Genomic DNA, 56601 nt, shown 5'->3' with positions numbered 1-56601 from the left:
GCCGCCATCGCCTCGATGACGGATGCCCGACTCGGCGCGATGGCCGTCGACGACCTCGACGCGCTCGCGCCCGTGCGCGAGGCGTTCGGCGCCCTCTCGCAGCGGCATCGCGACGTGCTGACGCGCACCGTCATCGACGAGCAGCCGCTGCGCGAGGTCGCCCGCGCATGGGGCATGACGCCCAACGCCGTCGCGGTGCTCGCGCTGCGGGCGCGCCGCGCGCTGCGCGCCGAGCTCAAGGCCGTGCTCATGGAACGCGCTGGCGGCGCATGCGCCACGCATGCGCGGTCGAGCAGCCGCGCAGCACTCGCGCACGCCGCGCGGTGCAGCCACTGCCGCGACGTGCGCTCCGGACGCGGCACGGGGCGATGGGTCCTCGGGCTCCTGCCGCCGCTGCTCGGCGTCGGAGCGGCCGTGCTCTCCCCCGCGCGCAGCGCCCATGCCGCGGTCGCCGCAGCGGTGCAGCAGCCCGCCGTCGCCCTGTCGTCGCTCGCCGTCACCGCGGTCGCGACGACGGCGATCGTCGTCGGCGTGGGCGGCGTCGCCCCGTTCGAGGCGCCCTCGCCGGTCGCCGCGCCCAGCGCCGTCGCGCCGACGGCCGGTGACGAGGCACCTGCGGCGGATGCGGTCGACCAGGCGGACGGCATGGTCGCGCCCGCACCGGTCGCGGTCGAGCAGTCGGTCGCGCCCACGCTCACCCCGACCACGCCCACGGTGGCGCCGCCCTCGGCGATCGGCGGCTCCACGGGCCCCGCCGTGTCGCCGACGCTCGCCTCGGCGCCGGCCGCGTCGGAGCCCCCCGCAGCCGGAGCCCTCGCGAACCCGGCGGATCCCGTGACCCCCGCAGGCCCCGTGACCCCTGCACCCCCGGAGGCGCCGGGAGCCCGGGAGCCGACCGAGCCCACCGGTCCCGGACGCCCCGGTCCCGTCGTGCCGATCGACCTCGGACCGAGCGATCCGCTCGAGCCCACGGTGCCCATCGACCTGCCCGACCCGGACGAGCCCACCGACCCCGTCGTGCCCGATCCTCCGGCCCCGCCGCCTTCGCCTCCGCAGCCTCCGGCACCCGCAGCACCCCCATCTGCGGCGACGTCGTGGCTCGGCGGCTCGCTCCTGGTGCTGCCCGTCGGCACGGTGGCGCTCTCGGGGCTCGTGCCGGGCGCGACGTACGACCTCGCGCTCGACGGCGGGATGCTCGCGATCGCGAGCGCCTCCGGTGGGCTGTCGTGCGAGCTCGGCCTCGGTGCCATGACGACGACGTGCGTCGCGAGCGCCGACACGGCGACGGTGACGATCGCTGCGGCCGACCTGCTCGTGTGCGGGCTGCCCGCGACGCTCACGGTCGCCGCACGCGACGCCGCGGTGCAGCAGCCGCTCGTCGCGACCCTCGGACCGGTCACCTGCCTCTGACCGCACCAGACACGCCCGGCCCGCGGAGCGAGGCTCGCCACCGTCATGCTCGCGCACCCTGGCCCGTCCTCATGAGGACGCCTCTGCGTCGGCCCGACGTCCCGCGTCGGGTCGAGCGGAGGGACGCGGGTCGGCGTCCCTCCGCTCCTCCACGCCGCCGCGACGCCTCCGCCCCCGGCTCGTGCGACGCATCCGCGCCCGTGGCACGGCAGGATGGTGCGGTGACTCTGCTCGGGATCGACGTCGGCGGCACCAAGGTCGCGGGCGTCGCGATGACCGAGGCCGGCGAGGTGCTGCATCGCTCGTGGCGCGAGCACGGCATCCGCTCGGCCGCCGCCCTCATCGACGAGATCGCGCGCACCGCCGACGAGCTGCGCGCGGCGCTCGAGGCCGCCGGGCAGCCGCAGCCCGAGCGGCTCGGCCTCGGCATCGCCGCGTGGCTCACGCCCGACGCGTCGACGATCGCGTGGGCGGCGCACTTCCGCATCCGCGACTTCCCCGTGCGGGAGGCCGTCGCGGCTCGCGTGGGCCTGCCGACGGTCGTCGACAACGACGGCAACGCGCACGGCCTCGGCGAGCATCGCTTCGGCGCCGGTCGCGGCACGCAGTCGCTGCTGCTCGTGTCGCTCGGCACCGGCGTCGGCGGCGCGCTCGTCATCGACGGGCAGACGCTGCGCGGCGCGCACGGCTTCGCGGGCGAGCTCGGCCACGTCACGGTCGTCGAGGACGGTCCGCTGTGCTCGTGCGAGTCGCACGGATGCCTCGAGGCGTTCGCAGGCGGGCAGGCGCTCGCTCGCGTCGGGTCGCGCATCGCCGCCGCGCGCGAGCTCGCCGGCGGCGGCCCCGTGACCGCGAAGCACCTCGTCGACGCGGCCCTCGCGGGCGATCCCGTGTCGATCGGCGCCGTCGGCGACGCCGGCATCGCCATCGCGGCTGCCCTGCGCCGGATGCTGCCGGCGTTCGACCCCGAGGTCGTCGTGCTGGGCGGCTCGGTCGGCATGGCGGCGCAGTCGATCCTGCTGCCGATCGTCGAGCAGGAGCTCGCAGCGCTCGCGCCGCTGCAGTCGGTGCCGCAGCCGCGCCGCATCGTGCCGGCGGCCCTCGGCCGCTGGTCGACGGCGATCGGCTCGGCGAGCCTCGCGCTCGCCTGAGCCGCGACCCTCGCAGGCCGCGCGACGCCGGTGCCCGGCGCAATGCCTCGCGCAGCCCCGCTGCTCGAAGACGTCGACCGCGCCGACTCCCCCGCCTACGCGATGCCGGCGTCGCGCGCGATGACGGCGGCACGCATGCGCGAGGGCGCGCCCAGCTTCGCGAGCACCCGGGAGACATGGGTCTTGATCGTGGGCTCCGAGATGCCCAGCCGCAGCGCGAGCTGCGCGTTCGACAGCCCCGCGCCGAGCCCGACGAGCACCTCCCGCTCTCGACCCGTCAGGTCGTCGATCCCCGCAGGCTGCGCGACGGCGATCGGCGCGGCGGCGCGCACGCGCGCGAGCACCCGCATCGTCACCTCGGGCGCCAGCACGCCCTCGCCGGACGCGACGCGCCGCACCCCGGCGATGAGCGCATCCGGCTCGGCGGTCTTCAGCAGGTATCCGGACGCGCCGGCCGCGAGCGCGCCGTCGACGTGCTCGTCGACGTCGTACGTCGTGAGCACGAGCACGGCGACGCCGAGGGCGACGACCTCCTGCGTGGCCGCGATGCCGTCGAGGCGCGGCATCCGCACGTCCATGAGCACGACGTCGGGTCGCAGCGCCGTGGCCTGCTGCACCGCCGCGCGCCCGTCGGCCGCCTCGCCGACGACCTCGATGCCCGGGTCGGCGGCGAGCACGGCCGCGATGCCGGCCCGCACCGCGGCGTGGTCGTCGGCGACGACGACGCGCACGACGCCCTCCGCGCCGCTCATGCCGCCACCGCCTGCCGCGGCACCTCGGCGTGCACGACCCAGCGGTCGTCCGCCGTCGCCCCGACGCTCCCCGACCCGCCGACGGCCCGCCAGCGCTGCGCCATGATCGCGGCACCGAGTCCCGTGCCGCCCCCGGCCGGCGCGCCGGGCACGAGCGCGTTCTCCACCTCGAGCCGCACGACGTCGCCGTCGACGCCCGCGCGCAGCCGCACCGGCTCGCCGGGCGCATGGCGGGCGGCGTTGACCAGCGCCTCGCGCGCGATGCGCATGAGGGCGTGGGATGCGGCGCTCGTCACCGCGTCGACGGGCAGGTCGACCTGCGCGTCGAGCTCGACGGCGAAGCGCTCGGCGTCGCCGCGCAGCGCGTCGACGTCGTCGATGCCGACGGCCACCTCGTCGTCGTCGCGACCTGACGTGAGCACCGTGATGAGCTGCCGCAGCTCCTCGAGCGCCTCGACGCTCGAGGCGCGCACGGCGCGGATCGAGGCAGCGGTCGCCTCGTCGGCCGGCTGCCGCGCGGCGAGCGCCGCCGACTGCAGCGCGATCGCCGACAGCCGGGCCGCGAGCTCGTCGTGCAGCTCGCGCGCCATCGCCGTGCGCTCGTCGCGCACGGCGCCCTCCCGCTCCGCCGCGGCCGCACGCGCCACGGCGTCGGCGCGATCCGACTCGGCGCGCAGCAGCTCGTCGCGCTGCCGCACGGAGATGCCCCACACGGCGGGGCCGGCGATGAGCATCGCCAGCGCGAACGCGAGTCGCAGGCCGTTCGCGAGGTCGACGTCGCCGGCGACGATCCACACGAGCGCGAGCACGACGCCCGCCACCACGGCCGTCGCAAGCGAGAGGTGCCGGATGCGGCGGCGCTCGTCGAGCATCGCCGCGTAGATGCAGTCGAAGAGCGCGATCACGGGCACGAGCCCGAGGGAGCCCGTCACGGCCGCGACGTCGAGCACGACCAGGAGCCCGGCGCCGGCGACGGCCACCACGGGCGCGGCCCGCTTCACGAGCAGGCAGGCGGCGACGGCGATCGCGAGCGCCGACGGCATCCAGGGCAGCCCGAGGGGCATCGACGGGTCGGCCGGCGACGCGACCCCGAGCGCGGGAGACGACAGCCCTGCGGCGAGGGCGATGACGGCGATCACGACGACGCCGGTGCGCGTCCGGTAGCGCACGAGCGGCAGGACGTACTCGTCGAGCGGTGCGCGGCGCTGGTCGACCATGCCCCCATCCCAGCATGCCCGCCTCCGCACCGGGTCATCCGAACGACGGAGTCCGGCCTGCGGTGCGTGCGACCTTCCGCCGACGCGCGGTGCGCCGAGCCGCCGGAGGGTGGAGCCCATGGACCCCCTGACGCTCGGCACGCTCGCGCTGCTGGCCCTCGCCGACTCGACGAGCTTCGGCACGCTCCTCATCCCGATCTGGCTGCTGCTCGCATCGTCGCGGCCGAGCGTGCCGCGCATGCTCGCGTACCTCGGCACGGTGGCCGGCTTCTACCTCGTGGTGGGCGTGCTGCTGTCCATCGGCGCACGGCTGCTGCTCGACGACCTGCAGGCGTGGCTCGCCTCGCCCGTCGGCGGCGCCGTCGTCATGGCGGTCGGCGTCGCGCTGCTCGCGCTGGCGTTCCCCCTCGCCCGGCGCGGCCGCGACCGCGAGGGAGCGCCTGCGCGTCTGCTGCGCTGGCGCGATCGGGCACTCGATGCGGAGTCGGGATCCGTCCTGCCGCTCATGGGGCTCGCGCTCACGGCGACGGCGCTCGAGGTCGCGACGCTGCTGCCGTATCTCATGGCCATCGGCATCATGGAGGGCGCCGACCTGCCGCTGCCGGTGCACGGCGCCGTGCTCGCCGGCTACGTCGTCGTCATGGTGCTGCCGGCTCTCGCGCTGCTCGGCGTGCGCATCGCGGCGCATCGCGCCGTCGAGCCGTGGCTGCAGCGCGTGAACGACTGGCTGGTGCGGCAGGCGGGCGAGCTCACGGCGTGGATCGTGGGCATCGTCGGGTTCCTGCTCGTGCGCGCGGGCGCCGATGCGTTCGGCGGTCTGGAGGTCGTGGTGCCGGCGATCGGCGGGGTCGTGGAGGAGGTGGTGCGCGGGTTCGTGCCGATCGGCTGACGTGCGCGGTCGCGCCCCGCGCACGACGACGCCCGCGCCCTCTCGAGGAGGACGCGGGCGTCGTGGATGCGTGGGTGCGGCGGACGTCAGCCCTGGGCGCGACCGGCGCGGCGCGAGCCGTCGCGGCTGCCGCCCGAGCGACCCTGGCCGCCGGAGCGGCCGCCGTCCTGCAGCGAGCCGCCGCCGCCGGACGACCATGCGACCGACGAGCCGCCGCGGGCGCTGCCGCCGTCGCGGCGCTGGCCGCCCTGACCCTGGCCGGCACCGCGGCCGCGTCCCTGGCCACCACCGGCGCTCGCGCCGCCGTGGCCGCGTCCGCGACCCTGGCCCTGACCCTGCAGCTCGGAGCGCTCGCCCCGGCCGCCGGCCTCGGCACCACCGGTGCGACGCTGCGACTGCTGCTTCACCTCGGGACGACCCGAGCGGTCGCGACGCGGGCGACCCGCACCCGCGCCAGCCTCTGCGCCGGCGCCGGCGCCTGCACCGCGGCCGCGACGCGAGCGCGCGCCACCGGTGCCGCCGCCCTGCTGCTGCGGGATCTCGTTGCCCGAGCCGGGGCCGCCGGGGACGGGCGTGACGATCGGTGCGACGTCGCCGACGAGGCGGGTCACGGGAGCCGACGTGGCCGTCACCTTCTGCGCCTGCACCGCGATGGCGGCCTTGCGCAGCAGCTGCATCGTGTCGGAGCGCTGCGCGGGCAGCATGACGGTGGCGACGTCGCCCGCCGAGCCGGCGCGTGCCGTGCGGCCCGAGCGGTGGAGGTACGACTTGTGCTCGAGCGGCGGCTCGACGTGGACGACGAGCTCGATGTCGTCGACGTGCACGCCGCGTGCGGCGACGTCGGTCGCGACGAGGACCTTCACGGAGCCGTCGGTGAACGCGCCGAGGTTCCGCTCGCGGGCGTTCTGCGACAGGTTGCCCTGCAGGTCGTGCGCCGGGATGCCCCAGGCCGTGAGCTGCTTGGCGAGCTTCTTGGCCTGGTGCTTCGTGCGCGTGAACAGGATGCGACGGCCCGAGCCGGACGCGAGCGTGCGGACGAGCTCCATCTTGTCGTCGGCCGAGACCTCGAACAGGTGGTGCGTCATCGCGGCGACGGGCGAGTTCGCCTCGTCGACCGAGTGCATGATCTCGTCGTGCAGGAAGCGCTTGACGATCTTGTCCACGCCGTTGTCGAGCGTCGCCGAGAACAGCATGCGCTGGCCCGACTGCGGCGTCTTGTCGAGGATGCGCGTGACGACGGGCAGGAAGCCGAGGTCGGCCATGTGGTCGGCCTCGTCGATGACGGTCATCTCGATGGCCTCGAGGCTCGCGATGCGCTGCTTCATGAGGTCGTCGAGGCGGCCGGGGCAGGCGACGATGATGTCGACGCCGCGGCGCAGCGCGTCCTCCTGCGGGCCCTGCTTCACGCCGCCGAAGATCGTCGTGACCGTGAGGCCCGCGGCGTCGGCGAGGGGGCGGATCGTCGCGGCGATCTGCGTCGCGAGCTCGCGCGTGGGCGCGAGCACGAGACCGAGGGGCATGCCCTTGCGGCGACGGCCGCCAGCGAGCTCGCCCGAGAGGCGCTGCACGAGCGGGATCGCGAACGCGAGCGTCTTGCCCGAGCCCGTCTTGCCGCGGCCGAGGACGTCGCGGCCGCGGAGCGTGTCGGGCAGGGTGTCGGCCTGGATCGGGAAGGGAGAGGTGCGGTCCATGCCGCGCAGCGCCTCGACGAGGCGAGGCGTGACGCCGAGGTCGGCGAAGGAGGGCAGGTCGGAGTCGACCTGCGGGGCGGGCGCCGAGGGCGCGAGGTTCGAGGGGGTGATGGTGCTCATGGCTTCGTCTCTGGCAGCGCTGAGGCATGCCGTGTCGGCCCACGCGCACGCTGGGGCGTGCCGGATGGGCGGTGGGCGTCGTCGCTTCGGAACGGGCGATCACGACGGTCGTCGCGTTCGTTCGCCGCGGTTCCGTGCCCGGCTGCCCGGCCGATGGGATCCGGCAGATGCAGGGGCGCGTCCACGACGCAGGCGAGCGGGTACCGCTCGCAGGTCCTCCCATCGTAGCGCGTCGAGCGTGCCGATCGCGAGCGCATCCCCGCAGGCCTCGAGGTCGACCGGCGCCGCCTGCCGACTAAGCCCCGCTCGGGCGGTCGCGTGCGAGCGGCGGACGACGCTCCCCGCAGCGGCAGCGGCTGCCCGTTCGCCTGACGCCTCACGCCCGGCGCCGCCCGGTCCCGCCCGTGCCCAGACCGGTCCCGATCGCACCCGGACTGGTCACGACCGCACCCCGACTGATCAGCGTCGCACCCGGACTGGTCACCGTTGCACTCGGACTGGTCACGGTTGCACCCGGACTGGTCACCGTTGCACCCGGACTGGTCACCGTTGCACCCGGACTGGTCACCGTTGCACCCACGCTGGTCGCGGTCGCACCTCGAGTGGGCCTCTCGAGGTGCAACCGTGACCAGTCCTCGCGGGATGGCTCCACCGCGCGGGGGAGCCGGGCGTCCACCGGGCGGGCGACGCGGACGGGACCAGCCGCACGTAGCGTCGAGGACATGGAGAACCTGCCGCTGTTCCTGATGATGCTCATCCCCGCGCTCGTCGTGACGATCACGGTCGCGGCGATGGCGCCGCGCCTCAACGCGCAGTGGCGCGAGCGTCGCGCCGAGCGCGCCGCAGCCTCGAAGCACTGACGCTGCGCGACCGCGACGACGGGACGCCGCGCGCCGGGCGACGCAGCACGCCGGCGACGCGTCAGGCCGTCGCGAGGAAGTCCCGCACGACCTCGGCGACGAACGCGTGGTCCTGCAGCTGCGGCAGCCCCGAGACGCCCACCGCGCCGACGACGCCCGCGCCGCGCACCGTGATCGGCAGCACGCCGCCGTGGGCCGCGTGCGTCGCAGGATCGAGCCGAGACTCCTCGAACCCCTGACCGCGGGCGCGGAAGCGCTCGCCGACGCCGAGCGACGAGCGCTGGAAGTGCAGCACGACGTTCGTCTTGCGCTCGAGCCACCGGTCGTTCTCGGGCGTCGTGCCGGGCAGCGCCGCGTGGAAGAGGCGCTGGCCGTTGACGACGATGCCGATGACCACGGGGTGACCGCGCTCGATCGCCGCGTCGCGCAGCAGCGAGCCGAGCCGCCACGCGTCGTCGAGCGTGAACGCGTCGAAGACGAGCTCGCGCTCGTCGCGCTCGACGATCGCACGCAGCTCGTCGCTGCCGTGCGGGGGCATCTCGGGGGCACTCATGCCCTCAGTCTCCCGCTCCCGCCGACATCCCGCCATCGCACGCTCGGGGCGGGTCGGCGCCACGCCGACCTCGGCCACCCGCGGCGGATCCGCGTGCGAGTCGGCGCGCGGCGATCACGAGCCGAGCCCGCGATCCGCCCCCGAACCCGCCTCAGTCGGCGTCGGTCGGTTCCGCAGGGTCCGCATCCGGGTCGAACGACCACTCGCGCGCGGGCGGCTCTGCCCCCTCCGGCCCGAGCCACAGCCCGTCGCCGCCGGGCGCCACGTCGACCTGCACGCCGTCGCCGTCGCGGATCTCGCCCGACAGCAGCGCCCGCGCGAGCCGGTCGTCGATCTGCCGCTGCATGAGCCTGCGCAGCGGCCGCGCGCCGTAGAGCGGGTCGTAGCCGCGCTCGCCCAGCCAGCGCCGCGCCGCCTCCGACACGTGCATCGTGAGCCTGCGCTCCTGCAGCCTGCGGTCGAGGCCCGACACCTGGATGTCGACGATGCGGCCCAGCTCGGCGACCGAGAGGGAGTCGAACACGACGATGTCGTCGAGCCTGTTGACGAACTCGGGCTTGAACGCCTGCCGCACCGCCGCCATGACCTGGTCGTGCGCCTGACGCGCGTCGATCGTCGGGTCGGTGAGGTACTGCGAGCCGAGGTTCGAGGTGAGGATGAGGAGCACGTTGCGGAAGTCGACCGTGCGCCCCTGCCCATCGGTGAGCCGGCCGTCGTCGAGCACCTGCAGCAGCAGGTCGAAGACCTCGGCATGCGCCTTCTCGACCTCGTCGAGCAGCACGACCGAGTACGGGCGTCGCCGCACCGCCTCCGTCAGCTGCCCACCCTGCTCGTAGCCGACGTATCCGGGAGGTGCGCCCACGAGCCGCGCAACCGAGTGCTTCTCGCCGTACTCGGACATGTCGATGCGCACGAGGGCGCGCTCGTCGTCGAACAGCAGCTCGGCGAGCGCCTTCGCGAGCTCGGTCTTGCCGACGCCCGTCGGCCCGAGGAAGAGGAAGGAGCCCGTGGGCCGGTCGGGATCCGAGACGCCTGCGCGCGACCTGCGGACGGCATCCGACACCGCGCCGACCGCCTCGCGCTGGCCGACGACACGCGACGCGAGCTCGTCCTCGAGGCGCAGCAGCCGCTCGGTCTCGCCCTGCAGGAGCCGCCCGACGGGGATGCCCGTCCACGCCGCGACGACGCCGGCGATGTCGTCGGCGCCGACCTGGTCGGACACCATGCGGCCCTCGCCCGTCACGCCCGCCTCGGCCTCGGCGAGCTCGGCCTCGACCTCGGGGATGTCGCCGTAGAGCACGCGGGACGCGCGCTCGAGGTCGCCCTCGCGCTGGGCCCGCTCGGCCTGGATGCGCAGCTCGTCGAGGCGCTCGCGCAGCCCGCCGATGCGGTTGAGCGACGTGCGCTCGGCCTGCCAGCGCCGGTCGAGGTCGCCGAGCTGCGCCTGCCGCTGCTGCAGCTGCTGCTCGAGGGCCTCGAGGCGCGCCTTCGACGCGTCGTCGCGCTCGCGACGCAGCGCGAGCCGCTCGAGCTGCAGGCGGTCGACGGATCGGCGCAGCTCGTCGATCTCGACGGGCGCCGAGTCGATCTCCATCCGCAGGCGCGACGCGGCCTCGTCGATGAGGTCGATGGCCTTGTCGGGCAGCTGTCGCGCCGTGATGTAGCGGTTCGACAGCGCCGCGGCGGCGACGAGCGCGGAGTCGGCGATCGTGACCTTGTGGTGCGCCTCGTAGCGCTCCTTGAGCCCGCGGAGGATGGCGATCGTGTCCTCGACGGACGGCTCGCCCACGTAGACCTGCTGGAAGCGCCGCTCCATCGCGGCATCCTTCTCGATGAACTCGCGGTACTCGTCGAGGGTCGTCGCGCCGATGAGGCGCAGCTCGCCGCGCGCGAGCATCGGCTTGAGCATGTTCGACGCGCCCTGGCTGCCCTCGGCGGCGCCCGCTCCCATGATCATGTGGAGCTCGTCGATGAACGTGATGATGCGGCCGTCGGCCTTCTGGATCTCGCCGAGCACGTTCTTCATGCGCTCCTCGAAGTCGCCGCGGAACTTGCTGCCGGCGACCATGGCGTTGACGTCGAGCGTCACGATCGACTTGCCCTTGAGGCTCTCGGGCACGTCGCCCGCGACGATGCGCTGCGCGAGCCCCTCGACGACGGCCGTCTTGCCGACGCCGGGCTCGCCGATGAGCACGGGGTTGTTCTTCGTGCGCCGCGACAGCACTTGGCTGATGCGGCGGATCTCCGCGTCGCGTCCGATGACGGGGTCGAGTCGACCCGCGCGCGCGATCGCGGTCAGGTCGGTGCCGAACTGCTCGAGCGCGCTGCGCTGATCCTGCTGCCCGGGGTTCATCCCGCCCATTCGTGCCAATGCGTCTCCTTCGTGACTTGCGAGCGCCGGATCGCGGCGCTCGCGAAACTTGAGCGTGCGTGGCTCAAGTCTACGCTCGAACGGCTGGAAAGGCGAGGGTCGATCGGTGTCCGAGCGGAGCGACGTCGACCCCTGCCGGCCCCCTCACTCCTGCAGGAAGCAGACGTCGAAGTACTCGTCCGGCACGGCCGAGTCGTCGAACGCGACGGTGCGGATGTCGAGGTCGGGGACGGCGCGCAGCCGCTCCAGCAGGACGTCGCACACGGGCGCCTGGTCGAGCGGCAGGCGCCCGCCGACGTCGACGCGGTCGCCGAAGTCCTCGACGTACGCCTGCTCGGCGCCGGCATCCTCGGCCAGGGTCATGAGGTCGACGAGGAGCTGCTGGCGGCCGTCGATGGGCCCGGCGTCGAGGCGCAGCTCGGCAGCGTCGCCCTGCGGGGAGCCCGGGGCGACGGCGAGCGGCTCGATGCGCCAGCGCGTCCGAGCGATGACCGAGGACGTCGGCGCGATCGCCGTGATCTCGTCGTACGTCGCAGCCAGGGCGACCGCATCGTCCGCCTCCACGGCGCATCGCAGCGTCGCGACGTTCGCCGAGACGCCGGCGAGCTCGTCGTCGCCGTCGACGTACGCGAACTCCTCGACCGTGCTCGTGGCGACGTCGGCGCACGCGGTCCCGGTGGCGATGACGAGCAGCTCGAGGAGCACGTCGCGACCGAGGTCGAGCTGCATGTCGACCGACGCGTACCGCTCGTCGGCGCGCAGCGTCGAGAGCTGGATCTGCGTCCTCGCCGGGCGGTCGTCGAGCACGCCGTCGATGCCTTCCTGCACCTCGGCGAGCATCGCGACCATCTCCTCGGGCGTCGACTCCTCGAGCCCCTGGACGAGGATCGAGAGGGTCTCGGGCTCGACCGCCGATGCCTCGCGGATCGTGAGGGAGGCGCTGCGCACGACGCCGTCGTCGACGAGCGCCGTCGCGAGCTCGTCGAGGGTCGTCGGCGCAGCGGCGCTCGGGGACGGATCCGGCGGAGTGCTCGTCGTGCACCCTGCGAGCGCGACCGAGCCGGCGATGGTCACGGCGAGCAGCCGGGCACGAGGGATCCGCATCCCCCATGGCACCACGCGCACCTGGACGCGTGCCGACGCCGGGGTGCCGCTCGCGCGTCGTTCAGACGCTGCGGTCGCTGGGCGCGACGGCCCCTCGGGAGTCGTGCTCGCCTGCCGCATGACTCGTCCACCGCTCGGCCACGAGCAGCAGCGCGACGCCGACGCCGAACGCCGCCATCGTGAGCACGCCGCGCGGCCAGAACACGTGCGAGGTCATGAACGACACGGATGCGGCGAGCAGCACCGCGGTGCCCACGAGCGAGCGCCAGCCGACGCGGCGCAGGTGGATGAGGCCGACGAGCGCGAATGCCACGAGGAGCGACCACGTGCCGACGTCGGCGAGCACGTTGCCCTCGAAGAACATCACGGAGTTCGCCGAGCCGATCTCCCCGCCCATCCCGCGATGCACCGTCAGGGCGCCGGCGCCGATGCCGGCGAGCACGTCGAGGCCCGTGTAGAACATCGCGTAGACGAAGGCCAGCACGCGCGCGGCGATCGCGAGCCAGCCGTCGAGGCCGCCGCGCACGCGGTGCACGAGCGCCCACACGCTGAGCCCGAGCAGCGGGAACAGCGGCAGCATGACGACGTGGAGGTCGTGCCACCACTGCGCCGACTCCGCGGTGAGGTGCGCCGGATGCGTCGCGCCGGCGATCGTGAGCGCCACCGGCCCGGCGAGGGCGGCGACGGCACGCAGGACGGGTCGCGAGGTCATGCCTCATGCTGGCACGCGCCCGCGGAGACGGCGCAGGGCTGGCGCGGTCCTCGACGGCGTGCGCGTGCCGCCACGACGGCACTCCGAGGCTCCCGACGCCCGTACGCAAGGGGCTTCGCCGATGCTGCCGCGAGCGTCGACGATCGAGGCATGAGCGATGCAGACCTGGCAGGCCGCACGATCGTCGTCACGGGAGCCTCGAGCGGCTTCGGCCGCGGGGCCGCCATCCGGCTCGGAGAGCTCGGCGCCCACGTCGTCGTCGCGGCGCGACGCGGCGACGCGCTCGACGACGTGGTGCGCGAGATCGAGGCGTCGGGCGGCAGCGCGCTCGCCGTGCCCACGGACGTGAGCGATCCCGTCGCGGTGCAGGCGCTCGCCGACGCGGCCGTCGCGCGCTTCGGACGCATCGATGTCTGGGTGAGCAACGCCGGCGTCGGCGCCCTCGGGCTGTTCTGGGACATCCCGATCGAGGACCACGTGCGGCTCATCGACGTCAACCTGACCGGGCTCGTGCTGTGCGCGCATGCGGCGCTCACCCGCTTCCGCGAGCAGGGCGAGGGCATCCTCGTCAACGTCGGCTCGGTCGACAGCGAGGTGCCGCTCGCGCTGCAGACGACCTATGCGGCGACGAAGGCCGCCGTCCTGAGCCTCAGCCGCTCGCTGAACGAGGAGCTGCGCCTCGTCGGCGCGCACGAGTCGATCCGCGTCGGCACCGTCATGCCGTGGGCGATCGACACCCCGTGGTGGACGGCCGCGGCGAACTACACCGGCCACGCACCTCGCATGGCGGCGATGGACGACCCGGCGATCGTCGTCGACGCGATCGTCGCCGCGTGCACCGACCCGAGGGAGCAGCAGCCCGTCGGCCCCAAGGCGCGCGTCGCACGGCTCTCGCACCGGCTCCTGCCGGGCATCACCGAGCGGCTGTCGGCGACGACGATCGATGCGGAGGTCGAGCGCGCGACGCCGGTGCCGCACACCTCGGGCGCCATCCACCACCCGGGCGCCGCGCCCGCGACGATCGACGGTGGGATCCGCGAGCGCATGCGGCGAGAGGATGCGGCGGGCGACGACGACTGAGGCGGGTCAGGCGTCGCGACCCATCGCGCCGGGGTACAGCCTCGGGGTACAGTCGGGCACCGGAGTCCCCGGCGCCACCCCCGTCTCGAGGAGCCGTCATGCGCGTCCGCACCGCATCCGCAAGCGCGCTCGTCGCCATCGTCGCCCTCGCGCTCGTGGCGCCTGCGGCCGCGCAGGCCGCGCCCGCTCCCATCCAGCCCCGGTTCGCGTCGAGCACCCAGGCGCCGGGCGGCACGTGGGCCGGCCTCGAGCCCGTCTCGGTGGATGGCACGGCGCGCACGGACGTGGAGATCCTCGGCTCCACGTCGTTCGAGCTGCGCGTGCACGAGCCCGCCGGCACGACCGGCAGGGTGCTCGACCCGTCGCTCGCCGGATCGATCGACCTCGACGTCACGCAGCTCGCCGCGGGCGGTGCCGGCACCCAGGGCGCCCTCCTCACCGCCTGGCCCACGTCCCCTGGCGCGATCGAGCCGACGGGATGGCCCGGCGCGAACGACGTCCTCACGAGCGCCTTCTCCGTCGACCAGCGCACGCAGCGCTGGGCCTTCTCCTACGACTTCGACTTCTCGGGTCTGGCCGGCGGCGTGCTGCCGGCCGGCTCCCGCCTCGCGGTCGCGGACGTCGACGTGTGCGGCACCGGTGCCGGGGTGGGGATCGACGAGCGCTTCGTCGCGACCTCGGATGCCGCGGGCGCCTGGCTCGACTACCAGTACCGCGTCGTGCAGAGCGGCTCGACGCCGCCGACGGTCACGTACGACACCGACGCGAACGCGTACGCCGTCGCGCCGCAGTGCCTCGACCAGGGCATGATCGAGGTCCTCGTCACGACCCAGGCCGTCACGTCGCTGTCGCTCGAGATGGCGAACCGTCAGGGCTCGGGCATCACGCGCTTCGGCCTCCTGCTGCCGACGGCTGCGCCTGCGCCCGGCGTCTCGATCGAGACGACGACGAACGGCGTCGACGTCGCAGCCGCCCCCGGTCCTCGACTGCCGGTCGGCTCCGAGGTCGAGCACGGCTTCACGGTGACCAACACCGGCACGACCGAGCTCGCATCCGTCGTGGTCACCGACGACCTGGTCGACGCGGCCTCGATCGACTGCGGCGACGGCACGAACGTCATCCCCGTCCTCGCCGTGGGCGAGGAGGCGACGTGCACCGCGACGAGCGTGGTCGTCCTCGGAGAGCAGGCGCGCACCGCCACGGCGACGGGCGCACCGGTCGACTCGCGAGGCGTGGCGATCGCCGGCGCGGCGGCGCCGATCGCCCAGGACTCGTCGTGGCTCGTCGGCGTCGTCGACCCGTCGGGCTCGATCGCACCGAGCGCCTCCGTCGACGAGGTTGCGACGGGCGAGTCGGTGACCTTCACGACCGTCGTCGCAAACGCCGGCGTCACGACGCTCGACGGAGCCGTCGTCGAGGCCGCGCTGCCCGAGGGCCTCGAGGTGTCGGATGCCGGCGGCGGCGACGTGCTCGACGGCGCGGTGCGCTGGGAGGTCGGGCCGCTCGCGAGCGGGGAGTCGGCGACCCTCACCCTGACGGGCGTCGTGCGCGAGACGACGCCGGGCTCCGTGCTCGAGCTGCGCGCCGCGGGAGAGGCCTCCGTCGGCGACGTCGTCGTGCCGCTGGAGCCCGTCGACGCCTGCGTCGACCAGGAGGCCGCCGCTTGCGCGAGCGTCGTGGTCTCCGCAGCCGCCCCGCCCTCGACCGCACCGCCGTCGACGGCGCCGGGCACCGGCTCGCCGCCGGCGCCGGGCGGCACGGTCGGAGGTGGCGCGGCCGGATCGTCCGGCGGATCCCTGCCCGCGACGGGTGGGGAGCTCCTGCCGCTCTCCTGGATGGCCGGCATGGCGCTGCTGCTGCTCGGGCTCGGCGTCGTGCTGCGTCGCCGCGTCGGCTGAACCGACTCGCGCGGGCCGGGTCCCACCGGCGCGTCGGGGCCGGCCTGACGCTCGGCTCGGCGTCCTCGCGCGCGGTCGCGTCGGCTCCCCGACGAGGTCGGGCCGGGTCCCGCCGTCCCGTCGGGGCTGGTCTGGCGCCCGGCTCGGCGTCCTCGCGCGCGGTCGCTGGCGCCGGCCTGCGGTGCGCTCGGCGCGCGCATCCAGGATCGCGGCCTAGCCTCGCGGCATGCGTACGACGTCTCGCCGCCGCCCCCTCGCGGCACTCGCCGCGATCCTCGTCGCCGGCATCGCGCTGACGGGCTGCATCCCGAGCATCCCCCAGCCGCCGAGCCCCACGACGTCCGATGCCGGCCCCACCTCGACGACTCCGCCGGCGGACGCGAGCATCGACGACTACCTCACGGCCGCGACCGCCGACGGCGGCGACGCCGAGGGTGCGAGCGTCGGCGACGCCGTGACGCCCGGCTCCGGCAGCACCGTCACCGTCACCGACCGCGCCATCGCCGTCAACGGCGGCAGCGTCGAGATCGTCGTCTCGGCCGACGAGCCCTTCTCGTCGGTGCACGTCGGCGTCGGCCCGACGTCCGCCTCGTCGACGACGCCGACGGCCTGGCCGGGCTCGTACGAGATCGACCTCGGCGCGCCGACCACGAGCACGTCGATCGTCGTCACCCTGTCGCAGAGCCCGCCCACGACCGACTTCTCGGTGATCGTCGCGGTCGCCGACGACGCCGGCACGACGAGCTCGACGGATGCGACGGCGATCTCGGTCGTCGAGGTCGGCACGGGCGACGTGCAGGTGAGCGTGTCGTGGAACGAGGACGTCGACGCCGACCTCTACGTGGTCGACCCGAACGGCGACACCATCTACTACGGCTCCACGACCTCGCCCTCGGGCGGCGAGCTCGACCTCGACTCGAATCCGTCGTGCAGCATCGACGGCATCCGCAACGAGAACGTCACCTGGCCCACGGGCGAGGCACCGTCGGGCACGTACGAGGTGCGCCTCAACCTCTACGCCGACTGCGACATCGACCGGACGAGCTGGGTCGTGACGGTGCAGGCCATCGGTCGCACCTACCGGTGGGAGGGCATCCTCGAGGCGCCCGGGCTCGGCGGCGGCGAGGAGGCGGGCATCCTCGTCGGCCGGTTCGACGTGCCGTAGCGGCAGCCTCCCGTCGCCCCGACCCGTCGCACCGACCCGTCGTGCCGACCCGTCGTTCCCGACGGGCGGCGCCCTCGCCGCTCCAAGTCCGTGCCGTCGCCCCGCCAGATCGGCCTCCGATCACCGCCGCATCAAAGCCTGAGCGGCACGCGAGACGCAATGCGCACGCGACGACCCGCTCAGCCGCGGATCCGGCGGCAACCGGGAGCCGGGAGCCGGGAGCCGGGAGCCGGGAGCCGAGCATCCTCGGCCCGTCCGACGTACCGGCGCGGTCGCCGCACCGCCGCCGCGCGGGCCGCGTCCTCGCCCTGCCCAGGTCCGCGGCGTCGCCTCACCAGGTCCGACTCCGATCACCGCCGAATCCACGCCTGAGCGGCACGCCAAGCGCAATGCGCACGCGACGACTCGCTCAGCCGCGGATCCGGCGCCGCCGAGGCGGCGAGCCGCGCATCCGGCAGCGTGCGCCGATGCCCGGGCCCGTGGGATCATGGAGTCCATGCCCGATGCGCCCGCGCCCTCCGACGACGCGATCGAGGCACCCGAGCCGGCATCACGACCGGCGTCCGAGCAGACCGATCAGCCGTCGCCCCAGACGCCCGAGCAGGCGCCGATCGCACGGATGCTGCTCGTGGGCGGTGCGTCCGGCTCCGGCAAGTCGCGGCTCGCGGAGTCGTCGGGGCTGCCGGTGCTGCGGCTCGACGACTTCTACCGCGTCGCGGGCGACCCCGCCCTCCCCGTGCTCGACACGGGCGAGGTCGACTGGGATCACCCCGGCTCGTGGCACCTGCCCGACGCGATCGCCGCGATCGAGGAGCTCGCGACCACCGGCACCACGAAGGTGCCCGAGTACGACATCGCGCTGAGCGATCGCGTCGGCTGGCGCACGCTCGAGCTCGGACATGCGCGCGCGTTCGTCGCCGAGGGCATCTTCGCGAGCGAGGTCGTGGCGCCGGCGCTCGAGCGCGGCCTGCTGCTCGACGCGATCGCGGTCCGCCGTCCGCGGGGCACCACGATGGCGTTCCGGTTCCTGCGCGACCTGCGCGAGCGCCGCAAGAGCCCGGCCTTCCTCGTGCGGCGCGGCCTGCTGCTCGCACGCCGCGAGCCGACGATCGTCCGTGCGCTCACGGACGCGGGATGCCGTCCGCTGCGTCCGCGCGCGATCCGCCGCGAGCTCGCCCGCCACGCGGGCTGACGCTCACGCCGCCGGAGCCCGCGCGAGCTCGCGCCGCGTGCGCGCCATCCACAGCCGCGGGCCCGCGAGGTATCCGACGAGCGACGTGAGCAGGGTCGACACGACGACGTAGATCAGCACGACGATGCCGAGCCCCACGACGCCCGTCAGCAGCCCCACGAGCGTCATGATCCATCCGGACGCGATGCTCAGCGCCGCCTGCACGACCGTGCCGACGCCGCAGCACCACCACGTGATCTCGCGAGCACGCGCGATGCCCGCGCGGCGGAGGATGCGGATGCTCGTCGTGGCGCCGAGCGCCGCGAGCCCGCCTGCGATCAGGAGGACGACGACGATCGTGACGATCCACGGCGTCGGGTCGATGCTCGCGAGCCAGCTCGCGACGGCCTGCTCGACGCCGTCGCTGCCGGCGACGAGCTCGACGAGGAACCAGCGTGCGAGCGCGACCACCGTGCCGACGGCGGAGAGGGCGACCACGAGGTTCACGCCGGCCGAGAAGAGCGTCAGCCCCCAGCCACCGGCGCTGCGGGCAGCGGTGCGCACGTGCGGCGGCAGCGGCGGGCGCACGGCCCGCTCGCGCTCGGCTCGACCGACCTGCGGCATCGGGTCACTCCACCCGGGAGAGCTCGGCGGCGTCCGCCTCGGCAGCACGACGCTCGGCGTCGATCTCGGCCTGACGCTGCGCGGCCTCCAGCTGCGCCCAGGTGGGCCGCGGACGGAACGCGAGGAGGTAGACCCAGCCGAACAGCATGCCGACGGCGCCCGTCAGCACGATCGAGATCGCGAGGCTCAGGAAGAGCCAGCCCCACAGCGACCCGACCGTGAGGGAGGCGGAGCTCAGCAGGATGCCGAACAGGCCGAAGATCAGCACGATCGGCCAGAGCGCGAGGCCGACGAACCCGCCGATGCCCGTCGTGGTCGCGTAGGCGAGCGCGATCGACCGCTTGATGCCCACGAGCCCCGCCGAGCGCTGCCACAGGTACGAGGCGATGCAGCCGGCAGCGCCGATCGCGCCCGTCACGAGCAGCACGATCACGACCGTCAGGGGGATGCGCGCCGGGTCTGCCCAGAACGCGACGACGTCGGTGAGGCTGTCGGCCTCGAGCGCGTCGAGCCCGTCGGTGCCGCCCTCGGAGAGCGTGCCCCACAGCAGCAGCACGAACGCGGAGGCGACGAGCAGGTGCGTCGCGAGCGCGAGCAGCGTCTGGCCGACGAGCGAGCCGAGCACCGCCGCTCGAGTCTGGCGACGCGTCAGCCTGGGCTTCGGCGGCGCGGCGATCACGGGCGGGTACGGTGCGGGCGGGTAGCCGTATCCGCCGGGCTGGTACGGCGCGGGCGCGTAGCCGTATCCGCCGGGCTGGTGCGGCGCGGATGCGTAGCCGTACCCGCCGGGCTGGCCGACGCCGGGCGGGGCGTACGGGTACCCGGGTGCCGTGGGCCACCCGACCGATGCCAGGTGGGCCTGCTGCGGGTACGCCGGGTACGGCTGCGGCCAGTTCGACACCTGCTGCTGCAGGGACGCCGGATACGGCTGCGTGCCGTTCGACACCCGCTGCTGCGGCGACGCCGGATACGGCTGCGTCCCGTTCGGCACGTGCTGCGGGAAGGCCGGGTGCGGCTGCGCCGCACCCGTCTGCGCCGGAGCTCCGTGCTGCACGGGGGCCGCCTGACCCGGATACGGTCCAGGCGCGTGAGGCGGCGCCGACCGCGGCGGCTGCTGGCCGGCGGGTGGTCGCGAACCGGCGAACGCCTGCGCCCCGACGCCCGGCATCCCGACGCCCGGCATCCCGGCGCGCTGCTGCGCCTCCCAGGCGAGCTGCGCCGCGTAGGGTGGCACCGCTCCGGCCATGGGGTTCGCGAGCGGCGGTGGCAGCGCGCGTGCGCGACGCTCGCGCTCGCGCCGCTCGGCGCGCTGCTCGAGCGCCGTCTTGGGCACGAGCCCGTCGGGCGCAGAGGCGGCGGCGCGTCGGCGGCGCGGAGCCGCGACGACGTCGCCGGGCACGGGGGTGTCGCTGCCGGGTGGCGGCGGGGCCTCGAGCTCGCTCACATCCGCGACGGTACCCGCCGTCGCTGTGACCGAGGTGGGTCGTGCGGCGTCCGCGCCGCGGTCAGCCGCGATGCAGCGGCCGCCACACGACGACCTGGTTGCGCTTCGCCGGGCGCGCGCCGGAGCGCAGCGACGTGACGCCCTCGGCCCCGGCGGCGAAGACGCGGCCGCGGCGGTCGATCACCTGGTCGGCGAGCGTCGCCTCGAGCTCGCGCACGCGCGCCTTGAGCCCGCGCACCTCGTTCGAGAGCTCGAGGATGCGGCGGATGCCCTCGAGCGACACACCCTCCTGCGAGAGCAGCTGCACCTGCCGCAGCTGCCCGATGTCGCGCATGGAGTACCGCCGCGTGTTGCCGGCGGTGCGCTGCGGCTCGACGAGGCCGATGCGGTCGTACTGGCGGAGCGTCTGCGGGTGCATGCCGGCGAGCTCGGCCGCGGCAGCGATCGAGAAGATCGGGCTCGACTCGTCGAGCTCCTCCGGGATGCGTCCCACGCTCAGGTCACCGCGCCTTCGCCAGCAGGTCGTCGCGCGGCGACTCGTCGCCCGACGCCGCGATGAACGCCTCGAGCGCCTCGCGCTGCTTGGCGTTGAGGTGCGAGGGCACCGCCACCTGCACGGTCGCGAGCAGGTCGCCTGCGCCCTGCGGGGAGGCCACGCCCTTGCCCTTGACGCGCAGCACGCGGCCGGACGGCGTGCCGGGTGCCACCTTGAGGCGCACGGTGCCGCCGCCGACGGTCGGCACCTCGATCGTCGCGCCGAGGGTCGCCTCGGCGAACGTCACGGGCACGTCGACGCGGATGTTGCGACCGTCGAGCTGGAAGACCGGGTGCGGGCGCACCTGAACGGTGACGATGAGGTCGCCGGGCTGGCCGTTCGTGATCGACGCCTGACCCTTGCCCTTGATCTTGATCTTCTGGCCGTCGTGGACGCCCGCGGGGATCTTGACCGTCATCGAGCGTCCGCCGACGGTGAGCTTCAGCGTGTCGCCCTGCACCGCCGACAGGAAGTCGAGCTGCGCGTTCGCCGTGACGTCGCGGCCGCGCTGGGGGGCGCGGAAGCCCGCTCCCCCGCCTCCGCCGCCGAACATCCCGCCGAGGATGTCCTCGAAGTCGCCCTGCGAGTACTGCACGCGCGGGCCGCCGCCCTGCCCGAACATGCCGCCGAATACGTCCTCGAAGCCGCCCTGCGCGCCCGGCGCGAAGCGCGGGCGCCCGCCTGCCATGGCGCGCACGGAGTCGTACTCCTCGCGCTGCTTCGCGTCGGACAGCACGGTGAACGCCTCGGAGATCTCCTTGAAGCGCGCCTCGGCCTTCGCATCCCCCGGGTTGGAGTCGGGATGGAACTGCCGCGCGAGCTTGCGGTACTGCTTCTTGAGGTCGGCGGCGTCGACGTCCTTCGCGACGCCGAGCACCGCGTAGAAGTCCTTGTCGAACCAGTCGTTGCTCGCCATCGCCCCTACTCCGCCGGTGCGTCGGCGGGCACGAAGACGGCGACCTTCGCCGGGCGCACGAGGCGCTCGCCGATGCGGTAGCCGCGCTGCACGACGTCGGCGATCGTCATCTCGGTCGCCTGCGGGTCGGGGTTCGGCAGCTGCGCGATCGCCTCGTGCATCGCGGTGTCGAACGGCTCCCCGACGACGCCGACGGCCTCGAGGCCGAGGCCCGCGATGGATGCGCGGAGCTTCTGGGCGACGAGCGCGAGCGGCGAGCCGTCGAGGTCGCCGTGCTGCTCGGCGCGGTCGAGGTCGTCGAGCGCGGGCAGCAGCGCCGACAGCACGGATGCCGTCGTGGCCGCCTTGTCCGCGGCGCGCTCGCGCTCGACGCGGTTGCGGTAGTTGACGTACTCGGCCTGCAGCCTGCGCACCTCCTCCTGCCCCGCGGCGATCTGCGCCTCGAAGCCGGCCCGCTCGTCGGCGAGGCTCTGCGCCTCGCCCTCGAGCAGGGCGCGGTCCTCGGCCGTCAGGTCGTCGGGGTCGGGTGCCGACGCGTCGGGCGCGGAGGCGGCGGGCTGGGCCGCCTCCGCTGCCTCGGCGGCGGCCGCCTGCGCGTCCGCCGGGCTCTGGCGAGCCTCGCCGGTCTCGGGGTCGATGCGTCGCTTGTCGCGGAACACCGGGCCTCCCTCGTTGTCGTCCTCGGGACGGATGTCGTCGCTCATCGGACTACTTCTTCTCGTTCGTGTCGTCCTCGTCGTCGACGATCTCCGCGTCGACCACGTCGTCGTCGTTCGACGACTCCTGGTCGGCCTGCGGCTGCTCGCCGTCGGCGTCGGCCGGGGCCTGCGCCTGCTGCTGGTACAGCGCCTCGCCGAGCTTCTGCTGCGACGCGGTGAGGGTGTCGAAGGCCGTCTTGAGCGCGGCGTCGTCGTCGCCCGCGAGCGCCGTCTTCAGCGCGTCGACGTCGGCCTGCACCGAGGTCTTCACGTCGTCGGGCAGCGCCTCGGCGTTGTCGGCCAGCAGCTTCTCGACCGAGTAGACGAGCTGCTCGGCGCCGTTGCGCGTCTCGGCCGTCTCGCGACGGGCCTTGTCGGCGGCGGCGTTCTCCTCGGCGTCCTTCACCATGCGCTCGATGTCGTCCTTCGAGAGGCTCGAGCCGCCCGTGATCGTCATCGACTGCTCGGTGCCGGTGCCCTTGTCCTTCGCGGACACGTGCACGATGCCGTTGGCGTCGATGTCGAAGGTGACCTCGACCTGCGGGATGCCGCGCGGCGCGGGTGCGATGCCCGTGAGCTCGAAGGTGCCGAGCGCCTTGTTGTCGCGCGTGAAGTCGCGCTCGCCCTGGAAGACCTGGATCGACACGGACGGCTGGTTGTCCTCGGCCGTCGTGAACGTCTCGGAGCGCTTCGTGGGGATCGCGGTGTTGCGGTCGATGAGGCGCGTCATCATGCCGCCCTTGGTCTCGATGCCGAGCGAGAGCGGCGTGACGTCGATGAGGAGGACGTCCTTGCGCTCGCCCTTCAGCACGCCGGCCTGCAGCGCGGCGCCGATGGCGACGACCTCGTCCGGGTTCACGCCCTTGTTGGGCTCCTTGCCGCCGGTGAGCTTCTTCACGAGCTCGGTGACGGCGGGCATGCGGGTCGAGCCGCCGACGAGCACGACGTGCGCGATCTCGCCGACCGTGACGCCCGCCTCGCGGATGACGTCCTCGAAGGGCTTGCGGGTGCGCTCGAGGAGGTCGGAGGTCATCTGCTCGAACTGGGCGCGCGTGATGGTCTCGTCGAGGTTGGCCGGGCCGTTCTCCGTGAGGGAGAGGTATGGCAGCTGGATGCTCGTGGACGTCGAGGAGGAGAGCTCCTTCTTCGCCTGCTCCGCGGCCTCCTTGAGGCGCTGGCGGGCGATCTTGTCCTTCGAGACGTCGACGCCCGTCGACTCCTTGAACTTCTTCGTCAGCCACTCGACGACGCGCTCGTCCCAGTCGTCGCCGCCGAGGCGGTTGTCGCCGGCGGTCGAGCGGACCTGGATCGTCGAGAAGTCGTCGTCCTTGCCCACCTCGAGGAGGGAGACGTCGAACGTGCCGCCACCGAGGTCGAAGACGAGGATGAGCTCGTCCTCCTTGCCCTTGTCGAGGCCGTACGCGAGCGCGGCGGCCGTGGGCTCGTTGATGATGCGGAGCACGTTGAGGCCTGCGACCTCGCCGGCCTCCTTCGTGGCCTGGCGCTCGGCGTCGTTGAAGTACGCGGGCACCGTGATGACGGCGTCGCCGACGGGCTCGCCGAGGTACGTCTCGGCGTCGCGCTTCAGCTTGCCGAGGATGCGCGCCGAGATCTCCTGCGGCGTGTAGCGCTTGTCGTCGACCGCGGTCGTCCAGTCGGTGCCCATGTGGCGCTTGACGGACGCGATGGTGCGGTCGACGTTCGTGACGGCCTGGCGCTTGGCCGGCTCGCCGACGAGGGTCTCGCCGTCCTTCGCGAAGGCGACGACCGAGGGGGTCGTGCGGAAGCCCTCGGCGTTCGCGATGACGGTGGGCTGCCCGGCGTCGAGGAATGCGACGACGGAGTTGGTGGTGCCGAGGTCGATGCCGACTGCTCGTGCCATGGTGGCTGCTCCTTGTGGTCTGCGGATGTCTGCTGGTGTGCGTGATTCCGGTGGAGGAGCCCGCCGACAACCCCCCATGACTGGCGGCGAGCTCGTCCCCCGGAACCGGTGCACGACGGCGATCTACGATCTGAGCCGTGCACGCTCAAGTCTAACCTTGCGTCGAGTCGTGTCAAGTTCTGGGACGCCTCGTGGCTGTGCATCGGCAATGCATCGCTGGACGCCGCAGATCCGCCTCTCGGAGCCCGCCACTACGGTGTCCCCATGTCGAAGCCCGCGCGGCGGCTGCACCGCGACCTCACTCGCCACACCGTCGCGATCGCGGCTGCGACCCTCGTCGCCTGCGCGCTGCTGCTCGTACTGCTCGTGGTCGACGAGCGCATCCGTGGCGCGAGCTCGCTCGTCGTCTCGCTCACCCTCGTCTTCGGCGTCTACGGCCCGATCTTCCTTGGCCTGACGCACGTCGCGTTTGGCTCGCTGCCGGGCGCTGAGCTGCGCGATCGGCTTCGCACCTCGGACGAGCAGCGCACGCTCGTGCGGCTGCTGCTGCTGGGCGGCCCCAAGACGTGGGCGACGACGATCGTCGCCGTCGGCGTCACGGCGGTGCTGCTGCTGGCGACGGGCGATGCACGCGAGAGCCTGTGGCTCGTCGGCGCGTGCGTGCTGTGCGTCGTGGGCACCTGGGTGCTCCTCGTGGCCGTCTTCGCCGTGGAGTACATGCGCCTCTGGGCGAACGACGGATCGCTGCGCTTCCCCGGCGATGACGAGCCGACCTTCGCCGACTTCGTGTACCTGTCCGTCCAGCTGTCGACGACCTTCTCCTCCTCCGACGTCGAGCTCGTCGCGACCCCGGCCCGCCGCCTCGCGACCGTGCACTCCGTCGTCGCGTTCGCGTACTCGACCGTCATCGTCGCCGTCTTCGCCTCGCTGCTCATCTCCACGGCCGCCTGACGCGCCGTCGCCGACTGGGCGCCGACCCCGCGCGGCGGGGATCGCACGGTCGGTGATGCGCCCAGTGGTGGTCCCGAGTCGACGATCCCAGGGTGCAGAGGATCCGGGCGCGGCAGAGAGACGTACGTTCGCCACGTGCGAGCCCGCTTCCGTGTCGGCGTGATGACTCCCGGTCGCGGACGATTCGTCGCCACGAGCGCGAGGAACTGCGCATGACCACCCGGCGCACCGACGCCTTCTCGCGCTTCTCCTGGGTGCCCGCGGCGATCATCGGGGTCGTCGGGCTGATCCTTCGGCTCGACCTCTGGCCGCTGCTCGCGTCGACGCTGCTCTCCTTCCTCGCGCTCCTGGGGCTCGACCGCCTCTGGAGCCGGCATCGAAGCCATGACGGCGAGCACGACGGGCGACCGCCCACCCGCCGCTGAGCTCCCTCCGCCACGGCGAGCGTCTCGGCGTCGGGCGGATACGGTGGCTCGCATGGCGAGAGGCACGAAGGCGACCCATCGCGAGGCCGTGCGCCACACGATCGCCTCGGCGATCGCGGTCGCGATCGGCTTCGTCGCGCTGGCGGTCGTGCGCGTCGTCGCCGGCGTGTCCTTCGACGAGTCCACGGCGACCACGGCGTTCATGGCTCTGACGTTCGGCGTCTACGGCCCGATCTTCCTCGCGCTCACGGCCCTCGCGTTCCGCGGCCTCCATGGCGACCGCCTCCGCGCACTCCTGGTTCGCTCCGACGAGCGCAGCCGCCTCGTGCGGTTCTTCTTCCTCTCGGGCCCCAAGTCGTGGGCGGCGATCGTGGTGTTCGTGGGCGTGGCCTCCGTCGTGCTCCTCGCGACGGGCGACCTCGAGCGTGGCGGCATCTGGCTGCCCGCGATCTGCGTGCTGGGTGTCGCGGGCACCTGGGTGCTCATGGTCGCGGTGTTCGCCGTGGACTACATGCGCTCGTGGGCGAACGACGACTCGCTGACGTTCCCGGGCACCGAGGAGCGCACGCTGCGCGACTTCCTCTACCTCTCGGTGCAGCTGTCGACGACGTTCTCGTCGTCGGACGTGCAGCTCGTGCGCGGATCGGTCCGCTCGCTCGCGATCGTCCACTCGGTGCTCGCGTTCGCGTACTCGACCGCGATCATCGCCGTCTTCGCGTCGCTGCTGATCTCGATCGCCGCCTGACCCGTCCGGCCCGAGGGCCGCGACCCCGGTCCGCGGCCCGAGCGTCAGAGCTCGCGCAGCGCCGACGTGCGCTCGCCGCCCGCGTCGCCGGTGTTCACGGTGCCGACGCGCTCGATGAGGATCGCCTCCACCTCCTCGTCGGCGCGCGGGCAGTGCTCGACGCCCGCGGGGATCACGAAGACGTCGCCTGGCTCGAGCGTCACGTCGCCGTCGCGCAGCTGGATCACGAGCGTGCCCGACCGCACGAGGAACAGCTCGTCGGTGTCGGGATGCGTGTGCCAGACGAACTCCCCGAGCAGCCGCACGACCTTCACGTCGGCGTCGTTCACGGTCGCGAGCCGATGCGGCTGCCACGACTCGGCGACGGCGTCGAAGGCTGCGGACACGCTGCGGACCTGGCTCTGGCTCATGCGTCCATCATGCGCGGGAGTCAGCCCCGGGCGCGGGGCGCTAGAAGGCCCTCGAGGACCTGACGAGATCGAGGGGAAGGCCGAGACCCTCGGCGTCGCTGCTGGTGCCACCGCGCGGACGTCAACCTTGGTTGCCGATCACGCGCAGGTGAGTCCACCGGAGGGCGAGGTCTGGTCGACTTCCGAACGGCGCGATAGCCGCCGACTGCGAAGGGTGATGATGATGCGGACACGTCGAGCAGGCATGGCAATCGTGGCAACGGCCTTGATGGCGATCGGAGGGATGAGCACCGCACACGCGGACGAACCCGATGATGTCGTCGACGCGCTGTCTACAGCACTTCTTCCGCTCGCGTCGACGGCCCATGCCGGCGCAACGCCCGCGAGGAACATGCCGTCCGCTGCTCTGACCACGATCGTGCCGTCCACGCCGCTGGCAAGGTCGTCATCGGATTCCTCGGCGCCAGCGGCCTCGATCCGCAACCCGCATGGGGTCTCGAGGGATCTCGAGCCCCGCTTCCCTCGTACTCGAATCCTGCGCACTACGTGACGCGCAACTGCAACTGGTAGGAAGCGGCGATGCGACACGGGAGCAGGCGTTGGCTCGAGGTGGTCGTACCGTTTGGTGCAGCCTCGGCTTCCTGGGTACTCCTGGCCGTGATCAATCGGATGTCCACGTTCACCTCAACATTTGTCGGGTCCTCCGCGCAATGGCTCCTGACCATGCTGTGCATGGGTGGGGTGATCGCTGCAGGGATCGCGCTCGGGAGGCTCTGGTCGGGGACGACGCGGTTCCGAGCAGCGGCGAGAGCGTCTGCGCTGGCCTTGGCGATCTCCGCGGCGAGCCTCGTGCTGTTCGCGCAGACGTACTCGCAGTCCGAGTCGGATGCGTCCGGCTACGTCGGTCTCGCGGCGATCGCAGCGCTCGCCATCGCGATCCCGGCCGCGATCCTGGCTGCCGTCGGCACCCATGCCGTCGAGCTCCCGGAACACGACCGCCGACGCGGGCCTGACTAGGCGATCGGCTAGGCGAGGGCGGCGTCGCGCCGCGGCGCCCGCACGATGAAGCGCGCGAGGATCGGCCCCACGATCGCGAGGATCAGCACGTAGCAGGCGGCGAGCGGACCCAGCTCGGGATAGCCCGCGCCGACCGCGAGGGCGGCGATGATGATCGAGAACTCGCCGCGCGCGATGAGCGTCGCGCCGGCGCGCAGTCGGCCCTTCACGAGCACGCCGTCGCGCTTGGCGGCGAGCCAGCCGGTGAGCATCTTGGTCGCCGCCGTCACGACGGCGAGCAGCAGCGCCGCCGGCAGCACGGGCAGCAGGTCGGCGGGCACGATCGGCAGGCCGAACGACAGGAAGAAGATCGCCGCGAAGAGGTCGCGCAGCGGTCCGAGGATGGCGCGGGCGCGCTCGGCGATCGACGGCGGCACCGCGATGCCGACGAGGAACGCGCCGACGGCTGCGGAGGCACCGAGCATCTGCGTGAGCCCCGCGACGATGAGGGTGATGCCGAACAGGCGCAGCAGCACCTGCTCGTCGCTCGGGTGGCTCAGCAGCCAGCGGATGCCGCCCGAGGCCCGCTGCGAGGCGACGAGGATCGTGGTCACGGCGGCGAGCGCGAGCGCGACGGCGCCGAGCGCCTGCCACCACGCCGCCCCCGTGAGCACGGCGATGAGGATGGGCAGGAAGATCGCCATGGCGATGTCCTCGATGACGAGGATCGACAGCACGGCCGGCGTCTCGCGGTTGGCGACGCGGCCGAGGTCGTCGAGCAGTCGGGCGATGATGCCCGACGACGACACCCACGTGATGCCCGCGAGCGCGAGCGCCGCCTGCCACGGCATCCCGAGCATGAGCCCGACGAGGAAGCCGGCGGAGGCGTTGAGGCCGAAGTCGATCGCCCCCGACGTCGAATGCCGCTTCAGCGACTGCCCGAGCTCGCCGGCGGTGAACTCGAGCCCGAGCATGAGCAGCAGCAGGAGGACGCCGATCTCGGCGGCCGGCTCGATGAACGGCTCGGCGGCGTCGAGGTCGATGCTCGAGCCGGCGCCGACGAGCAGCCCGGCGAGCAGCATGAGCGGGATGGGCGAGATGCCGACGCGGTGGGCGATGAGCCCCAGCAGCGACACCCCGAGCACGACGGCGCCGAGCTCGAGGAGCAGGGCGGAGATGTCGTGCACGGCGACCTATCCGGTGCGCAGGCGCGTGCGGAGCTGCTCGAGGCCGTCGAGCGAGCCGATCGCGACGAGCGAGTCGCCGGCCTGCAGGACGTCGGCGGGCGTCGGTGCCGCGATGACGTCGTCGGCCCGCACGATCGCGACGATCGAGCAGCCCGTGAGCGTGCGCGCCCTCGTGTCGCCGAGCGGACGCCCGACGAAGGCCGTGCCGTCCTCGACGAGCAGACGGGCCGTCTCGAGGCCGGGGATGGCGCGGGTGACGTCGGCCATGCTCTGCGTGATGCGATGCGCGCCGAGCACGTCGGTGAGCGCGTCGATCTCCTCCTCGTCGAGGTGCAGCGCGAGGCGCACGTCGTCGGGGTCGTGCTTGCTCGAGACGCACAGGTCGGCGGGTCCCTCGCGGTGCACGACGACGCTGATGGGCACGCCCTTGCGCGTCGTCATGTCGTATCGCACTCCCACGCCCGGCAGGAGGGTCTGCGTGATGTCCACGGCGTGAGCATGCCACACCCTCGCCCCTCGTGCTCCGCCTCGCCCACCCGCTCCCTGAGGTGCTCCACCCACCCGCTCCCCGAGGTGCTCCACCCACCCGATCCCTGAGGTGCGAGCGCAGCGAGCCTCGAAGGGCACCCAACCGCACGAACCCCTTCGAGGCTCGCTCCGCTCACACCTTCGGGGCCGGAAGGCGAGACCTCCTGCTGCTGCAGCGCTGCGAAGAGCGGGAGTCGAGCGAACACCGCATGAACGACGCCGCGCCCAGCCAGGAGCAGCGCACCGTCGCGACATAGGCTCGGCACCGTGAGCATCGCCACCGTCGACGACCGCATCCTGCGCAAGCGCGCCCGTGCCTGGGCGCTGTGGGACTGGGGCTCCGCCTCGTTCAACGCCGTCGTCACGACGTTCGTCTTCAGCCGCTACATCGCCTCCGACCTCTTCGTCGAGCCGGCGATCATCGCGGAGGGCGGCCAGGCGCTCACGGGCGCCCTCGCCGACAACGCCGCCGTCGTCGCCTGGGCGGTCGCGATCGCCGGCGGCCTCGTCGCGCTGCTCGCGCCGATCCTCGGCCAGCGCTCCGACGGCAGCGGCAAGCGCAAGCTGTGGCTCGCGATCAACACGGGCCTCACGATCCTCGCGATGCTCGCGATGTTCTTCGTCACGCCCGTGCCCGAGTACATCTGGCTCGGCGCGGCGCTGCTGGGCGTCGGCAACCTCTTCTTCGAGTTCGCGAGCGTCAACTACAACGCGATGCTGCACCAGGTCTCCACGAGGGAGAACATGGGCCGCGTCTCGGGCTTCGGATGGGGCATGGGCTACGTGGGCGGCATCGTGCTGCTGGCGCTGCTGCTCGTGCTCTTCCTCTTCCCGTTCGGCGACCCGGCGACCAACGGCCTGCTCGCCATCCCCTCGGGCACCGACGGCGAGGCGCTCGACGTGCGGCTCGCGATCGTCATCTCCGCCGTGTGGTTCGCGATCTTCGCGATCCCCGTGCTCGTCATGGTGCCCGAGCTGCCCGCGAAGGAGCGGGGCGAGCGCGTGAGCGTCGTCGAGTCGTACCGCCGACTGTTCCGCACGATCCGCGCCATCGGCCGTCGCAGCCCGAAGACGCTGCTCTTCCTCATCTCGAGCGCGATCTTCCGCGACGGCCTCTCGGCGATCTTCACGTTCGGCGCGATCATCGCCTCCACGGTCTTCGGCTTCTCGTCGACCGAGGTGCTGCTCTTCGCGATCGCCGCCAACGTCACGGCGGGCGCCGGCACGTTCGTCGGCGGCTGGGCGGACGACCGCTTCGGCCCGAAGGTCGTCATCACGACGTCGCTCATCGTCCTGTCGGCCGCGGGGATCTCGGCGATCTTCATCCAGGGCAAGGCCGCGTTCTGGGTCGTGGGCCTGATCCTCACGATCTTCGTCGGCCCCGTGCAGGCATCGGCCCGATCGTTCATGGCGCGCATCACGCCGCCCGGACGCGAGGGCGAGATGTTCGGCCTGTACGCGACCACGGGTCGCGCGGTGTCGTTCCTCGCGCCGACGCTCTTCGGCATCTTCGTCACGATCTTCTCGGACACCCGCTTCGGCATCATCGGCATCGTCATCGTGCTGCTGGCCGGCCTCGCGCTGCTCATCCCCGTGTCGCCCTCGCCCGTCGCGATCGACGACTCCGAGGTGGATGGGCGCGGTGCGGAGCCGCAGCCGACGCCGCCGCTGCGCTGATGCCGCGCTGCTGATCGGTCGCGCCGCCGCACCCGCCGCCGCCGCACCTGCCGCCGGTGCACCCGCCGCCGGTGCGCCCGCCGGATCCGCGCCTGAGCGGGCCGGCGCGTGCGATGCGTCCTCGACGGCCCGCTCAGCCGCGGAATCGGAGGGGGCGCTGCTCGCGACACCGCAGCCCCGCGGGACTGGCCGCCGCGACACGACGCGAGATCGAGTCGTCGAGGTCCTGCCGCGCTCGACAGCCAGCCTGCTCGCAGCCGTCGGATGCGACGCCTGCGCGCATGGCGCGATCGCAGCACCTCGGCGCCGCCCGCGTCCTCCACGCGGATGAGCGCAGCCGAGGCGGTCGCTGCGACCGCTAGCCGCCCGCCGCGGCGTCGAGCGCCTCGATCTCGGTCTGGACCTCTGCGACGGCGCGCTCATCCCAGCCGATGGCCATCATGTCAGAGACGGTCATGAGGACGAGCTCGTCGTGGGCGGCCACGACGTATCCCGTGTAGTGGTTGGACCCGTCCTGCGCCACGGCGACGAACCCGTGGCCGGCTGCCTCGATCGCAGGGGACGGCTCGAGGGGGCCGACCAGTCCGACGACGCCGTACTGCTCGACGGCGGTGCCCGTGACGTCGGTGCAGGCGATGGCCGCAGCGTCGACGGCGTCGACGAACGCCGCCGCACCGTCGGGCGACGGCATGCGGGCCACGACGACCCAGCTCACGAGCGTGTCGTCGTAGGGGTAGCCGCCGACGACGACCTCCTCCGGTGCGAGCGCGACGATCGCCTCTGCGGCCGCGGCGCACTCGGGCGCGTCGACGAAGGCGGCCGGATCGAGACCGGGCATCAGATCGTCGCGAGGCGACGTCGTCCAGTCGCCCCATCGATCCGGTTCGCCCGGCTCGAACGGCAGCGGCACGAGGGATGCGGCGAGGTCGACGTCGTCGAATCGCTCGCCATCGGCCTCGGGCGATGCGCTCGGGGACGGGTCCGGCGCGGTGGACGGAGACGCCGACGGCGCACCGGCGGATGCGGACGGCTCCGCGTCGAGCGTGCCGGGTGCGCACGCGCCGAGCACGAGCGTCGCCACGATGGCCACGGGAAGCACGAGGGTGCGGCGCACGGATCCTCCAGTCGTCACGACCATCGTGCCCGCTGCGTCCGAGCGTCCGCTGCACGGCCCCTGTCAGGCTCCGTCACCCGTGGCGGTCGAAGCCCCGCCGCGCCCGAGCAACCGCGGCACGATCCCGGTGGCGATCGGTCAGCCAAGGTGGGCGTCGGCCTGCAACCCTCCCCGTGCGGCGGATGCGACGCGTCGGCTCGCCCGACGGCCTCCTGGCCATCCCCACGGGCCGACGGCGAGGCGATCGACGTGCGCCTCGCGCGCCAACTCCACCGCCGCGATCACGCGTGAGCGGGATGCGAGACGCCATGCGCGCCTCGCGGGTCTGTCAGCCGTGGATGCGGCGGTGCAGCCGCGACCTATGCCGCGTCGGCGTCGAGCGTCGCGGCCCGGTGTGCGCGCCGGCGGCGGCGCACCACGCGCACGACGAGCGCGATCAGGAGGCCGATCGCGGCCGCCCCGCCCACGAAGGGCAGCGACTCGGGGCGCGCGACGACGCCGACGACGAGGGCGAGGCCGATGCAGGACGCGTGCACGACCTGCCCGATGCGGACGAGACGATCCGCGCGCTCGTCCGCATCCTCCGCCCGCGGGCGTCGACGGCCGTCCGCATCCCGCGGATCGCGCAGCCGCCCGGCCCGCACGGAGCAGACGAGGAACGCCGTGCCGCCGACGAGATAGAGCGTCGATGCGACGAGCAGCCAGTCCATCCCGATCCCATCCTCGACTCGATGTCGCCGTCCACCCTCTCGGACGAGGCTGGACGGCGCATCCCCGTCGGTGGGCTCGCCGCGTTCGGCGGCGACGCCTCGTCAGGCGGTCGCGTGCAGCTGGCGGGCGCGGCCGCGTCGCAGCAGGACGACGACGCCGGCGATGGCGAGCGCGACGCCGATCGGCAGCGCGAGCAGCGCCGCCATCATGACCGCGGCGTCGGCCGGCAGCATCGAGCAGCCCACCGACGTGTCCTCGTAGTCGCACGTGCGCCACGGCTGGAAGAAGTAGACGATGGCGACGACCATCGCGGCGAGGCTCGTGACGACGCCTGCGATCGTGAGGACGGCTCCCGTGCGCATGCGTCGATCTCAGCACGTCGACCGTGCGCGCCGCGTCCTCCGCGGGGATGACCGCGCGCACCGCACGCCACCTGCAGCCGACCGAGACGCGGAGCGGGCCGCGCTCAGCCCGAGCCGGGCGCCCCCAGCGCGACCCGCAGCAGCTCGTCGGTCTCGGTCGCCGTCCGACGCACGCCGGCGTCGTCGACGTAGTCGTAGGTCGTGGTCGACCGGATGCCGGTGCCGACGTAGCCGAGCCGCTCGTAGAGGGCTCGGGCGCGTGGGTTGTCGTCGCCGACCCCGACGGCGAGGGTCGCTGCCCCCGCCTCGCGAGCCGCTCGCTCGGCGGCGCGCACGAGCGCGGTCCCGACGCCGCGACCGCGGGCCGCCTGCGACACGTGCAGGTTGCGCAGCTCGGGCTCGACCGCGCGCGTCAGCTGCCCGTGCCCGAGGGCCGTGCCGCCCTCCCATGCGACGAGCAGCGTCGACTCCCCACGCTGCTGCGCCGCCCACGCAGCGGCCGCGAACCCCCGTCCGGGCGGCTCGGCGGAGGACAGCACCGCCACCTCCGCCTCCGCGAGCGCGCGGATCTCGACCGCGCTCACACCTCGAGGGCCGCGAACGCCGCGTCGGGGTTGCCGAAGCGGTGCGCCGTGATCGACACGGCCTGCTCGCGCAGGAACGGCATGAGCTCGAGCCTGCCCTCCACCGTGATGGGAGCGTCGTAGACCGCGACCGTCGGGTTGCCGGCGAGCAGCGGGCGCAGGCCCGCATCCGTGCCCGCGAGGCGGATGCGACGCGTCGGCTCGCCGGAGCGCACGAGGCCGTCGTGCACCTCGCGGCCGCGGTCGTCGAGCGCAGGCCCGGCGACGGGTGCGATCGCGGCGCCCGAGCGCAGACGGTCGTGGAAGGCGGCATCCGACTCGACGACGATCTCCTCGACGCGCAGCACGGGGCCGTGCGCCGTCACGAGCCGCTCGAGCGCGGGCGGCAGCGCCCGCGACGACGAGATGCGCACCGTGGCGCGAGCACGCGCGGCGGCGGCGAGCACGCGCACGAGCTGCCCCATCGTGCCGTCGTCGGCGAGGCGCACGAGCGTCTGCGTCGGCCGGTAGCGCAGCACGTTGCGCTCGACCCCGAGGTCCGAGACGTCGAGCGAGCGACCGAGGCTCGCCTCCCAGGCGTGCTGATCGCTGTTGGCGCCCGCACGGATGCGGTCGAACTCGAGGAAGTCGAGCTGCGGCGTCGCCGACTCGATGAGGTTCGACACCCGCTTGTGCAGGCCGGCGAGCTTCACGTTCGACCGCGGAGGCTGGAAGACGGGCTCCCAGTCGACGAGCGTCGACAGGTACGACGGGCCGCCGGCCTTCGCGCCGGGCCCGACCTGCGACAGCCGCCAGCCGCCGAACGGCTGCCTGCGCACGATCGCGCCCGTGATGCCGCGGTTGACGTACAGGTTGCCCGCCTGCACGCGCTGCATCCACTCCTGCACCTCGTCGACGTCGAGCGAGTGGATGCCGGCGGTGAGGCCGTAGTCGGTGCCGTCCTGCACCGCGATGGCCTCGTCGAGCGTGCGCACGGCGATGAGCGACAGGTGGGGTCCGAAGAACTCGGTGCGGTGCGTGAAGGAGCCGGGCTGCACGCCCATGCGCACGCCCGGGCTCCACATGCGGCCCTCGGCGTCGAGCTGGCGCGGCTCGACGAGCCACGACTCCCCCTCGCCGAGCGTCGTGAGCGCCTCGAGCAGGCGTCCGGATGCGGGTTCGACGATGGGCCCGACGTGCGTGCGAGGGTCGAGCGGCGACCCGACGCGCAGCGTCTGCACGGCGTCGACGAGCTGCCGGCGGAAGCGCTCGGACGTGGCGACCGAGCCGACGAGGATGCCGAGCGAGGCCGCCGAGCACTTCTGCCCCGCATGCCCGAACGCGCTCTTCACGAGGTCGGAGACCGCGAGGTCGAGGTCGGCGGAGGGCGTGACGACGATGCCGTTCTTGCCGCTCGTCTCGGCGAGCAGCGGCAGGTCGGCGCGCCACGACGAGAACAGCGCGGCCGTCTCGGACGAGCCGGTGAGGATGAGCCTGCCGACGGCGGGGTGGGCGACGAGGTGCCGCGACACCTCGCCCTCCTCCATGTCGCACAGCACGAGCACGTCGCGGGGTACGCCCGCCTCCCACAGCGCCTCGAGCAGCACCGCCGCCGAGCGCCGTGCCTGCGGCGCGGGCTTCACGATGACGGCCGAGCCGGTCGCAAGCGCCGCGGTGATGCCGCCGGCGGGGATGGCGACGGGGAAGTTCCACGGCGGGGTGACCACGGTGAGCGCGACGGGCACGGGGCGCGCGTGCTCGGTCTCCTCGAGCAGCACGGCCTGGTCGGCGTAGTAGCGGGCGAAGTCGATCGCCTCCGACACCTCGGGGTCGCCCTCGGCGAGGGTCTTGCCCGTCTCGGCGGCCATGACCTCCAGCAGGCGGCCCCGGTACGCACCGAGCGTGACCGCGGCGTCGCGCAGGATGCGCGCACGCGCCTCGGCGCCGCTCGCCGCCCATCCGGCGGCGGCCTCGACGGCCTTGCCGATGCGGCGCTCGAGGGTCGGGACGTCCTCGATGCGGTTGAGCTCGAGCGTGCGGGTGCCGAGGGTCGACGACGCGGCGCGCTCGAGGATCTGCCTGCCCCACGCGCGGTTCGCAGCGAGCGACGCGTCGGTGTCGGGCTCGTTCTCGAAGCCCTCCTCCTGCACGGGGCCGACCGCGACCGACAGGTCGCCCGAGCGGTCCTGGGTGCGGTTGGGCGGCAGCGGCGCGAGCCCCTGCTCGCGCAGGATGTCGACGGAGGCGAGGAAGCGGTCGCGCTCGCGGTGGAAGACGTCGGGATCGGTGCCCAGCTCGAACATGCCGGACATGAAGTTCTCGCCCGAGCCGTTCTCCTCGAGCCTGCGCACGAGGTACGCGACGGCGGCGTCGAACTCCTTCGGCCGCACCACGGGCGTGTAGAGCAGCACCTCGGGCACGTCGGCGCGGATGGCGTCGATGTGCTCGGCGGCCATGCCGAGCAGCATCTCGACGTCGATGGCGCGGATCGTGCCGGTGCGGTGCGCGAGCTCGACGGCGTAGGCGAGGTCGAAGAGGTTGTGGCCGGCGACGCCGACGCGCACGGCGCGCGTGCGCTCGGGCGTGAGCGCGGCATGCAGCACGCGCTTGTAGTTGGCGTCGGTGTCGGCCTTCGACGGCAGCACCGTGAGCGGCCAGCCGTGCACGGCGGCGTCCGCGCGCTCCATCGCGAGGTTCGCGCCCTTCACGACGCGCACCTTGATCGGCGCGCCGCCGCCGGCGACCCGCTGCTGCGCCCACGCGGTGAGGCCGTCGAGGGCCGACAGGGCGTCGGGCAGGTACGCCTGGAGGACGATCCCCGCGTGCAGGCCGCGCAGCTCGGGCTGCTCGAGGATGCGCTGGAAGACCGCGATCGTCAGGTCGAGGTCGCGGTACTCCTCCATGTCGAGGTTGATGAACGTCTGCGTGGGGCCGGACGCCGCCATGCGGTAGAGCGGCAGGAGCCGCTCGACGACGGCGACGACCGTCTCGTCGAACGACCACAGCTGCAGCTGCGGCGCCATGCTCGAGACCTTGATCGACACGTAGTCGACGTCGTCGCGCTGCAGCAGCTCGGCCGTGCCGCGCAGACGGTGCTCGGCCTCCTGCTCGCCGAGGACGGCCTCGCCCAGCAGGTTGACGTTGAGCCGCGTGCCGTCGGCCCGCAGTCGGGCGAACGACTTCGCGAGGCGGTCGGGCGTCGCGTCGAGCACGAGGTGCGACACGAGCGAGCGCATCGCGCGCTTGGCGATCGGGATGACCGCGCCGGGCGCGAGCACGCCGAAGCCGCCGCCCATCGTGACGCCGAGCTTGAGGTACCAGTCGAGGAAGTCGGGCATGTCGCGGCTGAGGCGGTCGAACGCGCGTGCGCTCACGACGGCGTCCTCCGGGCGGACGACGCGATCGACGAAGCCGATGGCGAAGTCGAGGCCGCGCTCGTCGGCGAGCAGGCCCGCGAGCCGCTCGGCCGAGCGGTCGCGCCGTCGCGGCTGCTGTCCCTCGCGAGCGAGCCAGCCGCGCACGCGGTGGATGGCGGCCTGCGCGAGCTCGTCGTCGGTGTCGGGCTCGGTGGGGTGCAGGATCGCGAAGCGTGCGGCCCCGGCCGGGTCGAGCGGCGCGGTGGGCGCGGGGCCGGGCTGCGGCACGCCGGGCACGGCGCCCGTCGGCTGGGCGCCGGCCGCAGGATGCGGGAACGGGCCGGGCACGGGCGCGGTCGTCGCGTGCGGGGGCGCGACGCCGGCGGGCTGGGCCGACGGGGGCACGACGCCGGGGTCGTGACCGGTGACGGGCTGCGCGCTCGCCGCCTCCTGCACGCCGCTCCACTGGGCGGCGAGCAGGTCGTCGTCCGCTCCGTGCGGCTGCTCGTCCGTCGAGCCGGCCGATCCAGCCGATCCGGCGTCGACGGTCTGACGGGGGTTGCCGGGCTCGACCTGCAGGATCGGGTCGACCTCGAGCGGCTCGACCTGCGCCGTGCGGGCGATGGCATCCCAGCCGGGAGCCGAGCCGTGGGCGTGGTCGGACGCGGACAGCATCCACCCGCGCGACTCGGCGGCCGGGGGCTCGGATGCCGGGGCCTCGGCCGCGGCGACGGGGTCGGGACCGGGCTCGGGCTCGAGGTCCGCCTCGATGCTCGGCTGCTCGAGCGACAGCATCCAGCCGACGCGCTCGGGCTCCTCGGTGGCGGGGCGAGCGTCGGATGCACGGCCGGTCTCGGGCTCGACGACCTGCCAGTCGTGCTCCTGCTGCTCGTCGCCCGAGGTGCGTGCGGCCTCGCCGGCGACGGTCCACGGGTCGCTCGAGCCGTCGTCGCCAGCGCTCGGCGCGGGCGCCTGCACGGGCAGCACCTGGGTCGGCGGGTCGACGCGCTCGTCGTCGGCGATCCAGAACGGCTCCTCGGCGGCGGCGGCGCGCGGCGCCTCCCCCGTCGGGACGGATGCCGCGGCGGGCGCGGGAGCGGCAGGTGCGGATGCGGGCGCAGCGGGCGTCGAGGGCGCGGGCTCCGAGGACGGCACGGCAGGCGTGCGGTACGGCGGCGCGGGCGTCGCGGCCTCGATCGTCGAGAGCTCGCCGGTGCGCGGCGCGTGCTGCTCGTCGAGCACCTCGACGTCTGACCCGAAGAGCGCGTCGAGGTCGTCGAGATCCGAGGTCTCGTGCTGACCGTCCGCCGCCTCGTGGTCGCGCGCACCCCGGTCGTCTCCCGAGAGCGCGTCGGCCTCTGCCGCGCCCGCTCGGAGGATGTCGTCGAAGTCGGGCGCGTCGCCACGCGGGGCATCCGTCATGCCGCCATCGTACGCAGCGCCCGGCCCCCTCGAAGGGCGGCGCGAGCGGCGCGCCGACGACTCCGCCCACCGCTCCGCCGACGGCGGAACCGAGGCGCTAGCGTCGCGGTGTGACCGCGCATGCACCCCGCACGGCCCGCGTCGCCATCGTCGGCGGCGGGCACAACGCCCTGACGGCAGCCGCCTACCTCGCGCGCGCTGGCGTCGACGTCACGGTGCTCGAGCGGCTCGACCGCGTCGGCGGCGCCGCCGTCTCGACGCAGGCCTTCGCCGGGGTCGATGCGCGCCTGTCGCGCTACTCGTACCTCGTGAGCCTGCTCCCGAGGCGCATCGTCGACGACCTCGGGCTCTCGGTGCCGCTCGCCCGCCGCCGCTACTCGTCCTACACGCCGGTCGCGGGATCCGACGTCGGGCTGCTCGTCGACGAGCACGACGCCGACGCGACGCGCGCGTCGTTCGCCGCGATCGGCGCCGCCGCCGACGCAGACCGCTTCGCCGCCCTCTACCGGCGCACGGCGCTCGTCGCGCAGGCCGTGTTCCCGACGATGACCGAGCGGCTGCCGATGCGCGCCGACCTGCAGGCGCGCGCGGGCGCGTCGTCCGCGTGGGCGGAGATCGTCGACGCCCCGATCGCGCAGGCGATCGAGGATGCCGTCGCGCACGACGTCGTCCGCGGCGTCGTCGCGACCGATGCGCTCATCGGCACGTTCGACGACCTCCGCACCGGCCTCGCGGGCAACCGCTGCCTGCTCTACCACGTCATCGGCGGCGGCACGGGCGACTGGGACGTGCCCATCGGCGGCATGGGTCGCGTCTCCGGCGGCATCGCCGACGCGGCGATCGCAGCGGGCGCCCGCCTGCGCACCGGCGCCACGGTCACGGCGATCGCGCCCGACGGCGAGGTCGCATGGATCGAGGGCGACGAGGAGCGCAGGGAGGGATTCGACCTCGTGCTCTCCGGCGTCGCCCCCGCGGTGCTCGCGCGTCTGCTCGGCGAGGAGGCGCCGCGCCCCGAGGGCGCGCAGGTCAAGGTGAACATGGTGCTGTCGCGGCTGCCGCGACTGCGGGGCGGCATCGCGCCCGAGGCGGCGTTCGGCGGCACGTTCCACGTGCAGGAGTCGTGGACGCAGCTCGCCGACGCGCACCGCACGGCAGCCGCAGGCGGCATCCCCGACCCGCTGCCGTGCGAGATCTACTGCCACACGCTGTCCGACCCGTCGATCCTCGGCGCGGACCTCGCGGCATCCGGCGCCCACACCCTCACGGTCTTCGGCCTCCATGCACCCGACCGGCTGCTCGACGACGGCGATCGCGACGGCGTGCGCGCCGCGATGCAGACGGCGGTGCTGCGCTCGCTCGACGCCGTGCTCGCCCAGCCGATCGAGCCGCTGCTGCTGCAGGACGCGCACGGCGCCGCATGCATCGAGACGAAGACGACGCGCGACCTCGAGGACGCGCTCGCGATGCCCGGCGGCGACATCTTCCACGGCGCGCTGTCGTGGCCGTGGCTCGACGAGGCGCCGGGGTCGATCGCCGAGGCATGGGGCGTCGAGACGGCGCACGAGCGCATCCTCATGGCCGGGGCGGGTGCGCGACGCGGCGGTGCCGTCTCGGGCATCGGCGGGCACAACGCCGCCCACGCGGCGCTCGAGCTGCTGCGCCTCTGAGGGCGCTCGCGGGCGCCGGGGCCAGAGTGGGGGCATGACCGATCCCACGACCCCCAGGCAGCTGCGCCTGATCATCGAGACCGACGACTTCGACGCGGCGGTGCGCTTCTACCGCGACGTGCTCGGGATGCCCGAGCAGGCCGCGTTCGCCACCGAGGGCGACGACCGCGTGTCGATCCTGCACGCCGGCGTCGCGACCATCGAGCTCGCCTCGTCGGCCCACGCCCGCGCCATCGACGAGGTGGAGGGCATGCCCGCGACGAGCGGCCCGACGCTGCGCCTCGCCCTCGAGGTCGACGACACGGCTCGGGCCGTCGCCGCGGTCGCCGATGCCGGCGCGGACGTGCTCGCCCCGCCGACGCGCACGCCGTTCCGCTCGCTGAACGCCCGCGTGCAGGGCCCCGCCGGCTGGCAGGTGACCTTCTTCCAGGAGCTCGAGACGCTCGAGGAGCGGCAGGAGCGCGATGGCTTCACGACCGACGACGAGCGCGCACGGTAGCCCCGCTCGCGACGACCTCGTGCGCTGCGGGCGCGCGACGCAGCGGGGCGCACTACCGTCGCTGCATGCGATACCTCCTGACCTCCGCGGGCGTCACGAACGACACCGTCCGCGCCGCGCTCGACAGCACGCTCCCGCGACCGGTCGCGCAGTGCTCGGCACTCGTGATCCCCACGGCCGGGCACTGGTTCGACGCGAGCATCGCCGCGGACCTCGTCACGGGCGCGCACGGCGGTCCGTTCGCCAACCTCGGCTGGGGATCGCTCGGCGTGCTCGAGCTGACCGCGCTCCCCACGATCCCCGAGGAGGCGTGGCTGCCGCGGCTGCGCAGCACCGACGTGCTGCTCGTCGGCGGCGGCGATCCGACGTACCTCGCGGGGTGGATGCGACGCTCGGGCTTCCTCGACGCGCTGTCGAGCCTGCGGGACGACGTCGTGTACGCAGGGCTCTCGGCGGGCAGCCAGGCCGTCGGAGCGAGCCTCGGGCTGTCGTACAACGGGCGGCGGCTCGACCCGGAGGGCCCCGAGGCGCCGCTCGGCCTCGTCGACCTCGCCATCTACCCCCACCTCGAGGATCCGGAGATGGACGACACGCGCCTCGCCGCCATCGCCGCGTGGGCGCGCGACGTGCCGTGCGACACGTACGCGATCGACGACGAGACGGCGGTCGTGTGGGTCGACGGCGTCGTCGAGGTCGTCTCCGAAGGCCGATGGGAGCGCATCCGCGGCACGCGCCGCTGATCGCCCGCGGGCGGACGCGGCACGTGGCCGGCTCGCCGGCCGTCGCACCGGCGGACGGCGGGCGGACGGCGCCCGGATCGGCGGGCGGGCCGGTGGGCGGGTCCCTGGGCAGAACTCCCCATCGCGCACCCAGGCCCCCGCCAGTAGCGTCTGACCTAGCGCCGAGCCCCCTGCGAGCTCGTGACGCGACCCTCTTCTCATGCACGACCAGCAAGGAGCGCCGTCATGGCCCTGACCATCCCCGGCGAGCTCGCCTGGGTGCTCGATCTGCTCGGCTTCGAATGGCCGCAGCTCGACGAGGACGCCATCCACCAGGCGGCGCACATCATGCGGCAGTTCGAGGAGGACCTCAACTCCGCCATCGACGCCGCCGACGCCAACGTGCAGGAGGCGTACGCGTCCGTCACCGGCTCGTTCGCCCGCGCCCACGCCGACGCGTGGGACGAGGAGCGCTCGGGCAGCATGCGCCAGCTCTCCGACCTCGTCGGCCCGGCCGCGACCGGCGTCGACCTCTTCGCCGACGCGATCGTCGCCCTCAAGCTCAAGGTCATCGCCGAGCTCGTCATCACCGCCGCGCAGATCGCCGTCGCGATCGCCTCGGCGTTCGTGACCTTCGGCGCCGGCGCAGCCGTGCAGGCCGCGATCCTCGTCGCCCGCAAGAAGGCGCTCGACATCCTCGCCGACATCATGATCGACGCCGCGGTCGGGCAGGTGCTCGAGATGGTCATGGACCCGCTCATCCAGGTCGCCGAGCCGCTCATCGACGCGACGATGGACTCGCCGGTCGTGCAGGGCGCCGTCGGCGAGGCCGAGGCGCTCATCCTCGACCTGAACGCGCTCGACCGCGCATCCACGGGCATGGCCCAGACGAGCGACGACGTCGACAGCCTCGGCGAGGACTTCGTCAGCCAGATCATGGCCCTCGACTTCTCGACCGCGTGATGGGATCGGTGACCCTCTGATGGCCAACAGCAAGCTCGACGGCGCAGCCGATGAGGTGCGCGAGACGCTCATGGCGCAGTTCCGTCGCATCGCGCGGCTGCACAGGAAGCGCGCGCGCGACCGCGCGGACAAGATGGAGTCCGACGCGGAGGCGATCCGCGACCTCGACCGCTTCGACCACATGCCGGACGACCTCGCGGACGTGCACGCGCTGCCCAACGGCAGCCGACCGCATCCGTCGACGTACTTCTCCCGGGAGGACCTGGACGACCACGAGTCGCGCTTCCAGAACGGCGGCACGCGCTTCATGCCGCGCGCGAACCTCGAGAAGTACGGGCCGGCGCAGGCCGATGGCACCAGCTTCCTGATGTCGAGCGACGAGGTCGATCAGATGCTCATCGACACGGGTGGCGACCAGGAGCTCATGGAGCGAGCGCTCGGCCTCGACCCCGGCGGCCTCGACGGCGACCTGGTGCGCGTCGACGTGCCGAACCCCTTCGACCACGGCATCCGCATGCCGACCGGCAACGAGAAGGGTGCGAACGACCACTGGCTTCCGGGCGGCACGCTCCCGGGTGGCATCTCAGAGGGTGTGATCGACGGCGGCGGGCTCGTGCGCGGCGTTGACTACACTGTCGATGACTTCGTACCAGGGGGCTGACGCGATGAAGACGCGAACCGTGCGCTTCTCGCGCGAGCACTACTACTCCCTCGACATCGAGGAGGAGACCGGGCGTCGAGTCCTCTCGATCCCGGTCACGTTCGGAGCCATCGACTCCGAGGAGCGCTACGCCCTCTCGGACGAGCTCTTCGCACGACTCGTCGAGGACGAGGCGGCGGCGCAGGCCTTCGCCGACGAGTGCCGTGCGCATGCGCACGACGACCTCCTCGTCACCGAGCTCGGCTGGCGGCGCGGCTCCCCCATCGAGCCGTCGCCCGCGGGCACCATGCTGCCCCCTGCGCCGGCACCCGCGTCCGCACCCGTCGAGGGCGCGCAGGCGATCCGAGGCGACGAGCCCCCTGCATCCGTCTGGTTCGGACCCGATCCGTCCGGCGGGCCGGAGCGCGTCGCGTCGCCGCACCGCGCAGCGGCGGCACCGCTCGACGAGCGCGTCGCGTCGGTCGCGTCGGCGGCCCGCGAGGGCGACCTCTCCGGTCGCACGGCGCTCGTGGACCTCCTCCACGACTCGTCGCCGGACGGGCCCTCCATGCAGGCGCGCCTGCAGGCGCAGCGTCTGCTCGTGTCGCTCGCACGCGACGAGGACATCGCCGAGCCGACGACCTTCCGGTACCTCGACGACGCGCCGATGGCGCTCGTCGAGGCGTTCGCCGGGTCGGGCCGCCTCCTGCAGGCGCGGTCGGCCACCGACGCCCTCGTGCGCGTGGGCCGTGCGCACTGGCGCGAGCCCGACGTGCGTCGTGGCCTCATCTCGAGCCTCCTGGTGCTGGTGCACCGGCAGGAGGATCGCCGCGTCGAGCCGACGCTCGTCAACCTCGCGAAGGCGGCGGTCACGACGCTCGCCGAGCAGCCCGCCGCGTACCTCTTGAAGAGCGGTCCGTGGAGCCCGAGCGAGCAGATCGGACGCATGCGCTCGAGCGCCGAGCGATGCCACGCGCAGGGCAGCCTCTTCGGCAACTGGTTCCTCGCACCCGATCTCGCGCTGTGGAGCGGCATCCCGGGGCCGTACCTCAAGGACGTGCTGCTCTCCGACGACGATCTTGCCGCCGTGCTCGCCTGGGCGGATGCGCTCGACGCGCTCGCGTGGGTGCCAGGCCGCAAGTACTTCCACGGTCACGACGTCGACGGCGGGCCGTCGCTGCGCTGACGCGCCGCGCTCCCCCGCTCCCTGACGCTCGGGTGGTCGGCCGTCGCTGCGCTGACGCGCCGCCTACCCCCGCTCCCTGAGGTGCGAGCGGAGCGAGCCTCGAAGGGCGAGCCCCAGACGCTCGGGTGATCGGCCGTCGCTGCGCTGACCCGCCGCCTCCCCCCGCTCCCTGAGCCGCCGCCTACCCCGCTCCCTGAGGTGCGAGCGGAGCGAGCCTCGAAGGGCGAGCCCCTCGACGATCGAGTGGTCGGCCGTCGCTACGCTGACGCGACGCCTACCCCCGCTCCCTGAGGTGCGAGCGGAGCGAGCCTCGAAGGGCTAGCCCCAGACGCTCGGGTGGTCGGCCTTCGACGCGGGCAGCGCCGACCAGTCGGCCCACGTGCGGATCTCGCCCGGCACGGGATGGTTGGCCTCGAAGTCGTAGCCGCACGCCTCGCTGACGACCGACATCCGCACGGCGCCGACGCCGCGCTGCACGAAGCGTCCGCGCACGAGGGCGCGCGCCATGACCTGCCCGTCGGAGACGAAGCGCTGCTCGATGAAGCAGCTGCGCTCGTCGGCGCCGACGAGTCGCGACTCGAGCGTGAAGCGCTGCAGGAAGCCGATCGAGCGGCGGTAGGCGATCGACTGCTGCCCGACGACGGCGTGGATGCCGGCCTTCGACAGCCGGTCGGCGATGCCGGTGCGCTTCGTGAGGTCGATGCGACCGAGGTCCATGAACGACAGGTAGCGGCCGTTGTTCATGTGGCCGAGGAGGTCGATGTCGACGAGCAGCACCCGGTGGTCGATGCGGCTGACCTCGTCCATCGCGAGGCGCGGGCCTCGGTTGCCGCGGACGAGCATGGCGAGCAGGAACCGCAGGAGCATGTGCATGCTCCCATCGTGGCGGCTCTCGCCGGCACCCGTGGCACGTGCTGTGGACGAGCCACCGAGGTTCGTGCAGCCGGCGCCCGTATCCTGTGGGCATGGCAGGCGTCGAAGTCCGGGTCGCGACGCGCGACGACCTCGAGGCGCTGACGGCGCTCCTGCAGCGCTGGGGCTCGGACGACGACCCCGACGAGAAGGTCGTGCGCTACCGCGAGCGGCTCGCGACGAACCTCGAGAACGCGACGCACCACATCGTGGTCGCGGTCGTCGACGACGCCGTCGCCGGCTACGCCGCCGCGCAGGACTACGGCCCCGCGCTCGACCAGGACCGCTCGATCGCCCGCATGCACGACCTCTGGGTCGCGCCGGTGGCACGCGGCCGCGGCGTCGGCACCGCGCTGTTCGAGGCCGTGCGCGACTGGGCGCAGCGCGAGGCGCGCATCGGGATGCTGCAGTGGCAGGCGAGCGACGTCGCGATCGACTTCTACCGCACGCTGGGCCTCGAGGCGGAGGACGCCTCGCAGCCGCGCGCGGACTTCGCGCTCGAGGTGCACCTGCCCGGCCGCGACGACTGACCCGCGGCGCCGCCCACCCCGCTCCTCCGGTGCGCCCACCCCGCTCCCTGAGGTGTGCCCACCTCCGCTCCCTGAGGTGCGAGCGCAGCGAGCCTCGAAGGGCGCTGCCCTCCCGCTCCCGAGCTGGCTCCCACCCGCTCCCTAAGCTGCGTTCCCCACACCCCGCTCCCTGAGGTGCGAGCGCAGCGAGCCTCGAAGGGCCCTGACCTCCCGCTCCCGAGCTGGCTCCCACCCGCTCCCTAAGCTGCGTTCTCCACACCCCGCTCCCTGAGGTGCGAGCGCAGCGAGCCTCGAAGGGCCTCCCACCCGTCACCCCGTCGGCCCCTGCAGTCCGCGTCGCCGAGAGGCGCGCGAGATCAGCGCCCAGTCCCCTCGGATCAGCGCCTCCTTCTTCGCGCGACTCCACCCGTGCAGCTTGCGCTCGATCGCGTAGGCCTCGTCGACGCGGGCGTACTCCGCAGCCCAGACGATCTCGACCGGCAGCCGCGTGCTCGTGTAGGCGGAGCCCTTGCCGATCGCATGCTGCTGCAGTCGGTGATCGAGATCTCGGGTGCTGCCGACGTAGTAGGAGTCGTCAGCGCATCGGAGCATGTACACGTGGGGCATGCGGGCGATCGTCGTGGAGCACGCCCGTGTCGATGGCGCATCGCGCACCGCCCTGGGGATGAGGCGGGCGGCGAGGATCGGTGGAGCACGCGTGGGGCAGGCGGGGCGGCACCCTTCGAGGCTCGCTGCGCTCGCACCTCAGGGAGCGGGGTGGGGAGGAGCGGGGTGGGGTGCGCTCGCGCCTCGGAGAGCGGGATGGGCAGGGGCGGCACCCTTCGAGGCTCGCTTCGCCCGCACCTCAGGGAGCGGGGTGGGGTGCGCTCGCGCCTCAGGGAGCGGGATGAGGTTCGCTCGCACCTCAGGGAGCGGGGTGGGGTGCGCTCGCGCCTCGGGGAGCGGGCTGGGGAGGGGCGGCACCCTTCGAGGCTCGCTGCGCTCGCACCTCAGGGAGCGGGGTGGGGAGGAGCGGGGTGGGGTGCGCTCCCGCCTCGGCGAGCGGGGTGGGGTGCGCTCTCGCCTTCGGGAGCGGGGTGGGGAGGCGCGGGATGGGTGCGCTCGCGCCTCGGGGAGCGGGGGCTTGCCGCGAGGAGCCTCGGTGGCGGAGGACGCACGACGCCCCGCTCGAGCGTGCGCTCGGCGGGGCGTTCGGCGTTCGGGCCTGGGGCGTCGCTAGCGGCGGCGCAGGACCAGGAAGGTCACGAGTCCCGCGATCGCGACGACGGCGCCTGCGGCACCCGCCAGCCACGGCGTCGGGTTCTCGTCGATGCGGTGCTTCGTGCGCTCGGCGAGCTTCGCCGGGTTGACGCGATCCTCGATCTCCTCGAGGGCGCGGCGCAGCTCGTCGCGCTGCCTGTCGACGTCGCTCTGCTCGGTCATCGCTGGTCTCCGTCCGTGCGGGTCGTCGTGGGCAGGGAGTCGAGCGGCGACGTGCCGTCGGCGGCGTGACCGAGGCCGCGCACCATGTGCACGTCGTCCTTGATCGAGTCGAGGGTCTCCATCTCCTTGAAGGCCGCGCCGCGCTTCAGCAGCGGGATGCCCACGAGGACGAGGATGCCGATGACGAGCAGCAGGCATGCGGCCGTCAGCAGCGCTGCCGCCCACTCGGGGAACAGCAGCTGCCAGAGCGCGTTCACCGCGGCGAGCAGCCAGCCCAGCATGAAGATCGCCATGACCGCGGCGACGGCGAGCAGCACGCCGCCGATGCCGAGCTTCGCGACCTTGCCCTTGACCTCGGACTGCAGGTTCTCGAGCTCGGCGCGGAACAGCCCGACGACGAGCGTCGGAACCTCTGCGAGGAGCTCGGGAAGCGACCTGCGGTCCGCCATCAGGACTCCTTCGGGCGACGCGTGACCTTGCGAATCGCCTTCGTCGCAGCGTCGGTGGCAGCGTCGACGACCTTCGGCGTCTGCGTGTCGACGAACTGCTGGACCTCGGCCCGCGGCTTCGCCACCGCACGCGAGTTCCACAGCTTGTCGGCGCTCGCCGCGATCTGCTCGTACCGCTGGCGACCGGCCTTCGCGCCCAGCACGTAGCCGACGCCGATGCCCGCCACGAAGATGATCTTGCCGCGCATGTCGTCTCCCGTCGTCATGGAATCAGGGTCCTTCGAGGAGCCCCGACTCGACTTACCCTAGCGAGGCGGGGCCGGGTGGCACCTGGGCGGTCGACACCCCTTGACGCTGCGTGCTAGGCGACTCGACTCGCTCGAGCCGCCCGTCCACGCGGCCGTCGGTCACCAGATCGTGACGCGCGCCTCCGGCGACAGCCACAGCGCATCGCCCTCGCGCACGGCGAACGCGTCGTAGAACGCGTCCATGTTGCGCACGACCTGGTTGGTGCGGTGCTCGTTCGGCGAGTGCGGATCGATCGAGACGAGGCGGATGGCCTCCTCCGAGCGGATCTTCATCTGCCACGCCTGCGCCCACGACAGGAAGAAGCGCTGCGCGCCCGTGAGCCCGTCGATGATGGGCGCCTCGGCGCCGTCGAGGAAGTGCTGGTAGGCCTTCCACGCGATGCCGAGCCCGCCGAGGTCGCCGATGTTCTCGCCGATGGTGAGGGCGCCGTTGACCGCGTGGTCCGGCGCCGCCTCGGGCGCGAGGGCGTCGTACTGCGCGATGAGCACGCTCGTGCGCTCCTCGAAGCGGGCACGGTCGTCCTCGGTCCACCAGTCGCGCAGGCGGCCGTCGCCGTCGTAGCGCGACCCCTGGTCGTCGAACCCGTGCCCGATCTCGTGGCCGATCACGGCGCCGATCGCGCCGTAGTTCGCGGCGGGGTCGGCGGTGTGGTCGAAGAACGGCGGCTGCAGGATCGCCGCCGGGAAGACGATCTCGTTGAAGCCGGGGTTGTAGTACGCGTTGACCGTCTGCGGCCCCATGAACCACTCGTCGCGATCGAGCGGCCGGCCGATCTTGCCGAGCTCGCGATCGTGCTCGTGAGCGGCGGCGGCCTGCACGTTGGCGACGAGGTCGTCGCCGACCTCGAGCGCCTCGTAGGAGCGCCAGCGCACGGGGAAGCCGATCTTCGGCGTGAAGCGGTCGAGCTTGTCGAGGGCGGCGGCGCGCGTCGCGGGCGACATCCACTCGAGCGTCTCGATCGATGCGCGGTACGCGGCGACGAGGTTCGCGATGAGCTCGTCCATCGCGGCACGCGCGTGGGGCGGGAAGTGGCGCTCGACGTAGACCTTGCCGACGACGTCGCCGAGGGCGCCCTCGACGAGCGCGACGCCGCGCTTCCAGCGCGCGCGCTGCTCGGGGGCGCCGGTGAGCGCGGTGCCGTAGAAGGCGAAGGCGTCGGCCGAGATGCGCGTCGTCAGGTACGGCGCCCAGGCGCGGACGATGGAGGCGCGCAGCCACGAGCGCCAGCCGTCGAGCCGCTCGGGCGTGAGGAGCGTCGCGACGCCCTCGAGGTACGACGGCTGGTGCACGACGACCTCGTCGTAGATGCCGGCCGGCGCCTCGATGGCCTCGAACCACGGCGCGAGCCACCCGTAGGTCTGCGCGAACGGCAGCAGGTTGTACGTCTTGACGCTGTCGCGGGAGGCGACGCGATCCCAGTGGTGGGTCGCGACGTCGGTCTCGAGCGCCAGCACCCCGGCGGCCTCGGCCGCGGCGTCCGGGCGCTCGGCGTGCGCGAGCATGCGCTCGAGGTGCGCGAGGTACTTCGCGCGCGTCTCGGCGTGCGCCTCCTCGCGGTAGTACGACTCGTCGGGCAGGCCGAGCCCGCCCTGCGCGACGTTCACGACGTAGCGCTCGGGGTCGCCGGGGTCGTTGTCGACGTACTGGCCGAACAGCCCGGGGCCGCCGATGCGCTCCATGGCGCCGAGCGTGCGCAGCAGGTCGTCGATCGAGGCGACGGCGTCGGCCTGCGCCAGGAGGGGCCGGATGGCGTCGATGCCGCGCGCGTCGATGGCCGCCTCGTCCATGAAGGACGCGAAGAGATCGCCGACCTTGCGCTGCTCGGTGCCCGGCTCGGCGTCGGTCGACTCCTCGATGATGGTGCGGACGGCCTGCTCGGCGTCCTCCGCGAGGATCGCGAACGATCCCCATCTCGCCTTGTCGGCGGGGATGTCGGTGCGCGCGAGCCACTTCGCGTGCACGTGCTGGAACAGATCGTCCTGAGGGCGGATCTCTGGGCTGAGCTCGGCGATGTCGATGCCGGAGCGGGCTTCGGTCATGCGCTCGAGTCTAGGAGCGGGCGCCTGGCAGTGCGTCGCGCGGTGCCGGGGCGGCCCGCGCCGGCCCGGTGCCCGCCTACGACCGTGCGGGAGCCTGCTCGTCCTCCACGAGCGCGTCGAGCTCGGCCTCGACGTCGTCGCTCGCCGCGAGCACGACCTCGTCCGAGCCGCCGTCCTTCGCGAAGACCGCCGCGATCGTCGTGAGCACGGCGTAGACGCCGATGAAGACGCACAGGATCCACGGGCTGCCGCCGCCGAGCTCGACGAAGACCACCGCGAGCAGCGGCGTGAGGCCGTTCGAGAAGATCGAGCCCACCTGGTAGCCGAGCGAGACGCCCGAGTAGCGCAGGTCGGTCGGGAACTGCTCGGCGAACCACGCGGCCTGCGGCCCGTAGATCGCGTCGTGCAGCAGGTTCATGCCGACGAGGAAGACGAGCCACACGAGCCACAGCGGACCGTGGTCGAGGAAGGCGAAGAACGGCCAGACCGCGACGCCGATGCCGATCGACGCGCCGATCGCGATCCTGCGCCGACCGATGCGATCGCTCAGCCATCCCCACAGCGGCGTCGAGACGAGGCTGATGGCGCCCACGATGAGCAGCGACGTGATGCCGACCGACGAGTCGCCCCGCGCGTTCGCGAGGTACGTGAGCGAGTAGACCGTGAGGATCGAGAACCACGCCGGCTGCACGAGCCGCAGGCCGATCGTGACGAGCACGCCGCGCGGGTGGCGCTTGAGCACCTCGACGACCGGCAGCCTGCGCACGGCGCCGGCCTGCTTGATCTTCGCGAACTCCGGGGCGTCCTCGACGCCGAGTCGGATGACGAGGCCGATGACGACGAGCACGGCGGACGCGAGGAACGGGATGCGCCACGCCCACTCCTGGAACGCGTCGGTGCCGAGGATCGCCTGCACGCCCCAGATCGAGCCGGTCGCGAGCAGCAGCCCGCCCGCCGAGCCCATCTGCGTGAAGCTGCCGAAGAGGCCTCGCCGGCCCGCAGGGGCGTGCTCGACCGACAGCAGCGCGGAGCCGCCCCACTCGGCACCGGCCGACAGCCCCTGCGCGAGGCGCAGCGCCACGAGCGCGACGACCGACCAGACGCCGATGGTGGCGTAGCCGGGCAGCAGGCCGATGAGGAAGGTCGCGATGCCCATGAGCAGCAGCGAGCCGACGAGCAGCTGCTTGCGGCCGATGCGATCGCCGAGATGGCCGGCGACGATGCCGCCGAGCGGGCGGGCGAGGAAGCCGACGCCGTACGACGCGAACGACGCGATGAGGGCGACGGCAGGGGTCGACTCGGGGAAGAACGTCGCGCCGAAGACGAGCGCGGCCGCCTGGGCGTAGAGGTAGAAGTCGTACCACTCGATCGTCGTGCCGACGAGCGACGCGGCGAGGACGCGGCGGCGGGTGCTCGTGACGACGGGCTCCGCGGATGCGGTGGATGCCTGGGACATGGGATCTCCTGTGCTGGGGTCGGGAGCCACCTCACCCGCCGCGGCCGGGGCGGGGCAAGACGGCCGCGTCGCGCAGCGTCACACGGTCGTCACAGTCCGTCATGCGCTCGATCCGAGCGGCGCGGCTCGACACGATGGGCAGGCTGCCGCGCCGACCGAGCGCGAGGAGGAGGAGCCGTGCCCGACCGCCCGCCGCTGCGATTCGCAGCGTTCGTGATGGACACCGTGTCCCACATCCAGCACGGCCTCTGGAGGCGCCCCGAGGCGCAGCAGCACCGCTTCGACGAGCTCGACCTGTGGGTCGACCTCGCACGCACGCTCGAGCGCGGCGGCTTCGACGCCATGTTCTTCGCCGACGTCGTCGGCCTCTACGGCCCGGCCGGCGGCGACTTCGAGGTCAACGCCCGTGAGGGATTGCAGCTGCCCAACGGCGACCCGTCGGTGCTGATCTCGGCGCTCGCCGCCGCGACCGAGCACCTCGGGTTCGCGTTCACGTCGTCGGTGCTGCAGGCGCATCCGTTCGAGTTCGCCCGCCGCGTCTCGACGCTCGACCACCTCACGAGGGGTCGCGTCGGCTGGAACGTCGTCACGAGCGCGCTCGACGGCGCCGCCCGCAACTTCGGCGCCGACCGCCTCGAGGAGCACGACGAGCGCTACGTGTGGGCGCAGGAGTACGTCGACGTCGTGACGAAGCTGTGGGAGGGGTCGTGGGACGACGACGCGTGGCGCGCCGACAAGGCCGCGGGCGTCGTGTCGGACGCGCGCGGCATCCACCGCATCGACCACGTCGGCGCTCGGTACTCGGTCGCCGGGCCGCACCTGTCGCGGCCGTCACCGCAGCGCACGCCCGTGCTGTTCCAGGCCGGCTCGTCGCCCGCCGGCCGCGCGTTCGCCGCCCGCAACGCAGAGGCGCAGTTCATCCTGTCGTCGACGCCCGAGAAGACGGCAGAGCTCATCGCCTCGACGCGCGACCAGGTCGAGGCGGCCGGTCGTCGCCGCGACGACATCCGCTTCTTCCTCGGCCTCGCGTTCGTCGTCGGATCGACGGAGGAGGAGGCGCGCGCGAAGTCCGCCGAGATCGACGAGTGGCTGTCGCCCGACGCCTTCCTCGTGCACTCGAACCTCGGATTCGACCCCGACACGGGCGAGCAGCTCGACCCCGACACCCCGTTGTCGCAGGTGCGCACGCAGACCAACCGGTCGCATCTGCAGTGGCTGCAGGAGGCGGCGGGCGACCGCGAGCCCACCATCCGCGACCTCGCACGCCTGTCGGCCCGCATCCGCTCGCGCGTCGTCGGCACGCCCGAGCAGATCGCCGACCAGCTGGCCACCTGGCAGGACGCGGGCGTCGACGGCATCAACGTCATCAACTGGACGATCCCCGGATCGTTCGTCGAGCTCGTCGACCACGTGATGCCCGTGCTGCAGGAGCGCGGCCTCGCCGAGCGACCCGGTGCATCGAGCGCGACGACGCTGCGCGGCCGCATCTTCGGCCACGACCAGCTGCCCGACCGGCACCCTGCCCGGCAGTGGCGCGGGGCGTTCTCGTGACCGCGACGCAGGTGGTGGGGTCGGCGTCGCTCGTGTCGCGCTTCCAGGGGCTGATCGACGAGGTGCGGGCAGGCGCCGTCGCACGCGAGCTCGGCCGCGAGCTGCCCATCGATCTCGTGCGGCGCCTCGCCGACGCCGGCGTCGGGCGCGTGCGCCTGCCGGTCGACGACGGCGGCCTCGACGCATCCATCGCCGAGTCGGTGCAGCTCACGATCGCGCTGTCGGCGGCGGATGCGAACGTGGGCCATCTGCTGCGCTCGCATGCCGGATTCGTCGAGCTCGTGCTGCGACGCGCGCCCGGCGCCGATCGCGACGTCTGGGTCTCGCGCATCGCGGACGGCTCGCTCGTCGGCAACGCGACGAGCGAGCTCACCGGGACGACGCTCGCCGACATCTCGACGCGCGTCGCCGAGGGCGACGACGGCATCTGGCGGCTCGACGGCCGCAAGTTCTACTCGACGGGCACGCTCTACTCCGACTGGGTCTACCTTGCCGCGGCGGACGGCGACGCTCGCGTGACCTTCGCGGTGCCGACGGATGCGCCCGGGGTCGAGATCCGCGACGACTGGGATGGCTTCGGGCAGCGCGCGACCGCGTCCGGCACGACCGTGTTCGACGGCGTCGAGGTCGATGCGTCGCAGCTCGCGACCTACGGCGCAGGACCGCTGACGCACATCCAGGCCTTCTACCAGCTGCATCTCGTGGCGGTGCTCGCCGGCGTCGCCGAGGAGGTCGTGCGCGACGCCGCCGACTTCGTGCGGGCTCGCACCCGCTCGTACGTGCACGCGAACACGGCGCGGCCCGCCGACGATCCGCAGGTGCTCGAGGTCGTCGGGCGGCTGTCGACGACGGCGTTCGCCGTGCGCTCGGCCGTGCTCGAGGCAGCCCGGCTGCTCGACGTCGCGGCGGCCTCCGCCGAGCCGGGCGACGCGCTCGACGCGCGGCTGCTCGAGGAGGCCGAGATCGCCGTCTACCAGGCGCAGGTGCTCGCGACGGATGCGGTGCCGGATGCCGCGACGCGACTCTTCGAGGTGGGCGGCGCCTCGGCGACCGAGCGCACGCGCGCCCTCGACCGGCACTGGCGCAATGCGCGCACGGTCGCATCCCACAACCCCGCGACCTTCAAGGCACGCACGATCGGCGCCTGGGAGGTCTCGGGCACGGGCCCCCTCGGCGTATGGCACCGGTACGAGACGGTCGGCCCGACGCGGTTCTGAACGTGCCAGGGTGGGTGCCGTGACCCATGCCGACGACCGTGAGCGAGCCGTGCTCCTCGGCGCGCTCGACTCGGCCAGGGCGCACGTGCTCGCCCAGGTCGAGCGCATGTCCGACGCCGACCTGCGCCGCACGGCAGCGCCATCGGGATGGACGCCGCTCGGGCTCGTGCGGCACCTGACGCTCTCGGACGAGCGCTTCTGGTTCGAGACCGTCGTCGCCGGCGGCTCGCTCGACTGGTGGCCGACCGCGACGCCCGGCGACACGCTCGATCCCGACTGGTCGGTGCCGCATGGTGCGCGCCCTGCGGACGTGATCGAGGAGTACCGCGCCGCGATCCGCCGCTCGGACGCGATCATCGCGAGCATGACGCTCGACGACGCCCCGCGCCGACCGGAGCCGGGCTGGCACGAGGCCGGACGCTTCCTCGACCTGCGCAGCATCGTGACGCACGTGATCGTCGAGACGAGCACGCACGCCGGGCAGCTCGACGTGGCGCGCGAGCTGCTCGACGGCGGCCAGCACCTCGTGCTCTGAGCGCCTCCTGCTCAAACCGTCAATCAAAACGCCGATAATTTTTCTTATGTCTGATAGAAGTGGGTAGTACCCCCCTCTCGCTGATTTGGTAACGGCAGAGGCGGCCGCCGTACGCCAGCCAGAAGCACGCCCTGACCGGTTCTTCTTCACGTCGACGAGCTCAACGCGCGCCGCGGCGAGTCGGGCTATTGATGCATCAGATGCATCACTCGAGGCGGAGGCTGACCGGTGATTTCGCGCTGAGTGTTGCGTCTGATGCATCAATGGTGCAGATTCTGACACGGAGGTCGTCGTGGAGCCGACCGGTCGCATACGCCTGTTTCGCTCCTCCAGCGCGGCCATCGACGCGGAGTCGCTGAGCGTCGCGATGCTCGACGGCTGGCGCAACGCGCAACGCGCTCAGTGCTTCCAGGAGCGCACCACGCATCGACGCCATCGCTCGGTCGAGCGATTCATTGATTGGTCCGGCAAGTACCCGTGGCAGTGGACGCAGCTCGAGGCGGAGGACTTCTTCGGCGAGCTTCGCGGGATCCACCATCGCTCGACCGCGACGGTGCGCGCGATCCAGAACGACCTCTCGCTCTTCCTCGCCTACGCCGCAGACCAGGCGTACCCGTGGGCGGCGCACTGCTCCGAGCTCCTCGGCGAGCCGTTCGTGCCGATCGCCCCTCGTCGGATCGTCCATCGGCAGGAGGGGCCTGAGAGTCCGGTCAAGCGTCCGTTCTCCACGACCGAGCTGCAGGCGTTCTTCGACTTCGCGGACGACGAGGTCGAACGCATCCTTCGGTCTGGCCTTCGAGGAGGTCTGGCCGCGTACCGTGACGCCGTCGCGTTCAAGGTCATGTACGCGTGGGGGCTTCGGCGTCGCGAGCTCTGCCACCTCAAGGTCGTCGACTTCTCCCGCAACATTCGGGCGCCACGGTTCGGCACGTGGGGCGTGCTGCGCGTCCGGTACGGCAAGGCAATGCGTGGATCGCCGTCGAAGCAGCGCACGGTGCTGACCGTGTTCGACTGGTCGGCGACCGCCGTCTCCGACTGGGTCGAGCGCGGACTCCCTCGGTTCCAGAACGAGGACGGCTGGCTCTTCCCCACCGAACGAGGTGCTGTGCTCGATGGGCGTTCGTTGCTTCGCAGGATGCAGCAGTACGTCACCGCGCTCGAGCTGCCCAGCGGACTCGACTTGCACTCCTTCCGCCGCTCGTATGCGAACCACATCCAACTCGAGTGGGGCTTCGATACCCACTTCGCCAAGGATCAGCTCGGCCACGAGCACGCATCGACGACGGCGATCTACACGATCGCGACCCCTGACTATCGCGCACGCGAGCTCGACCGCGTTCTCGGAGCGACGCTCGAACGCGCGGCTGCGCTCCCCCATAGCAACCGAGGAGATGGACGACCATGAAGACCGACGTCACTTACACGTGGCAGCTGCCCGTGGTGATGGCACGTGCCGGCTACCGAACGAGCACCGACCTCATCGAACCGCTCGCCGACCGAGGCATCATGCTCTCGCGGAGCCAGATCTACCGGCTCACGCGCGACCCCGAGCGCGTCTCGCTCCAGCTGCTCGCCGCGCTCTGCGACATCTTCGACATCGGCATGAACGAGCTGATCACGGTCGAGTCCCAGCGCATCCGCGCGATGAAGCGGCGGACCGTGAACGACGACGCCCCTCCCCTGCTCGAGACCTACCGACCGATCCGCGCGCGCATCGTCCGAGACCCCGATGACGACTAGCCGGGTGGGACGCCCCCGCGTACCCGGCAACTTCCACTGCCATCGGTGCAACCAGTCCTCGAAGCGCCACCGCGTGA

At 73.2% G+C, this 56601-nt stretch carries 55 protein-coding genes (2 of these 55 cut by a window edge); 26 read left to right on the top strand and 29 right to left on the bottom strand.

The window, feature by feature from the left end; translation table 11 throughout:
* Window positions 1-1410, top strand: the 3' portion of a protein-coding gene (locus ABD249_RS01045) for a sigma-70 family RNA polymerase sigma factor (protein WP_344339421.1). Its footprint begins 285 nt before the window's first position; 1410 of the gene's 1695 nt are visible here — the last part of the coding sequence; the start codon falls outside the window, past its left edge; the stop codon is at window positions 1408-1410.
* A gap of 221 nt (window positions 1411-1631) precedes the next feature.
* Window positions 1632-2561: an ROK family protein gene (locus tag ABD249_RS01040; RefSeq protein ID WP_344339420.1), complete on the top strand. Its 930-nt coding sequence runs from the start codon at window positions 1632-1634 to the stop codon at window positions 2559-2561.
* Between the two features lie 95 nt (window positions 2562-2656).
* Here ABD249_RS01040 and ABD249_RS01035 read toward each other — a convergent pair whose 3' ends face one another.
* Complete coding sequence (locus tag ABD249_RS01035; RefSeq protein WP_344339419.1) at window positions 2657-3313, bottom strand: response regulator; 657 nt, start codon at window positions 3311-3313, stop codon at window positions 2657-2659.
* Window positions 3310-4530, bottom strand: coding sequence for a sensor histidine kinase (locus tag ABD249_RS01030; protein ID WP_344339416.1), 1221 nt, complete (start codon window positions 4528-4530; stop codon window positions 3310-3312). Before ABD249_RS01030 ends, ABD249_RS01035 begins: the two co-directional genes overlap by 4 nt.
* A 118-nt stretch (window positions 4531-4648) precedes the next feature.
* On the opposite strand from ABD249_RS01030, the gene ABD249_RS01025 reads away from it, so the two are divergent.
* A complete protein-coding gene (locus ABD249_RS01025; RefSeq protein WP_344339414.1) occupies window positions 4649-5419 on the top strand; it encodes a GAP family protein in 771 nt (256 codons plus the stop codon).
* An 86-nt stretch (window positions 5420-5505) separates the two neighbouring features.
* On the opposite strand, the gene ABD249_RS01020 is transcribed toward ABD249_RS01025, so the two are convergent.
* Window positions 5506-7110 carry a DEAD/DEAH box helicase gene (locus tag ABD249_RS01020; RefSeq protein WP_344339853.1) on the bottom strand — a complete coding sequence of 535 codons (1605 nt, stop codon included), beginning with the start codon at window positions 7108-7110 and terminating at the stop codon, window positions 5506-5508.
* An 842-nt stretch (window positions 7111-7952) separates the two neighbouring features.
* Here ABD249_RS01020 and ABD249_RS01015 point away from each other — a divergent pair.
* On the top strand, window positions 7953-8090 hold the full coding sequence (locus ABD249_RS01015; RefSeq protein WP_344339412.1) for a hypothetical protein: 138 nt from the start codon (window positions 7953-7955) through the stop codon (window positions 8088-8090).
* Window positions 8091-8151: 61 nt separating this feature from the next.
* Here the strand turns inward: ABD249_RS01015 and ABD249_RS01010 are convergent, their stop codons facing one another.
* The 4 genes from ABD249_RS01010 to ABD249_RS00995 all read right to left on the bottom strand — a co-directional run bounded on the left by ABD249_RS01010 (window position 8152) and on the right by ABD249_RS00995 (window position 12830).
* Window positions 8152-8643 (bottom strand): heme-degrading domain-containing protein, encoded by a 492-nt coding sequence (locus ABD249_RS01010; RefSeq protein ID WP_344339410.1) that lies wholly within the window; start codon window positions 8641-8643, stop codon window positions 8152-8154.
* A gap of 151 nt (window positions 8644-8794) precedes the next feature.
* The gene (locus ABD249_RS01005; RefSeq protein ID WP_425546273.1) at window positions 8795-11005 is read right to left on the bottom strand and encodes an ATP-dependent Clp protease ATP-binding subunit; all 2211 of its coding nucleotides are present in this window, start codon (window positions 11003-11005) and stop codon (window positions 8795-8797) included.
* Window positions 11006-11158: 153 nt separating this feature from the next.
* Entirely contained in the window at window positions 11159-12088 is a 930-nt protein-coding gene (locus tag ABD249_RS01000) for a hypothetical protein (protein ID WP_344339409.1), read from the bottom strand.
* Window positions 12089-12179: 91 nt separating this feature from the next.
* Window positions 12180-12830, bottom strand: coding sequence for a hypothetical protein (locus tag ABD249_RS00995; protein WP_344339407.1), 651 nt, complete (start codon window positions 12828-12830; stop codon window positions 12180-12182).
* A gap of 150 nt (window positions 12831-12980) precedes the next feature.
* On the opposite strand from ABD249_RS00995, the gene ABD249_RS00990 reads away from it, so the two are divergent.
* The 4 genes from ABD249_RS00990 (at window position 12981) to ABD249_RS00975 (ending at window position 18165) form a co-directional block, all read left to right on the top strand.
* A complete protein-coding gene (locus tag ABD249_RS00990; RefSeq protein WP_344339406.1) occupies window positions 12981-13910 on the top strand; it encodes an SDR family NAD(P)-dependent oxidoreductase in 930 nt (309 codons plus the stop codon).
* 98 nt (window positions 13911-14008) lie between these two features.
* On the top strand, window positions 14009-15808 hold the full coding sequence (locus ABD249_RS00985) for a DUF7507 domain-containing protein (RefSeq protein WP_344339404.1): 1800 nt from the start codon (window positions 14009-14011) through the stop codon (window positions 15806-15808).
* A gap of 226 nt (window positions 15809-16034) precedes the next feature.
* Window positions 16035-16973 (top strand): YfaP family protein, encoded by a 939-nt coding sequence (locus ABD249_RS00980; RefSeq protein ID WP_344339403.1) that lies wholly within the window; start codon window positions 16035-16037, stop codon window positions 16971-16973.
* Between the two features lie 496 nt (window positions 16974-17469).
* A complete protein-coding gene (locus ABD249_RS00975) occupies window positions 17470-18165 on the top strand; it encodes an ATP-binding protein (protein WP_344339401.1) in 696 nt (231 codons plus the stop codon).
* Between the two features lie 3 nt (window positions 18166-18168).
* Here the strand turns inward: ABD249_RS00975 and ABD249_RS00970 are convergent, their stop codons facing one another.
* The 6 genes from ABD249_RS00970 to dnaK form a co-directional block, all read right to left on the bottom strand.
* On the bottom strand, window positions 18169-18768 hold the full coding sequence (locus ABD249_RS00970; RefSeq protein WP_344339399.1) for a hypothetical protein: 600 nt from the start codon (window positions 18766-18768) through the stop codon (window positions 18169-18171).
* A 4-nt stretch (window positions 18769-18772) separates the two neighbouring features.
* On the bottom strand, window positions 18773-20212 hold the full coding sequence (locus ABD249_RS00965; protein ID WP_344339396.1) for a hypothetical protein: 1440 nt from the start codon (window positions 20210-20212) through the stop codon (window positions 18773-18775).
* Window positions 20213-20273: 61 nt separating this feature from the next.
* Window positions 20274-20705, bottom strand: coding sequence for a heat shock protein transcriptional repressor HspR (locus ABD249_RS00960; protein ID WP_344339395.1), 432 nt, complete (start codon window positions 20703-20705; stop codon window positions 20274-20276).
* Window positions 20706-20712: 7 nt separating this feature from the next.
* A complete protein-coding gene (locus tag ABD249_RS00955) occupies window positions 20713-21663 on the bottom strand; it encodes a DnaJ C-terminal domain-containing protein (protein WP_344339394.1) in 951 nt (316 codons plus the stop codon).
* A gap of 5 nt (window positions 21664-21668) precedes the next feature.
* Window positions 21669-22367, bottom strand: a complete 699-nt coding sequence (locus tag ABD249_RS00950; protein ID WP_344339391.1) for a nucleotide exchange factor GrpE — start codon at window positions 22365-22367, stop codon at window positions 21669-21671.
* Window positions 22368-22371: 4 nt separating this feature from the next.
* Window positions 22372-24243 carry a molecular chaperone DnaK gene (dnaK, locus tag ABD249_RS00945; RefSeq protein WP_344339390.1) on the bottom strand — a complete coding sequence of 624 codons (1872 nt, stop codon included), beginning with the start codon at window positions 24241-24243 and terminating at the stop codon, window positions 22372-22374.
* 264 nt (window positions 24244-24507) lie between these two features.
* Here dnaK and ABD249_RS00940 point away from each other — a divergent pair, with 264 nt between their 5' ends.
* The 3 genes from ABD249_RS00940 (at window position 24508) to ABD249_RS00930 (ending at window position 26364) form a co-directional block, all read left to right on the top strand.
* Window positions 24508-25194, top strand: a complete 687-nt coding sequence (locus ABD249_RS00940) for a DUF1345 domain-containing protein (protein WP_344339388.1) — start codon at window positions 24508-24510, stop codon at window positions 25192-25194.
* Between the two features lie 212 nt (window positions 25195-25406).
* The gene (locus ABD249_RS00935) at window positions 25407-25619 is read left to right on the top strand and encodes a hypothetical protein (RefSeq protein ID WP_344339386.1); all 213 of its coding nucleotides are present in this window, start codon (window positions 25407-25409) and stop codon (window positions 25617-25619) included.
* Window positions 25620-25671: 52 nt separating this feature from the next.
* A complete protein-coding gene (locus ABD249_RS00930) occupies window positions 25672-26364 on the top strand; it encodes a DUF1345 domain-containing protein (protein WP_344339384.1) in 693 nt (230 codons plus the stop codon).
* A gap of 44 nt (window positions 26365-26408) precedes the next feature.
* Here the strand turns inward: ABD249_RS00930 and ABD249_RS00925 are convergent, their stop codons facing one another.
* Window positions 26409-26774 (bottom strand): cupin domain-containing protein, encoded by a 366-nt coding sequence (locus ABD249_RS00925; RefSeq protein ID WP_344339382.1) that lies wholly within the window; start codon window positions 26772-26774, stop codon window positions 26409-26411.
* A gap of 138 nt (window positions 26775-26912) precedes the next feature.
* On the bottom strand, window positions 26913-27257 hold the full coding sequence (locus ABD249_RS00920; protein WP_344339380.1) for a hypothetical protein: 345 nt from the start codon (window positions 27255-27257) through the stop codon (window positions 26913-26915).
* Window positions 27258-27443: 186 nt separating this feature from the next.
* On the opposite strand from ABD249_RS00920, the gene ABD249_RS00915 reads away from it, so the two are divergent.
* On the top strand, window positions 27444-27791 hold the full coding sequence (locus ABD249_RS00915) for a hypothetical protein (protein WP_344339378.1): 348 nt from the start codon (window positions 27444-27446) through the stop codon (window positions 27789-27791).
* Window positions 27792-27799: 8 nt separating this feature from the next.
* On the opposite strand, the gene ABD249_RS00910 is transcribed toward ABD249_RS00915, so the two are convergent.
* Window positions 27800-28957 (bottom strand): cation:proton antiporter, encoded by a 1158-nt coding sequence (locus ABD249_RS00910; RefSeq protein WP_344339376.1) that lies wholly within the window; start codon window positions 28955-28957, stop codon window positions 27800-27802.
* 6 nt (window positions 28958-28963) lie between these two features.
* Window positions 28964-29446, bottom strand: a complete 483-nt coding sequence (locus tag ABD249_RS00905; RefSeq protein WP_344339373.1) for a cation:proton antiporter regulatory subunit — start codon at window positions 29444-29446, stop codon at window positions 28964-28966.
* Between the two features lie 306 nt (window positions 29447-29752).
* Here ABD249_RS00905 and ABD249_RS00900 point away from each other — a divergent pair, with 306 nt between their 5' ends.
* Window positions 29753-31162 (top strand): MFS transporter, encoded by a 1410-nt coding sequence (locus tag ABD249_RS00900; protein ID WP_344339371.1) that lies wholly within the window; start codon window positions 29753-29755, stop codon window positions 31160-31162.
* Between the two features lie 358 nt (window positions 31163-31520).
* Here ABD249_RS00900 and ABD249_RS00895 read toward each other — a convergent pair whose 3' ends face one another.
* The 5 genes from ABD249_RS00895 to ABD249_RS00875 all read right to left on the bottom strand — a co-directional run bounded on the left by ABD249_RS00895 (window position 31521) and on the right by ABD249_RS00875 (window position 37493).
* Window positions 31521-32276 (bottom strand): hypothetical protein, encoded by a 756-nt coding sequence (locus ABD249_RS00895; RefSeq protein ID WP_344339369.1) that lies wholly within the window; start codon window positions 32274-32276, stop codon window positions 31521-31523.
* A 359-nt stretch (window positions 32277-32635) separates the two neighbouring features.
* Window positions 32636-32986, bottom strand: coding sequence for a hypothetical protein (locus ABD249_RS00890; protein ID WP_344339367.1), 351 nt, complete (start codon window positions 32984-32986; stop codon window positions 32636-32638).
* 102 nt (window positions 32987-33088) lie between these two features.
* Window positions 33089-33349, bottom strand: a complete 261-nt coding sequence (locus ABD249_RS00885) for a hypothetical protein (RefSeq protein ID WP_344339364.1) — start codon at window positions 33347-33349, stop codon at window positions 33089-33091.
* Between the two features lie 104 nt (window positions 33350-33453).
* Window positions 33454-33933, bottom strand: a complete 480-nt coding sequence (locus ABD249_RS00880; protein ID WP_344339363.1) for a GNAT family N-acetyltransferase — start codon at window positions 33931-33933, stop codon at window positions 33454-33456.
* On the bottom strand, window positions 33930-37493 hold the full coding sequence (locus ABD249_RS00875; RefSeq protein ID WP_425546272.1) for a proline dehydrogenase family protein: 3564 nt from the start codon (window positions 37491-37493) through the stop codon (window positions 33930-33932). Before ABD249_RS00875 ends, ABD249_RS00880 begins: the two co-directional genes overlap by 4 nt.
* Window positions 37494-38800: 1307 nt before the next feature.
* Here ABD249_RS00875 and ABD249_RS00870 point away from each other — a divergent pair.
* From ABD249_RS00870 to ABD249_RS00845, 6 genes are all read left to right on the top strand, one after another.
* The gene (locus ABD249_RS00870) at window positions 38801-40357 is read left to right on the top strand and encodes a phytoene desaturase family protein (RefSeq protein WP_344339360.1); all 1557 of its coding nucleotides are present in this window, start codon (window positions 38801-38803) and stop codon (window positions 40355-40357) included.
* Between the two features lie 34 nt (window positions 40358-40391).
* Complete coding sequence (locus ABD249_RS00865; RefSeq protein ID WP_344339359.1) at window positions 40392-40856, top strand: VOC family protein; 465 nt, start codon at window positions 40392-40394, stop codon at window positions 40854-40856.
* A gap of 65 nt (window positions 40857-40921) precedes the next feature.
* Complete coding sequence (locus ABD249_RS00860; RefSeq protein WP_344339357.1) at window positions 40922-41596, top strand: Type 1 glutamine amidotransferase-like domain-containing protein; 675 nt, start codon at window positions 40922-40924, stop codon at window positions 41594-41596.
* A 225-nt stretch (window positions 41597-41821) separates the two neighbouring features.
* The gene (locus tag ABD249_RS00855; RefSeq protein ID WP_344339356.1) at window positions 41822-42538 is read left to right on the top strand and encodes a WXG100-like domain-containing protein; all 717 of its coding nucleotides are present in this window, start codon (window positions 41822-41824) and stop codon (window positions 42536-42538) included.
* 19 nt (window positions 42539-42557) lie between these two features.
* Window positions 42558-43199, top strand: coding sequence for a hypothetical protein (locus ABD249_RS00850; RefSeq protein ID WP_344339355.1), 642 nt, complete (start codon window positions 42558-42560; stop codon window positions 43197-43199).
* Between the two features lie 4 nt (window positions 43200-43203).
* Complete coding sequence (locus ABD249_RS00845; RefSeq protein ID WP_344339352.1) at window positions 43204-44364, top strand: hypothetical protein; 1161 nt, start codon at window positions 43204-43206, stop codon at window positions 44362-44364.
* A 318-nt stretch (window positions 44365-44682) separates the two neighbouring features.
* On the opposite strand, the gene ABD249_RS00840 is transcribed toward ABD249_RS00845, so the two are convergent.
* Window positions 44683-45237 carry a thioesterase family protein gene (locus ABD249_RS00840; protein WP_344339351.1) on the bottom strand — a complete coding sequence of 185 codons (555 nt, stop codon included), beginning with the start codon at window positions 45235-45237 and terminating at the stop codon, window positions 44683-44685.
* 92 nt (window positions 45238-45329) lie between these two features.
* On the opposite strand from ABD249_RS00840, the gene ABD249_RS00835 reads away from it, so the two are divergent.
* A complete protein-coding gene (locus ABD249_RS00835) occupies window positions 45330-45806 on the top strand; it encodes a GNAT family N-acetyltransferase (protein ID WP_344339350.1) in 477 nt (158 codons plus the stop codon).
* 309 nt (window positions 45807-46115) lie between these two features.
* On the opposite strand, the gene ABD249_RS00830 is transcribed toward ABD249_RS00835, so the two are convergent.
* The 6 genes from ABD249_RS00830 to ABD249_RS00805 form a co-directional block, all read right to left on the bottom strand.
* A complete protein-coding gene (locus ABD249_RS00830; RefSeq protein ID WP_344339348.1) occupies window positions 46116-46412 on the bottom strand; it encodes a GIY-YIG nuclease family protein in 297 nt (98 codons plus the stop codon).
* A gap of 609 nt (window positions 46413-47021) precedes the next feature.
* A complete protein-coding gene (locus tag ABD249_RS00825; RefSeq protein WP_344339347.1) occupies window positions 47022-47228 on the bottom strand; it encodes a DUF3618 domain-containing protein in 207 nt (68 codons plus the stop codon).
* Window positions 47225-47677: a phage holin family protein gene (locus ABD249_RS00820; protein ID WP_344339344.1), complete on the bottom strand. Its 453-nt coding sequence runs from the start codon at window positions 47675-47677 to the stop codon at window positions 47225-47227. The genes ABD249_RS00825 and ABD249_RS00820 overlap by 4 nt, the downstream gene beginning before the upstream one ends.
* Window positions 47677-47943 (bottom strand): hypothetical protein, encoded by a 267-nt coding sequence (locus tag ABD249_RS00815; RefSeq protein WP_344339342.1) that lies wholly within the window; start codon window positions 47941-47943, stop codon window positions 47677-47679. Before ABD249_RS00815 ends, ABD249_RS00820 begins: the two co-directional genes overlap by 1 nt.
* A gap of 141 nt (window positions 47944-48084) precedes the next feature.
* Window positions 48085-50025 carry a M13 family metallopeptidase gene (locus tag ABD249_RS00810; RefSeq protein WP_344339341.1) on the bottom strand — a complete coding sequence of 647 codons (1941 nt, stop codon included), beginning with the start codon at window positions 50023-50025 and terminating at the stop codon, window positions 48085-48087.
* A gap of 76 nt (window positions 50026-50101) precedes the next feature.
* Window positions 50102-51481, bottom strand: coding sequence for an MFS transporter (locus ABD249_RS00805; RefSeq protein WP_344339337.1), 1380 nt, complete (start codon window positions 51479-51481; stop codon window positions 50102-50104).
* A gap of 177 nt (window positions 51482-51658) precedes the next feature.
* On the opposite strand from ABD249_RS00805, the gene ABD249_RS00800 reads away from it, so the two are divergent.
* From ABD249_RS00800 to ABD249_RS00775, 6 genes are all read left to right on the top strand, one after another.
* Window positions 51659-53032 carry an LLM class flavin-dependent oxidoreductase gene (locus ABD249_RS00800; protein WP_344339336.1) on the top strand — a complete coding sequence of 458 codons (1374 nt, stop codon included), beginning with the start codon at window positions 51659-51661 and terminating at the stop codon, window positions 53030-53032.
* Complete coding sequence (locus ABD249_RS00795) at window positions 53029-54249, top strand: acyl-CoA dehydrogenase family protein (RefSeq protein ID WP_344339335.1); 1221 nt, start codon at window positions 53029-53031, stop codon at window positions 54247-54249. Before ABD249_RS00800 ends, ABD249_RS00795 begins: the two co-directional genes overlap by 4 nt.
* A 19-nt stretch (window positions 54250-54268) precedes the next feature.
* The gene (locus tag ABD249_RS00790) at window positions 54269-54784 is read left to right on the top strand and encodes a DinB family protein (protein WP_344339333.1); all 516 of its coding nucleotides are present in this window, start codon (window positions 54269-54271) and stop codon (window positions 54782-54784) included.
* A gap of 292 nt (window positions 54785-55076) precedes the next feature.
* Window positions 55077-56189 carry a tyrosine-type recombinase/integrase gene (locus ABD249_RS00785; RefSeq protein ID WP_344339332.1) on the top strand — a complete coding sequence of 371 codons (1113 nt, stop codon included), beginning with the start codon at window positions 55077-55079 and terminating at the stop codon, window positions 56187-56189.
* Window positions 56186-56524, top strand: coding sequence for a helix-turn-helix domain-containing protein (locus ABD249_RS00780; RefSeq protein WP_344339330.1), 339 nt, complete (start codon window positions 56186-56188; stop codon window positions 56522-56524). The genes ABD249_RS00785 and ABD249_RS00780 overlap by 4 nt, the downstream gene beginning before the upstream one ends.
* A gap of 73 nt (window positions 56525-56597) precedes the next feature.
* Window positions 56598-56601, top strand: the start of a protein-coding gene (locus tag ABD249_RS00775) for a site-specific recombinase (protein ID WP_344339329.1). 1397 nt of this gene lie beyond the right edge of the window; 4 of the gene's 1401 nt are visible here — the first part of the coding sequence; its start codon is at window positions 56598-56600; its stop codon lies beyond the right edge, outside the window.

Origin of the sequence: Agrococcus versicolor (assembly GCF_039531815.1) — a bacterium.
Taxonomy (GTDB): Bacteria; Actinomycetota; Actinomycetes; order Actinomycetales; family Microbacteriaceae; genus Agrococcus; species Agrococcus versicolor.
The sequence above is the reverse complement of the archived record's forward strand: the minus strand, read 5'-3'. Positions and strand labels throughout refer to the sequence as shown.

Coding starts and splice junctions, on each gene's coding strand:
- ABD249_RS01035 (WP_344339419.1), bottom strand. CDS start 3,313: ATGAGCGGCGCGGAGGGCGTCGTGCGCGTCGTCGTCGCCGACGACCAC.
- ABD249_RS01030 (WP_344339416.1), bottom strand. CDS start 4,530: ATGGTCGACCAGCGCCGCGCACCGCTCGACGAGTACGTCCTGCCGCTC.
- ABD249_RS01025 (WP_344339414.1), top strand. CDS start 4,649: ATGGACCCCCTGACGCTCGGCACGCTCGCGCTGCTGGCCCTCGCCGAC.
- ABD249_RS01020 (WP_344339853.1), bottom strand. CDS start 7,110: ATGGACCGCACCTCTCCCTTCCCGATCCAGGCCGACACCCTGCCCGAC.
- ABD249_RS01015 (WP_344339412.1), top strand. CDS start 7,953: ATGGAGAACCTGCCGCTGTTCCTGATGATGCTCATCCCCGCGCTCGTC.
- ABD249_RS01010 (WP_344339410.1), bottom strand. CDS start 8,643: ATGAGTGCCCCCGAGATGCCCCCGCACGGCAGCGACGAGCTGCGTGCG.
- ABD249_RS01005 (WP_425546273.1), bottom strand. CDS start 11,005: ATGGGCGGGATGAACCCCGGGCAGCAGGATCAGCGCAGCGCGCTCGAG.
- ABD249_RS00995 (WP_344339407.1), bottom strand. CDS start 12,830: ATGACCTCGCGACCCGTCCTGCGTGCCGTCGCCGCCCTCGCCGGGCCG.
- ABD249_RS00990 (WP_344339406.1), top strand. CDS start 12,981: ATGAGCGATGCAGACCTGGCAGGCCGCACGATCGTCGTCACGGGAGCC.
- ABD249_RS00985 (WP_344339404.1), top strand. CDS start 14,009: ATGCGCGTCCGCACCGCATCCGCAAGCGCGCTCGTCGCCATCGTCGCC.
- ABD249_RS00980 (WP_344339403.1), top strand. CDS start 16,035: ATGCGTACGACGTCTCGCCGCCGCCCCCTCGCGGCACTCGCCGCGATC.
- ABD249_RS00975 (WP_344339401.1), top strand. CDS start 17,470: ATGCCCGATGCGCCCGCGCCCTCCGACGACGCGATCGAGGCACCCGAG.
- ABD249_RS00970 (WP_344339399.1), bottom strand. CDS start 18,768: ATGCCGCAGGTCGGTCGAGCCGAGCGCGAGCGGGCCGTGCGCCCGCCG.
- ABD249_RS00955 (WP_344339394.1), bottom strand. CDS start 21,663: ATGGCGAGCAACGACTGGTTCGACAAGGACTTCTACGCGGTGCTCGGC.
- ABD249_RS00950 (WP_344339391.1), bottom strand. CDS start 22,367: ATGAGCGACGACATCCGTCCCGAGGACGACAACGAGGGAGGCCCGGTG.
- dnaK (WP_344339390.1), bottom strand. CDS start 24,243: ATGGCACGAGCAGTCGGCATCGACCTCGGCACCACCAACTCCGTCGTC.
- ABD249_RS00940 (WP_344339388.1), top strand. CDS start 24,508: ATGTCGAAGCCCGCGCGGCGGCTGCACCGCGACCTCACTCGCCACACC.
- ABD249_RS00935 (WP_344339386.1), top strand. CDS start 25,407: ATGACCACCCGGCGCACCGACGCCTTCTCGCGCTTCTCCTGGGTGCCC.
- ABD249_RS00930 (WP_344339384.1), top strand. CDS start 25,672: ATGGCGAGAGGCACGAAGGCGACCCATCGCGAGGCCGTGCGCCACACG.
- ABD249_RS00925 (WP_344339382.1), bottom strand. CDS start 26,774: ATGAGCCAGAGCCAGGTCCGCAGCGTGTCCGCAGCCTTCGACGCCGTC.
- ABD249_RS00915 (WP_344339378.1), top strand. CDS start 27,444: ATGTCCACGTTCACCTCAACATTTGTCGGGTCCTCCGCGCAATGGCTC.
- ABD249_RS00890 (WP_344339367.1), bottom strand. CDS start 32,986: ATGGACTGGCTGCTCGTCGCATCGACGCTCTATCTCGTCGGCGGCACG.
- ABD249_RS00885 (WP_344339364.1), bottom strand. CDS start 33,349: ATGCGCACGGGAGCCGTCCTCACGATCGCAGGCGTCGTCACGAGCCTC.
- ABD249_RS00865 (WP_344339359.1), top strand. CDS start 40,392: ATGACCGATCCCACGACCCCCAGGCAGCTGCGCCTGATCATCGAGACC.
- ABD249_RS00860 (WP_344339357.1), top strand. CDS start 40,922: ATGCGATACCTCCTGACCTCCGCGGGCGTCACGAACGACACCGTCCGC.
- ABD249_RS00855 (WP_344339356.1), top strand. CDS start 41,822: ATGGCCCTGACCATCCCCGGCGAGCTCGCCTGGGTGCTCGATCTGCTC.
- ABD249_RS00850 (WP_344339355.1), top strand. CDS start 42,558: ATGGCCAACAGCAAGCTCGACGGCGCAGCCGATGAGGTGCGCGAGACG.
- ABD249_RS00845 (WP_344339352.1), top strand. CDS start 43,204: ATGAAGACGCGAACCGTGCGCTTCTCGCGCGAGCACTACTACTCCCTC.
- ABD249_RS00840 (WP_344339351.1), bottom strand. CDS start 45,237: ATGCACATGCTCCTGCGGTTCCTGCTCGCCATGCTCGTCCGCGGCAAC.
- ABD249_RS00835 (WP_344339350.1), top strand. CDS start 45,330: ATGGCAGGCGTCGAAGTCCGGGTCGCGACGCGCGACGACCTCGAGGCG.
- ABD249_RS00830 (WP_344339348.1), bottom strand. CDS start 46,412: ATGCCCCACGTGTACATGCTCCGATGCGCTGACGACTCCTACTACGTC.
- ABD249_RS00825 (WP_344339347.1), bottom strand. CDS start 47,228: ATGACCGAGCAGAGCGACGTCGACAGGCAGCGCGACGAGCTGCGCCGC.
- ABD249_RS00820 (WP_344339344.1), bottom strand. CDS start 47,677: ATGGCGGACCGCAGGTCGCTTCCCGAGCTCCTCGCAGAGGTTCCGACG.
- ABD249_RS00815 (WP_344339342.1), bottom strand. CDS start 47,943: ATGACGACGGGAGACGACATGCGCGGCAAGATCATCTTCGTGGCGGGC.
- ABD249_RS00810 (WP_344339341.1), bottom strand. CDS start 50,025: ATGACCGAAGCCCGCTCCGGCATCGACATCGCCGAGCTCAGCCCAGAG.
- ABD249_RS00805 (WP_344339337.1), bottom strand. CDS start 51,481: ATGTCCCAGGCATCCACCGCATCCGCGGAGCCCGTCGTCACGAGCACC.
- ABD249_RS00780 (WP_344339330.1), top strand. CDS start 56,186: ATGAAGACCGACGTCACTTACACGTGGCAGCTGCCCGTGGTGATGGCA.